A 57,671-nucleotide genomic window follows, 5' to 3' on the forward strand; every position below is an offset into this window, starting at 1 on the left:
AAAAGATCGCCGGGAGGCTGTCCATATTTAGTATTAATTTTAAGAAAAGGAAGAACCGCTCAGAATTTCAAATGAAATTCCGAACGGTTCTCTTAATTTAAAGGACTTATGTCACAGCCCCATTTTTTTATGATCAATTTTAATTTAAAACAAAAAAAGAACCCCTGCTACACAAGGGTTCCAAGCTACTACTTGTCGCGACGCTTTTCAGCAATCCGAGTAGCCTTACCAGTACGTTCACGTAAGTAGTATAACTTAGCACGACGTACACGACCATGACGAAGAACGTCAATCTTAGCAACACGTGGTGAGTGAACTGGGAAAGTCCGTTCAACACCAACACCGTTACTGATCTTACGAACAGTGTAGGTAGCACTGATACCAGCACCGTGACGCTTGATAACGATACCTTCAAACATCTGAACACGTTCACGTGAACCTTCAACAATGAGGGCGTGAACCCGAACAGTATCACCGGCACGGAAATCTGGAATGTCATCCCGTAATTGACTTGCAGTAATCTTTTCGATTAACTTGTTTTGACGCATAAAAAATTCTTTCCTTTCGCCGACATTCATGTCCGATGTGGGCAGCGGAATACCGTTTCTTATGGCTAAACAGCCATCTATTACTATACTAGCTTTTTATTTTCCTTTCAAGGGTTATTTTGACTGATGTTCCTGATTAATAATCGAATGGCGAATCCCATAGGCAAAGTAAATAATTAAGCCGATAAGGAACCAAAGAACCATCATAATCTTAGCATCAGCATTTAATCCCCAGAAAATTACTGCAGAAAATAAAGCAGAAATCGCTGGCAATACCGGATAACCGGGCATTTTAAACTGGGCTGCAGGCAGATCCTTCCCTTCTCGAGGACGGAGGGCGTAAATTCCCAGAGAAACAAAGATAAATGCCACCAGAGTACCCGCTGATACTAGTGTTGCCAAAAATGTAAACGGGAAAACTGATCCTAAAATCATTGCCAGGAACGTAATCATCCATAATGCATGATTAGGAACGTGTTTATGGTCAATATGACCTAGGCCGCGAGGAAGAAGGCCATCCCGTCCAAAGGCATAGATAAGTCGTGATGAGGCTAATAAAATCGCAATTAACGCCGAAAAAATTCCAACGATAGCAACGATTGATAATAGGTTAGCGGTAAGATAATGACCAGACTGACGGAGTGCCCAGGCAGCAGGTTCCGCGTTATTTGCATAGCGACTGTACTTAAACATCCCCACAAGGACAAGGGACACCGCAATGAAGAAACCAGTGCCTAAGATCAGCGTCCCAATTAATCCCCGTGGCATTGTCTTCTGGGGATTAATCGTTTCTGCCGTATTAGCCGCAATCGCGTCAAAGCCAACGTAAGCAATAAAAATTTGGGCTGTCCCAGCAAGGATCCCCTGCCAGCCACCAAATGTTGTTCCAGCAACATGAGGGGGAATAAATGGCGAATAGTTTTGCGGATGAATAGCCGTCATCCCGACAACAATAAACATTAAAATAACCAGGAGCTTCACGCTGACAATAATATTTTCAATCCGGCTCACCTGGTGAACCCCACGAGAAATTAAAATTCCCACGGCTAAAATAGCAATCGCAGCTAAGAGATCAACATATGAACCCCGTTGCGGATTGAAGCCCCCGGTTAATGCTACTGGCAACTTAATGTCAAAACTAGCGAGAAATCCCTGCATATAGGCTGACCAGCCTGACGCAACGAAAGCAACTGAAATAAAATACTCAGCCAAAAGCGCCCAGCCAGCAATCCACCCGAAGAACTCGCCAAAAAGAACATTAATCCATGAAAAGGCTGAACCAGCAAACGGCAATACTGATGAAGTCTCGGCATACGCTAACGCTGATAAGCCGGCACCAATTGCTGCAACGATAAATGCCAACGGAACTGCTGGCCCCGTATGTTCAGCAGCCACAATTCCTGGCAAGGTAAAGATTGCTGTTCCGACAACCATCCCGGTCCCTAGACCAATTAAATCAATTGTCCGCAAACTCGGCGTTAATTTGGCATCCTTACTACGGTAAAGGGCCGGATCCTGTTTCCATAATAATCGCTGAATAAACTTTTTCATTTGAACCCCTTTCTAGTCCGGTACATCCGGGTCTTGATCGAGTTTCAAATCTTCAAGCATTAGTTGTTGTTCACGGGTCAGTTTGGCCGTCTTTAACAAATCTGGGCGCCGTTCAAGCGTCCGTCGTAATGCCTCACGTTGACGCCATTCTTTTATTTTCTGGTGATTACCACTGGTTAAAACTTCAGGAACTTTCATTCCCCGAAAATCAGCAGGTCGAGTATATTGTGGATATTCTAGCAAGCCATTACTAAAGGAATCGCCCATTGGTGAAGACATATTCCCCAAAACACCAGGAACAAAGCGGACAGTAGCATCGATCATCACCATTGCAGCCAGTTCACCGCCAGTAAGGACATAATCACCTAATGACGCTTCATCTGTCACTAAGCTCCGAATTCGCTCATCATACCCCTCATAGTGACCACAGATAAATGTAAGGTGTTCTTCCTGTGATAATTCTTGGGCATAGTCCTGATCAAACTTTCGTCCTGCAGGATCCATCAAGATTACCCTTCCTTTGGGATAACGATCCTTTGTCTCTTCATCAATTGCTGCCATTGCATCAAAAATTGGTTGCGCTTGGAGAAGCATTCCCGCACCGCCACCAAATGGCGTGTCATCAACCCGGTTGTGCTTATTATCAGTATAATCACGAAAATCCGTTACCTTGATATCGAGGAAACCATTATCCTGTGCCTTACCAACAATTGATTCGCCAAGCGTTGCCTGAAACATATCAGGAAATAGGCTTAAAATATCAATTCGCATTATTCAAGTCCCTCCAATAGTTCCACCTCAACTACGCCATTATCCAGATCAACCTTTTTTACCACATCATCAATCTTAGGTAACAATAAGTCGGCTTGATGTGGTCGTTGAACAACCCAAACATCATTGGCACCAGGAGAAAGGATCTCCTTAATCTTCCCTAATTCACGACCATCAATTGTCTTAACGGTTAAGCCAATAATTTGGTGGTAATAATAACTACCTTCTTCGAGTGGCTGTTGATCCTCTTCACTAACTCTTAGCTCACGATTGCGGAAGTTTTCAACATCATTAATATTGTCATACCCAACAAACTTAACAAGAATTGAACCCTTATGTGGACGTGATGATTCAATTGTTAACCCTAATGGCTCAGCCTGTTGATTATCCAAATATAGTTTGGCACCCTTAGCAAACCGTTCATCAATAAAGTCGGTCGTTGGAATCACCCGAACTTCACCACGGATCCCGTGAGTATTTACTATTTTTCCAACATTATAAAATTTCATTTAAATTCTCCTAAAATTGACAAAAACTCCCACAGGTTAGTGTGGGAGTTTTTATTTTAGTGACGGTGGTCATTTATTAGTAACCGGACCTTTTTTGAATTGGATCGTCGTGGACGTGCTCCTTCAACGACCGTACGCAGTGCTGAAGCAATATGTCCCTGCCGCCCAATTAAGCGACCAACATCTTGGGGATGAACATCAACAACGTAGCGCTGAAACCGATCATCCTCAGACTCGGTAATTGTTAGAGCATCCGGATGTTCTAACAATGGAGTTACTAAACTACGAACCAGCCCTTCAATATTTGTCTCAGTCATGACTAAACATCACTACTTCTTAGCATACTTTGATTCGTGGAACTTCTTCATAACTCCAGCCTTTTGAAGCATGTTACGAACAGTGTCAGAAGGTTGAGCACCCTTTTGTAACCAATCCATAATGGCATCTTCGTCAAACTTGATTTCCTTAGGAGTGGTCAATGGGTTGTAAGTACCTAAAGAAGTAATGAAACGACCATCACGTGGTGCACGTGAGTCAGCTACAACAATACGGTAGAATGGACGCTTCTTTGAACCCATACGCTTTAAACGAATTTTAACGGACATTCTTTGCACCTCCCTATAAATTTCTTAACAGATAATAATATACCAGTCTTCTAAAAGAATGTAAAGTATTTTTTCTTGACAGCTTAAATATTTTTCTTTTTCTTCACTCCAAGGCCAAAACTAGTCAATAAGCTGACAATCCCAAGAACCATTAATCCCTTGCCTTGGCCTAATCCCGTTTGTGGTAATTGGCGATGGCCTGTTTGAACTAACCGTGTCTTCGCTTTAGGTTCAACTAAGCTATCAGACTTAGGAGAAGGATTATCTATCCCTGATTGTGGTGCTGGCTCTGGTACTGGCGTCGAATCTGAGCTATTAGGAACTGGTGTTAGTTCTGGCGCCGGAGTGGGAGTCGGGATTGGATCAGGTTTAGGTTTAGGTGTTGGCCCTGGCTGTGGCTGAGGTTCTGGTTGCGGATCTGGGGTTGGTGTCGGAGCTGGATTAGGTTTAGGCTGAGGTGTTGGATCCGGCTGAGGTTCTGGAGTTGGAATTGAGTTTTTAGTATAAATAACCGTTTTTACAATGTTGTTATCTTCTGAGGTTACCTTAATTTCACTAATTACCTTTATATCAGGAGTATAGCCCTTGATTTCAGGTGATTCTACCTCAGCAAATATTCTTTCTGCAGGTGTCCAGTTATCCCAAGTAATACCTTCAGCTGTTTTGGCGCCATTTCGCGTAAAGGTGACTTGTTGCGTTTTATCATCTGCCGCTTTGGTTTCATCCTGATAGACATAGTGAATCGTTTCAGTAATTGTTTTACTAACTTTTACTGGAATTGGTTTTGGCGTCGGCTCTGGATCAGGCTTCGGCTTCGGATCAGGCTGTGGGTTTACTGGAGTTGGCTCACTATTCTTAACATACACAACATATTCAACAAAATTATTATGCGGGTACGTGAAGTGGCCTTCATCACCAATCTTAGTAATCTTTCCGCCACTGTAGATTATCTTCTTACCATCTGACTTTTTGCCCCGATAAGTTGAATAACCCTTTACTCCAGGAATTTCGATATCACTGAAGTAACTGTCTGCCTTAAAAGATCCGCTTGCTCCAGTATCACTAGTAAAGGTAACCTGCTGAACTTTATCAGCAATAGGCTTCCCTTTATCGCCCATCATTTGATTACCATCTGCATCAACATAATGGATTGTTTGGTTAACGAAACCATAAAATGTGGAATTAACATCTGCCTGATTTACTGGCTTAGAATCGGTTCCCATATCAATCCAGTAGCCATAATCAGTATCATATTTTCCATTTTGGCTAGTTACAGTTACATGCCAAGGATGGGTATTCATGTAATTACGAACATCCCGATCCCGAATTGAGTAACCATAGAGCCAATTATGAAGATCCTGATTGAAATAAGTAGCTTGATCATGATCTTCCTTCGAATTATTAATTTTCTTTCCAGGCAATAACGCACCTTTTCTGGTAGGCATCCAGGTAATTAAAGTAACGGGAGACAGTTCAATCCCATTCGCAGCCGAAGTGACTTTGAATCCTTTATAGTCACCATCCACTGTCACGTGGTATGTTATTTTATTCTCATCATTTTTTACAGCCGTTACGTTAACTTTTGGTTTCGGATAAACAAACTGATCAGACAGGTAGTAATTACCAGTAGTAGTCAATTTATCCACTAAGTTTGAAGATACTTTGGAATCCAGCGGAACAACTAGATCTTGTAATGCTTTCTGTAAGTCACTAGCACTGACAAAATTAATTGTTACATCATCATTAGAAGCCGGTTTTGTAACAGTAATTGTAAAGTTTTGACCTAAATTATCTAAAGAAATCCCAACACCCTGTGCTTGATTATTGGTAACTTGCAGCACCTCTTTACCATCAATTGTCCGCCATAAATGTGCTGGGGTATTACTCGTATGATCAATTGCTTGAGACTTTGAAGTTACTGGAACAGAGCTTTCACCTTTCTTCTTTGCAATTACACTAATGCTAATTCCACTGGTGAATGTTTGATTACCAATTTGAAGATCATTTTGGGGAGAGTAACTCGTCTCACCATTATCACTATAAAGGGTAATTGTCTCACTTGGCTTTAAAGCCTGCTTATCACCATTACTACTGGTGTTGTACCAAACCATCTTAGCCTTAATATCAACCACACCGCTTTTTCCAGAATGGTTCTTTAAGTACTTGCTTAAGACATCGTTAAAAATTACCCGGTAATAACCATTGCTTCCGGCACTACTTATATCATCCTTATTCTGATTATCAATTACTGTCCACTTAATTGCCCCAGTCGAAGAGGCTTCAGGAAATGACTGCTTATAACTCTCGGTATCACCAGCAGGGACAATATATCCAATTACCTGATTTTGATATTTAAGGGCCCTAGTATTATCCTTACTATCATTTACGGCACCATAACTAAAGACGTAACTACTTCCATCTTCTGTGGTATACGGCATCCCCAATCGAATATCAATATAATCACCAGCTTTAATTTGCTGCGCATCTTCAGCTGATATTGTCATCTTCAGCTCAAGGTTGGTCGTCCCCCGTTGTCCTGTCGCCTTATCCCCAGTAGTTTCAGTAACGTTATGGGTAACAACATTAATTGTTTTGCCAACCTGCTGAGAATCTGTATTCGCAGTAGTTGATTCTACTGGTGTCTGATCCTGATCTTGGATTGTCGAAATTGCAGTCGGTGCTTGATTATTTTTCAAGGTAACTGAATTAGTCGCATTATTAACCAAAGATTTATCAGTTTGACCAATCTCCTGATTAGCTTCTCCGTCAACAGTATCAGCCTGAGCTTTTGTGGCCATCCCCATTAAAATTGACGTTGATAGCAATACAGAAGCAACCCCTACGCTTAACTTCCGTAATCCATAATGCGGAATCAACCGTTCCTGTTTTGTCATTAAGTACTTTTTATTTCCCTTTGAAACCATATTAATCACTCCACCTATCGGCTATATTTCTCTATATAGCTTGTAGTTTTAGAAAAAAGCTAATTGCAGATCCCCAAAACACCGTAATTTTAGCCCTTTAAGTTTTTGATAGCAAGACGACTATTTTTAAATCAATCAATTGATAATTAGAAAAATTGGAATTTAATAATTTATCGACTTAATTAGTTTTTCACAATCAAGGATAATGTCTATTAAAGTACATATTAGTTTGCAATTTTCAACGAATTATTTTCTTTATAATAATTCAAAAATAATAACCAGTTAGTTAATCACTTATCGCCCTTAACTAACTGGTTATTGCTTATTTAATGTTTTTTCCGTAATTTCCGTAACTTCTTAATCCGCTTCTGCTTATCCTTTTTCATCTTCCGTGCCATGTGGCTCATAGCCATTTGTCCCATTCGGCCACCTGGCATTCCCGGCATTTGCCCGCCAAACATGTTTTGCATCCCATTAAAATTACCATTGGTAACTTGCTTCATCATCTTCCGCATCTGATTAAATTGCTTAATCATTCGGTTAACTTCCACAATCGGCCGGCTAGCACCAGCGGCTAACCGCCGACGCCGACTTGGATTCATTAAGTCAGGATTCTCTCGTTCCTCTGGAGTCATGGAATAAATAATAGCCCGAATATGGTCTAATTGTTTTGGATCAAGGTTCAAGTTCTTTAATGCAGGATTATTAGCCATCCCCGGCATCATTTTAATAATATTTTCTAATGGCCCCATCTTGGTTACTTGATCCATTTGTGATAAGAAGTCGTTGAAATCAAAGGTGTTTTCACGCATCTTATCCATTGTTGCTTGAACCTGTTCTTCATCGAAATCCTTCTGGGCCTTTTCAATTAGGGTCATCATGTCCCCCATTCCCAGGATTCGTGAAGCCATTCGGTCAGGGTGGAAGACATCAAGATCCTCCATCTTTTCCCCTTCACCGACGAATTTAATTGGCTTTCCAGTAACGGCACGAATTGACATAGCAGCACCACCACGGGTGTCACCATCAAGCTTGGTCAATACTACACCGGTAATATCAAGTTTGTCGTCAAATCCCTGAGCCGTATTGACAGCATTTTGTCCAGTCATGGAGTCAATTACCAACAGAATTTCATCAGGGTTAACGAGCTGCTTAATATTTGCTAACTCATCCATCAATTGTTCATCAATTTGCAGCCGACCAGCAGTATCGATAATTACATAGTCGTTATGATTTTGCTTAGCAACTTCCATCCCTTGACGAACAATTTCAACTGGATCAACGTCAGTTCCCTTTTCAAAAACAGGAACATCGATCTGATCAGCTACCTGCTTTAACTGGGTAATTGCGGCAGGTCGATAAACATCGGCAGCAATAAACAGTGGTCGCGCCTTATCTTCATTTTTCAAGCGGAGGGCTAACTTACCAGCAGTCGTCGTTTTACCGGCCCCTTGAAGACCAACCATCATAATAACGGTCGGAATATGAGCGGCCTTATTAAGCGGCACCGCTTCTTCACCCATTAATTCAGTTAACTCATCATTAACAATTTTAACAATTTGTTGGGCTGGATTTAATCCCTTAAGGACTTCCGCACCAGCGGCCTTCTCCCGAACCTTCTTAACGAAATCTTTTACAACAGCGAAGTTAACATCGGCTTCCAATAATGCTAGCCGAATTTCTCGCATTGTTTCACGAAGGTCAGCTTCGGTAACTTTAGGCTTCCGTCGTAGCTTTTCCATCGCCTTTTGAAGACGATCTGTCAATCCTTCAAATGCCATCTTTTATTCTTCCTCCAAATTTTCCAAACGGCCCACAAGTTTATTTAACTGTTGATCATCTGGATAATGTCGTTTAACGTATTGCTGAATTTCATCAGCCTGCTTATTCCGTGCTTGAAACTCAGCGTCTAAATGTAACTTAGCTTCATAAGCTTCTAAGATCTTTTCAGTCCGTTTAATATTATCATACACTGCTTGACGACTTACGTTGAAGTTTTCAGCAATCTCACCAAGCGAAAAATCATCAGCATAATAAAGCTCAAGATACTGGTTTTGCTTCTCCGTTAAGAGCGGTTGATAAAACTCAAACAGCGAATTAATCCGCTCGTTTTTTTCAATTTCCATCAGCAACTCCTTAACTAATCAACTTCAACTAAATCCTTAAATAGGCCATAGACAAATTCACTTGCATCGAATTTCTGTAGATCATTAACCTTTTCACCCAAACCGACATACTTCACCGGAAGATGAAGTTCATTCCTGATAGCTAGGACAATTCCCCCGCGAGCAGTTCCGTCAAGCTTAGTCAGGACAATTCCGGTAACATCCGTGCTTTCCTTAAATAATTTAGCCTGGTTCAAAGCATTTTGACCGGTTGTTGCATCCAATACAAGGAGAACTTCATGCGGGGCATCAGGAATTTCACGAGTTAAGATCCGCTTCATCTTGGCCAATTCCTTCATCAAATTAACCTTATTCTGTAACCTTCCTGCGGTATCAACGAATAAAATGTCATAGTTCTCTTTTTTTGCCTTCTGAACAGCATCAAATACAACCGCAGCCGGATCACCATTCTCTGGGCCGGTAACGATATCAACACCATCACGCTTAGCCCAAATGTCAAGTTGTTCAGTAGCACCTGCCCGGAAAGTATCAGCCGCTGCCAAAAGGACTTTCTTCCCCTGGCTCTTAAATAATGCCGCCATCTTTCCAATGGTAGTTGTCTTCCCAGCACCATTAACACCAACAAACATGATCACGGTTGGCCCTTCCTTGGCAAAGTTCAGGTCGGACTTTTCATCTTTTCCTGCTCTGTCATAAAGATCAACCATTTTTTCAATAATAACGTTAGAAACTTCCTGCTTGCTCTTAGCGTTTTGCAGTTTTACCTCTTCACGAAGCTCATCACTAAGTTTCATTGCCATATCGTAACCAACATCGGACTCAATCAGTAAATCTTCCAGATCATCAAAGAAGTCCTCATCAACATGACGAAAATTAGCTAAAAAGCGATTAAGACGAGCACCAAATCCTGTCCGTGATTTTTCTAGTCCCTGATCATATTTTGCTGCTGTGCTTTCCTCATCAACAGTTTCGTCATCACTTGCAGCTGCTGATTCTTCTGCTTCTTCCTGAACATCATCATTAACTTCACTTTCAGGTGCAGGAGTCGACACTTCTGCTACTTGAGAACTACTTTTTGTTGTTGGAGCCTCTTCTTCTGGTTCATCATTTCGACTCGTGACAGTTTCTTCTTCAATAGTACTTGCTGATTCTGCATTTTGTTCAACAGAAGATGAAGATCCCGAAAGTGAATCATCAGAAACTTCTTCATTTTGCGGTTGCGCTTCTGTAGTTGTAGAGGAATCTTGATCAACCTCAGGAGCTTCTTCCTGTGCTTCGGATTCACTACTAGCACTTTGTGAAGTCGTTGCTACCTCACTATCAACGTGAGCATCAGCGACTTTCTGCTCTTCTTTCTCTTCCTGTTGGGGCCGCTCCTCCTGCTTATCTTCGTGCTTTTTATGCCGACGAAAAATATCAAATAATCCCATAAATTACGCCTTCTTCCTAGTCGTTTGAACTTTCTAAGGTATCGATCACATCAACGGAAACCATTCTGGATACTCCTGACTCCTGCATTGTTACCCCATAAAGGACATTGGCATTCATCATTGTTCCCTTACGGTGAGTAATAACAATAAATTGCGGACCATCATTTCCAAAATGGCTCAGGTAGTTAGCAAAGCGCTGCACATTGACTTCATCAAGTGCTGCTTCAGGTTCATCGAGAATTGCAAATGGTACTGGCCGTACTTTGAGGATTGCAAATAACAGAGTAATTGCGGTTAACGCCTTTTCACCACCTGAAAGGAGACTCATTCGCTGATTCTTCTTCCCGGGTGGCTGGGCCATAATATCAATTCCCGTTGTCAAAATATCATGGGGATCCGTTAGGACTAACCGCGCATGACCACCGGCAAAGATCTGCTGGAACGTCTGGTCAAATGCAGCTGAAACCTTATTAAACGTTTCGCTAAACCTTGTTTTAACCTGCTCGTCCATTTCATTCATTGTTTCATTTAATTGATCACGCGAAGCTAATAAGTCTGCTTGCTGTGTTGATAAGAAATCATACCGTTCCTTAACCCGTTTATATTCAGCAATCGCTCCAGTATTGACTTCACCAAGGTCAGCTAATCCCCGCCTTAACAGTTTCAGCTTAATCTTCAGTTGATCATCCGGGAGATCGCTAATCTTTTCCTTTGCCTCACCAATGGTCATTGAATACTGCGAACTCAAATGATTCAGGTAACTATCTAACTGTGATTCATGACGAATCCGTTGAGCATCAAAATGGTTCAATTCATTTGTTGCTGCCGCTAATAAATCGCGTAATCGGTTATGTTCTCCTTCAGCATTAGCAACCTGTTCACTAAGCGAGGTCAGTTTCTCCTTAGCAGTAACTAACCGTTGTTTAACGGCCGCTAATTGCCGAGTCGCATCCTGCAAAGCTGTTGTATTTGATTCATTATCTGCATGATCACTATTAATTTGTAAATTAAGCTGTTGAATTTGTCGTTCAAGGTGATCGGCTTTGATTTGCAGTGAGTTTTTCTCCTGTTGCAGAGCATGACGACTACTCTTAAGTTGTTGCAACCGTTCCTGAGCAACCGCAATCCACTGCTCCATCTGGTGAAGCTGCTGACTTTGCGCTGATTCATCACTTTGAAACTGCTTAATTTGTTCCTGTAGTTCAGTAGTCCGCTGTTTATTAACATCAAACTGCTGCTGAGCATCTTTCAACTGTTGAATATTTTGCTGTACTTTTTGCTCATAATCAGCGTGTTGATCATTCTGTTGCCCCGATTGAAACTTAAGAGCAGCTACTTGACGTTCAACTGCTTGACACTGATTTTGTAACACTTGCTGTTGGCCGGTTGCCGAATGAAGCTTTTCACTTGCCTGGTGCAAATGAGTCTGTAAATCGGTTAACTGCTCGTCAATTTCTTTTTGGGTAGCCTGCAATTGGGCAACTCGTTTTTCCAATTGACCTGCCGTAACTTGTTCCTTATTAAGAGCATTTTGCAGCTGGCTAGCTAATTGCTTTTGACTAAGCAAGCCGATTCGTTGGTGACGATTGGCACCCCCGGTCATTGATCCGCTAGCATTAATCAATTGACCATCAAGCGTTACCACCCTGACATAGTGATGACCGTGTCGAGAAATCTCTGTTGCGTGATCAAGATTGTCAACTACAGCCGTATTTCCTAGAAGGTGTTGTGCAACCACATCATACTTAGGATCATAATTGATTAATTCAGTTGCCCGGCCAATATACCCAGGCAATGACCGTAATTGGTTAAAAATTGTTGAAGCCTGATAATGCCTTAACGTATCAAGGGGCAAGATAGTCACACGTCCCGCACGACGACGGACCAAATAATTAATGATCTGCTTAGCAGTCGCCTGGTGATCAACTACTAATTGTTGTAACTGACTACCGAGAACCGTCTCAATCGCCGTTGTATATTTTTCTGGAACATCCAGCAGCTCGTTTACAGCACCATCAAGGCCTGAAAACTGTTGCCGTTGCTTCAAAACGGTCTGAACACCCTGATAGTATCCAGAATATTCTTCCTGCATTGAATGATAATTTTTTAGCCGTGACTGGAGTGAATGAACATCCCCAAGTGATTGGTACCAAGAACGTTGAGCTTCTTGATACTGTCTCTGTATGCTTTCCTGCTTCTCCTGCTGGCTTTTTAACTGGCTTTGAAGATTGGTAACGTGGGCTTGCTGGTCCGTTGCTTCTTTTTTAGCGGTTGCTTCTTGAGCTTTAATTTCAGTTAATCGTTGTTGAGCAGCCTGAAGCTCAGCATTACTTTGCTGTTGTGCGTTGATGGTTTGCTCGTGATTACTTTTCAGAAAAGCTTGCTGGTTTTGCAGGGTTGTAATTTGTTGCATTAAATCAACTTGATTTCCCCGCAATTCTTCTAGTTTTTCATTAGCATGCTGAATCCGTTGACTACTAGTCATTCGCTTGGCAGCAGCTAATTCTTCCTGATGATTGGCAATTGCCCCTTTTTGTGACTGAACCTGTTCATTAGCCTGAGTTAATTTTTGGTCAACCTCTGTTTGTTGCTGTTTAAGCTTCTGCAGTTGATTAGTTAATCGCTCGCGTTCCTGAAGCTGCTGCTCACGTTTAATTGAAGACACCGATTGCTGATTTTGCAATTTACCAATCATTTCGGTAGTCGTCAGAATTTGAGCCTGAAGTTGGTCTTTTTGCGTCTGCAAATTACCTTGTTGTTGCTTTAACTGGTTCAATCCCGCTGTTGACTTGGTAAGTTGAGCAGTATAATCACTGACCAGCTTTTGATCAGTCGCTAGCTTAGCTTTCAGATTTGTTAATTCCTTACTAGTTTGCTCATAAAGACGTACTGTTTGGGTCCGGTCGAGAAGATCATATTGCCCTTTCTGCTCTAAATAATCCTCAGCAAGGGCACTTTCATCAGCTAATGGTTCCAGCTGACTCGTCAACTCAGCAATAATATCGTTAACCCGGTTAAGATTATCCATAGTTGAGCTCAGCCGTTTTTCAGCAGTATCCTTATTTTTCTTGTATTTTGCAACTCCAGCCACCGCTTCAATAATTGAACGACGATCAGCTGGCTTACCGTTAAAAATTGCCTCAATTTGTCCCTGGGAAATAATAGAAAAGGACTCCCGACCTAACCCAGAATCAATGAATAAATCAGTAATATCCTTTAACCGAACTTCTTGACCATTAACCAGATATTCACTATCACCATTTCGATACAGCTTTCGAGTAATTGTTAATTCAGTAAAATCACTGGCAAGGTAATGATCGCTATTGTCAAAAGTGATTGATACAAGTGCCCGATTAAGCGGTTTGCGGTCACTGGAACCGTTAAAAATCACATCAGCCATTTTATCACCACGAAGCTGATGAGCGGATTGTTCACCCATTACCCAGCGAATTGCTTCAATAATATTACTCTTTCCACTGCCGTTTGGGCCAACAATTCCTGTCATTCCTGGTTCAAATTTAATTGTTGTCTTCTGAGCAAAGGACTTAAAGCCATCCAATGTTAGAGATAATAACTGCATAGTGCCTACTTACCTTCTTGACGGAGTTTATTAAGTGCTTGACTTGCTGCTTGCATTTCAGCATGTTTCTTAGAGGAACCAGTACCCTCACCGATTACCTTCCCATCAGCTGAAACATTAACTTTGAACTCTGGATCGTTTTCCGTCCCCGATTCCTGAAGAAGGTGGTATTCAATATCAACATCACCGTCGCGTTGTAAAAATTCCTGAAGGCTTGTTTTAGCATCAACAGCATGGTCAAACCAACCCAAATCAAGCTTAGGGAAGATTACTCGTTGAACAAACTTTTCAACGGCAGGTCGTCCCTGATCTAAGTAAAGGGCCCCAATAAATGATTCAAAAATATCACAAAGCAATCCTGGACGTTGACGAGCACCGGCCATTTCTTCACCATGGCCCAAGCGAATGTATTGGTCGAAATGACATTCTTTAGCGAATTTAGAAAAACTATCTTCGCAAACCATTGCAGCCCGTAGACGGGTCAACTTTCCCTGTGGTAATTCTGGAAAACGTTTATAGATGTATTCGGAAACAATCAATTCCAACACAGCATCGCCAAGAAATTCAATCCGTTCATAAAATTTAAGTCCTTGATGAGGGTGTTCATTTACGTATGAAGCCTGAGTAAATGCTTCCGCTAGCAAATCAGGATTAGTAAAATGAATATCAAATTCCTTGGCCAGGTAGTCTTGTAAATTCTTAATAGTAAAAACTTCCTTTCTCTTCATTAAAGATGTGAAAAAAGCCGCGATAAAGTACAAGCCTTCATCGCGGACCTCAAAGAATTATTAATCAGCGGTATGTTCGGCAATGTAGTCAACTACTTCACCAATCGTACTTAACTTTTCAGCATCTTCATCATCAATTTCTTCACCAAACGTATCCTCAAGCTCAAGGACAAATTCAACAAAGTCAATTGAATCAGCATCTAGATCTGTTTTTAAATTTAATTCATCGGTAATTTTTGCCCGATCAACATCAAAGTGATCAGCCACGATTTCTGAAACCTTATTAAAGATTTCTTGCTTTTTATCTTCAGCCATTGACTGTTACCTCTCTTTATTAGTTCGCTACTATTTTAGGCGTTTTTTGCCTTCTTGTCTACTCATTGTTTTGGTTAAAAAATTTAACGGTTTCCTCAATAACACCAGTTTTTAGCATTGTCCGAATCTGACTAATGGTATTTTTAACGGCTGTGGCGTCTGATGAACCGTGTGTTTTAACTACGGGAGCTTTTAACCCCAGGAGAACGGCGCCTCCATAAGTTGAAGCACTCATTTCCTGCCCAATCCGATGAAAGACCGGTTTCAACATTAAATAACCTAGCTTAGCACGGATACCACCATTTAGGATACCATCCTTAATTAATGTCATCATCATTTTGGCAGTTCCTTCAGTTGCTTTCAAAGCAGCATTGGCCGTCCAACCATCGCTAACAATGACGTCAGCCTTACCAAATAAGAGGTCGCCGGATTCAACATTGCCGATAAAGTTAAGTTCTTTTTCTGTATTAAGCAGCTGCCAAACATCCTTATGGAGCTGATCACCCTTATCCTCTTCAGCACCATTATTAAGCAGTGCAATTCGCGGATTAGCAACTCCGAGAACCTTTTCTGCGTAAAATTTACCAAGATAAGCAAATTGAACAAGATTCTTCTCTTTACTTTCAGCGTTAGCACCGGTATCAAGGTAAACAAAATTTTGACGTTTAGATCCCGGCTTAGCAATGGGAAGGATACTGGTTAGTCCTGGTCGATCGATTCCATGAATTCGTCCAACAATAAAGATTCCCGCAGCCAGAACAGCTCCTGTATTCCCAGCAGAAAAGAATGCATCCGCATCCCCTTCCTTAACCGCTTTAGCAGCCTGAACAATTGAAGAATCCTTTTTCTTGCGAATCGCCCGAACCGGCTCTTCACCCATCGAGATTTCTTCAGTAGTTTCAACGATTTTTAAACGATCCTGATTAGTAATCACCGCTTTAATTTTATCCGGGTTACCATAGAGATCAAAGGTCAAATCAGGATACAAGTCCCGTGCCTCTTCGACCCCTTCAATAATTGCTTTAGGGGCATTATCACCGCCCATTGCATCTACAGCAATTTTCATTATATTAATCCTCCTAGTCAAAGTGTGTTTCAAGTTGGTTTCGTTTTAAGTAGAGTACTAGTGGCTGATTATCATCCACCTGATCCCAATGGGGAGTTGCTAATAGGTTAGCGGCATCTTCCTTAGCAATTTGTAAAATCTTCAAATCACCAATCGGGTCTCCAACCTTAAAGTCAGGAAGTCCCGATTGCTTGGCCCCAAGAACATCACCTGCTCCACGAAGTTCAAGATCCCGTTGGGCAACCTTAAACCCATCAGTTGTTGCAACCATTGTTTTCATTCGTGCTGTTCCTTCATCGGTTTTGGGATCAGCAATTAACAAACAATAACTTTGTCGTTTTCCACGCCCAACTCTCCCGCGCAGTTGGTGTAATTGAGCAAGGCCAAAGCGATCAGCGTTGTAGATAATCATCACAGTTGCATTAGGATTATCAACACCGACTTCGACAACCGTTGTTGAAACAAGAACCTGGATTTTGCCGTCTTGAAATTCTTTCATTACGGCATCCTTTTCGTTCCCATTTAAGCGACCATGTAAAAGACCAACCTTATAATCTGGCTGAAAGTAATTGGCTAATCGTTCATAAAGGTCAGTCGCGTTCTGAACATCCAATGCTTCTGATTCTTCAATTAACGGACTAACAACATAAGCTTGAGCCCCACCAGCTAATTGTTGACGAAGAAACTTTAAGGCATCATTACTTTGCTTATCTTTTAGCCAACGCGTTTCAATCGGTTTCCGCCCTGCTGGTAGTTCATCAATTACTGACACGTCCATTTCACCATATGAGGTAATTGCTAATGTCCGTGGAATTGGTGTAGCCGTCATGGCAAGAACGTCCGGGTGTTCACCCTTTTCCCGTAATTGTTGACGTTGATTAACACCAAACCGGTGCTGTTCATCCGTAATCACCAAGCCAAGATTAGCATACTCTACGTCCGATTGAATTAATGCATGCGTTCCAATTATTAAATTGATATCGCCTTTTTTTATTGCGCTAACTAATTCACGATGCTGTTTAGCGGTTAGTGAACCAGTAAGCAGGCCAACATGAACATGCGTACCCGCGAAGACTTTAGCTAATTTTTCTGCATGTTGAGTTGCTAAAATTTCAGTTGGCGCCATTAAAGCTGCCTGATAACCTGCACTTATTGTCGCATAAATGGCAATCGCAGCAACAATCGTCTTTCCAGAACCGACATCTCCCTGAAGAAGGCGATTCATTTGAATTGGTTGCCGTAAATCACGACAGATTTCATTGACAACCTTCTTTTGCGCATTAGTAAGCTCAAATGGAAGCCGAAAAATAAATTCTTTTAACTCGTCATTATGGTATAAGATTCGTGTGCCGTCTTCCTGACGATGTGCTCGTCTGATTGCCTGTAGACGCAGTTGAAATAGAAAGAACTCCTCATATGCCGCAGTTCGTCGTGCTGCCTTAGCGACCATTTGACTTTCCGGAAAGTGAAGATCCTTAATCATTTCTCGTCGATCTAATAACCGATATTTTTGGCGAAGCATGGTAGGAAGTAATGTTGGAATAACCCGCTGGTAATCTTCATATGCTTGACGGATTAACGATCTCAAGGTACTTTGGCGAAGATGCTTATTTGTAGGATAGATGGCACCAAATTCATTCTCTGGAGTTCCTGTTGTCGTTACTAGTTTTGTCCCCGTTACCTGTTGACGACTAGCATCCCACTTGCCCATTACGGTTACCTGTCGATCTAACTCCACTTGTTTTTTTAGATATGGTTGGTTAAAAAACGTGGCCATGACCACTTGCTGGCCAACCTGTAACCGAAAACTCAGCCGATTTCGCCGGTAGCCAAACCGGCTAAACAGCGGTTCGGAAACAATCTTTCCTTTAATGGTTACCCGTTGTTTATCCTTGACCGTCCTTAAGTCGTTCGGCGTAAAGTCATCATACCTTGTCGGGTAGTATGTCAGCAAATCTTCAATCGTATCGATATTTAAAGTTGCTAAATCAGCCACCCGTTTAGGACCAACTCCTTTTAACACCGAAACTGGATCCTGAAGACTTTTCATCATACTCCCTCCCCCACCGTAAAAAGAGTTGGATGGACATCAGTTGACTGGTGTTCTGCATCCAACTCCTTAATTTAAATTATTCAACGGAAATCAAATATGGGTATACTGGTTGGCCACCTTCATAAATTTCGGTTTCCAATTCATCATCCATTTCTTCAACAGCTGCCTTAATTTCTTCAGCTGTCTTTTTATCACCGTCTTGTCCATATAGAATTGTTACGATTTCACTGTCTTCATCAAGCATTTTTTTAACCATCTTGATAGCAGCTTCCTTGAGGTCTGGATCGGTATTAACAATCTTTCCATCAACAATTCCCATGAAGTCATCCTTCTTAATCGTTTGACCGTCAATTTCGGTATCTCGAATAGCGTTGGTAACCTCACCGCTCTTAACTGTAGAAAGATTGGTTTCCATATTAGATTGATTATCTTCTAATGATGCTTCTGGATTATATTCAAGAAGTGCAGTCATCGCTTGAGGAATTGTCTTACTATGAACCACGACGGCTGGAATATCCGCAATGTCAGCAGCCTGTTCTGCTGCCATAAAGATATTTCCGTTATTTGGCAAAACGATCGCTTGCTTAGCACCACTGTTATTGATTGCATCCGCAATATCCTGAATACTTGGGTTCATCGTTTGACCACCCTTGATAACGTGGGTTACTCCAAGGCTCTTTAACAGTTTAGCAATTCCATCACCAGACGTTACCGCAATTACAGCGGTTTCTGGCTTAGGCTTAGCTGCTTCACGGGCTTTGTCAATTGGTGTTTCTGAGCGTTCTGCTTCTTCTTCATCGTGTTCCATAATCTCTTCTTGTTGCCAAACCATGTTATGGATTTCAATGGTTTGAAGATCACCAAATTGCTGACCCCATGATAAGACTTCGCCGGGGTGTTCGGTATGAACATGGACCCGAACAACAGAATCATCGTTTAGGACAAGAAGACTGTCACCCATTTTAGCAAGGTAATTGTAAAAGGTATCATAATCAAACTTTTGCTTAACCTGTTTTCCCTTACCAATTCGCACAAGCATTTGCGTACAATAAGTATATTGAATGTCTTCCGGATTTAGCTTTCCCTGGACACTTTGGTGATCCATCGCCTTAACCATTTCATCAACTTCGGCATTATCAGGCTTGTAACTATCATCCTTATCAACCTTACCACTTAAGGCTTCATCAAAAGCTTGAAGAACAAAAACAAGTCCTTGACCACCAGAGTCAACAACCCCGACCTGCTTAAGAACAGGCAATAATTCAGGGGTTTTCTTAAGCGCAACCGTTGATGCCTCATAAATTGCGTGCATAATCTCGACAATATCGTCGGTCTGCTTAGCTTTATCCAATCCAGCTTGTGCTGATTCACGGACAACAGTCAAAATCGTCCCTTCAGTTGGCTTCATAACAGCTTTGTACGCAACTTTCGCACCATTAGCATAAGCCTCAGCGAAATCATGGGCGTCAAGAACTGCTTTCCCTTCTGCTCCCTTGGCAAAGCCACGGAAGATTTGTGAAAGAATCACTCCTGAATTCCCCCGGGCACCCATTAAAAGTCCTTTAGCTAAGGCACCAGCTAAATCGCCAACCTTAGTACTATTTGCATTGCGTTCGTACTTAGCACCACTAGCCATTGAAGATGTCATGTTTGTCCCCGTATCACCGTCAGGAACAGGGAAAACATTCAGTGAATTAATAAATTCGGCATTCTTGCTCAGCTTACTAGCAGCAGCTTGAACCATTTTGCCAAATTCAAGATTCGTAATTTCAGTTACAGCCAATTATCTTTCCTCCTAGTAACGCAAATTAATCATCAAGTGAGCGAACACCTTGAACACAAACATTAACTGAGTTTGCCGTAATGCCAAGCATCGATTCAAGGTTATATTTTACCTTTGATTGAACACTCTTTGAAACTTCTGAGATCTTAGTACCATAACCGACGATGATATTCACATCAATGGCAACACCGTTATCTTGTTGACGAACAACAACACCACGACTAAAGTTTTCGCGACGCAAGATTTGGTTAACACCATCACGAAGTGGATTACGTGATGCCATTCCAACTACACCATAGTTATCAGTAGCAGCACCACCAACAACTGCTGAAATTACGTCATTGTTGATATCGATCATTCCAGATTGTGTTTTAATTTTAACCGCCATCATATGGCCTCCTTATATTGGTCAACCAATGCTCCATTAATATAAGACGAGCATCGGTTAGCAATCATCCTGTTAAAAACTCATATTAATAATACCATAGCAGACGGAATGAAAAAAGTCGTCTACTAATAATGGTTAATGGCATATACTATTTTTAAAATAAAAAATAAGTCGCTCATCACTGAACGACCATATTTTCTGATTTAATTAAACCCGAGTCACTTTACCGGACTTCAGTGTACGTGCTGAAATGTAAACCTTCTTAGGCTTGCCGTTAACCAAAATGGTTACCTTTTGCAAGTTAGGCTTCCAGCTACGACGACTTGAGTTAAGGGCGTGAGAACGCTTGTTACCAAAGCGTGTCCGTTTACCGTTGATAAAATCTTTAGCCATTGGTGGTACCCTCCTCTTCTCATCTATGTTTTTTCGTTTTACGCATCTGCGCTATAACTCACTTAAACAATTTACCATAGGCTGAGTAACAATGCAACAGTTTTCTTTCAAGTAATTTTCCTTGACAGGCTACTTAATTGTTAAGTCACGTGACTTAATCACCGCCACAATCCCTGATTGGAAGCTGAAATGGTTTACCTCACCATTGAACTCATTACTTGACCAGCAAAAGGGAATTGACGAGTTCCAGTTAGTTAGCGGGTATTTTTCGTCAACCAGCGTTAATCCGGTTACTGGCGTTAAATTAACAAACGCAAGGTACTTAAAACCTGCCTCAGCCTTGATCGCATATTTTCCCGGTAAATAATAATCAACAATGTTTTGCTTATCTATAAGTTGAATTTTTTCTAAGTAACCCTTAAATTCCCTTTCTAACGGTAAAAACAGGTTACTCAAATATTGGTCTAGCCGCCCTCCAGTCGCGCCAAATATCGTAATTTGATCCGGATTATAAAGCTCGATTGCATTTTTCACACCAAGCTGCGTATCAGTATAGTCTTTTACAGGAGGAAAAAGGTGAATGTCATTAATTGCCCTTTTCACCCGCTTAAATTGTTGATCATCCGTTGAATCAAAATCCCCAACAGCAACTGCTGGTGTTATTCCTTCATTGAGCAAGCGAGTTGCACCAATGTCAACGCCTACCCATTTTTCGTTTTGCCGTGCATGGACTTCTGATAGTGGAATTAATGAGTCAGGTCCACCCACCATAATATTTACCCGCATTCATTTCTCCTTATAAAGAAAAGGGACTGTGACATAAGTACTTTTACCAAGTTCAAATACGAACAGCGCGGTACGCAAATGGGTTCCAGTGTCCAGTATAACCGAACTCTGGAATCCTATTTGCGCTCGCGGGGGCGTGAAAACGAAGTCATAAATGACTTCTGTCACGCTCCCTTTTCTACTAATTATTTAGTTGCATCCCTTAACGCCTGAATCCGCTTAGCAGGATCAGCGACGTTGTATACATATGAGCCGGCAACAGCAACGGTTGCTCCAGCCTTATAGCAGTCCACAACGGTTTGATTGTTAACACCACCATCAACTTCGATGTCAAAGTCATAACCCTTATTCTTCTTAATTTGATTAAGTTGGGCAATCTTTTCTACGGTTTCAGGAAGAAACTTTTGACCACCAAAGCCGGGGTTAACGGTCATCACTAATACTTGGTCAACCATGTGAAGAACTGGTTCAATCATGGCAACTGGTGTGCCAGGATTAATAACTACTTCTGCCTTTACCCCACCATTTTTTATAATTTGGAGTGCCCGATGAATATGCTGAGTAGCCTCAACTTGAACACCAATGATATCAGCACCAGCATCAATAAATGCAGGTAAAATGTGTTCAGGATTTTGAACCATTAAGTGACAATCAAGAACCATCTTCGTAATTGGGCGAATTGCCTTTACAAATCCTGGACCATAAGAAATACTTGGTACGAATGAACCATCCATCACATCAATGTGAAGATATTCGGCACCCGCCTTATCTACTTTTTCAATATTCTGTTGCAAGTTAACATAATCAGCACTGAGAATCGAAGGTGCTACTTTAATCATTTTATCAATCCCTCATTTCTTATTCTTACCATAATCAGGTTTTTGGTTAGCAATTAGGTTATGAAATTGAACATAATCATCATACCGACTTTTCATGATTATACCATTTTTTACTGCATCTTTAACCGCGCATTGAGGTTCTTTTAGGTGAAGACATCCCCGAAATTTACAATTAGGCGCTAACTCTTTCATTTCCGGAAAGAAATTTGGCAATTCTTCAACGGTCATATCAAAAGTTTCATACGATGAAAAGCCAGGAGTGTCCGCAATCCAGGCACCTGCAACATTTAGTAAACTAACCTTTCGTGTTGTGTGCCGTCCACGCTTTAATGCCGTTGAAATTTCACCAGTTGCTAAGTCTAAGCCCGGTGCAAGATGGTTTAAGAGTGTTGATTTCCCTGCACCTGTTTGCCCCATCATTGTAACGATTTGACCTTTTAAAAGTTCTTTTAATTGATACAACTGATCTTCAGCAAATGATTCCCGGCTAAAAAATACCTGATAGCCAATTTTTCTGTAACCGGCAACGATTTCTCCCAGCCTTGTATATTCATCATCATCAAGGAGATCCGTTTTCGAAAAGTAAATTACCGGAATAATTTTTTGCGCTTCAAGAGCAATCAATTGTCGATCTAACAAATTAGTCGAAAATGTTGGCTTCTTAGCTGCCGTTACTACAACAGCAATATCAACATTAGCTACTGGCGGACGAACTAATTCGTTTTTTCGTGGTAAAACACGAAGAAGGTAGCCATTCTCAAATTCAACTCGATCACCAACAATTGGTTTAATTTTCCGAGCACGAAAATTCCCCCGTGCCCTTGTTCGGTGAATTTCACCATCAGTCAAAATATCATAAAAGCCACTTAAAGATTGTTGTATTATTCCCTGTTTCACCTTTATCCTCCTTAAGCGGTAATATTAGTCGCACTCATAATCGTTCGTCCATTGCGAACAACCCGGTAAGCACCCATTTCACCTTGTCGAAGGGTAAATGGAACATTAATTGTTGTTTCCTGGTTAATCGTAATATCTTGATACTGCATGGTTAAATTATGCTGAGCATCCTTAATATAGACTTGAACACGATTTTCACGTTGACCACCATTACCATCAAATGGAATATTGATCTGGATATTAGTAGTCTTAGTTTCATTCCCTGAGTTTGCAACAGTCACCGTTAACGTATCATCACGACTTAAAGTCGAACCAGCCTTAGGTGTCTGTGCAATTACGTGGTTTGTCGCCACCGTCTTAGATGTTTTTTCTTGGGTCGTTAACTGTAGGTGGTGTTCATTGGCAAATTTTTGGACAACACTAACATCTTGATTCTTAAAGTCAGGAATCTTAATCTGCGTCTTGCCCGCACTGACTTTAAAACGAATGGTATGAGATGCCGTAGCAACAGTCTTCCCTTTTGCATAATTTTGTTTCATGATTTGTCCAGGATCAACTGTCTCTGAATGAACCTTGACCTGTTCAACCCGAAATCCCTTAGCGCGAAGGTTGCTTGCAACTTCACTATAATCTGAGCCAACATAATCAGCCATTGTCATTTGTTTAACACCCTGGCTAATCTTGAGATTAACATAACTATTAACCCGTGTCTTGTCACTTCCGTTTGGTGAGCTGCTAACTACATGATTCTTGGGAATACTTGAATTATATACCCGTGTAATGTTGCCAACTCGCAGATTATGCTTATGTAACGTTTGTTCTGCCTTTACCGCACTTTGTCCATCAACATCAGGCGTCACTACACTCCGGCCGAAAAACCACCAACCACCAAAGCTAGCTACAATTAAAACCACTATTACAATTCCTGACCAAATATACTTTTTATAGTGGTGCCAAACATTTTCGTGCTTTTTCTGTGGCTGCTTCTTGACATCTTGTTGTGGCTGCTTTTCATGATGACTTGGCAATTCAATTACCTTAGTTTCACCGTCATCATCTGCATTAAATTCCAATCGCGGTTCATTTTTTCTTGCCGGATCCAAAGATGTTTTCAAATCTGCTGCCATCGCTGCTGCTGATTTATAACGATCACTCGGATCCTTAGCGGTCGCTTTGATAACAACATTTTCTAATGCTTGCGGGATATCATTATTAAATTCACGAACTGACGGGATATTTTCCTTAAAATGCTTTAAGGCAATTGAGACGGCTGTTTCCCCCTCAAACGGAACCTTTCCGGTTAACAATTCATAAAGAATAATCCCTAAAGAATAGATGTCAGATTGCTTGGTTGCAATACTTCCCCGTGCCTGTTCAGGAGAAAGATAATGAACAGAACCCATCAACGTATTCGTTTGGGTTAATGAGTCCTGATACGCAGCAACCGCTATTCCAAAATCAGTGATTTTAATGTTTTTATTTTTATCAATTAAAATATTTTGTGGTTTTAAATCACGGTGAATAATCCCATGATCATGGGCAGTTTGAACGGCAGACAAAACTTGTTCCATAATGTCGACCACTTGTGGCAATGGTATTGGGAAATTTTTCTTAATATAAGCTTTTAAGTCCGTCCCTTCAACATACTGCATTACCATAAACTGCATTCCATGATCCTCACCAATATCATAAACGCCAACAATGTGAGGATCATTTAATTGTGTCGCTGCCATTGCTTCTCGTTCAAAGCGACGTTGAGTGTTTGGGTCATCACGTAAATCTAAGCGAAGAAGCTTAACCGAAACTTTACGATCGAGCACTTCATCATATGCTAAATAAACATTCGCCATTCCGCCTTCACCAAGCGTGCGAATAATCCTGTATCGTTTACCGATCTTATATCCAGGATTCATTTACTACCCCTCCTGGTCTTCTGCTAACCCAATCAGGACAGTGATATTATCAGGCCCACCAGCCTCGTTTGCCATTTTCACTAATTGCGAGCACTTCTTTGTTAATGAAAGATCTGATTCGAGTACCCCCATCATCTGTTCTCGAGTAATCATCTTTGATAAACCGTCAGAACATAGCAAAATTTGGTCACCAGCACCCAAGTCAAAGCGATTAACTTCAATTCTAGCATCAGCTGATACACCAATAGCACGAGTAATAATATTATTTTGTGGATAATTACGAGCTTCTTCTTCTGTAATGTCACCATGCTTGACCAGCTCATTAACTAATGAATGGTCGATTGTTACCTGTGTCAACAAGTTATCATGGAGGACATATCCCCGACTATCACCGATATTAGCAACTACCATTGCCTGATCAAAAATAATCGCAGCAACTAATGTAGTACCCATCCCCTGATATTTTGGGTTTTCTTTTGATTTTTGTAAGATTTCGTCATTGATTAATTGGACCTCACGTGCGAACCACCGGATTGCTTCCAATGATGAGTTTGGTGAGGCCGCTTGGAATTGACGACCAAGATGATCAACAGTAATTTGGGCAGCAACATCGCCACTTCTACTACCGCCGATTCCATCGGCAACGACCACCAAAAGAGTCCCATCAGGGGCAGTGAATTTGGCTACCCGATCCTGATTTTCCTTTCTTTGATGACCAATATCTGTTTGATAAGCAACTTTCATAAATAATGCTTTTCCCTTCTACAGATTTCGCTTAAGGCAACTAATAAAGAAGCCATCGGAACCGTAATCACTCGGCAGAATTGTTAAAGTTGCCGAATCTCGATCGTCCTTAAGAGCACGCTTTGTTACTGTTCGCTCCAGTGTGAAAGCTGGATGTGCTTGAAGAAATTCTTGAACTGTATGTTCATTTTCTTCAGTTAAAATTGTGCACGTGCTAAAAATAATTATACCGCCTTTTTTCACTTTTGGGGCAACAGCATTTAAAATTGCTAATTGAATTTGATGTAATTGTTGACTGTCATGAGCAGTTTTTGTATAACGAATTTCTGGTTTACGTCGTAATAAGCCAATTCCACTGCACGGAGCATCAACTAAAATTCGGTCAAATTCCTCATCAGCAAATTTGTCGTTAATCTTTCGGGCATCAAGCGCTAACGGTTTAACAACGCTTTCGACCCCCATTCGTTGAGCATTTCTCTCAATTAGACGAACCTTGTGTTGGTGAATATCTAAGGCAACAACTTGACCATCTTGGGCAGGTGAAAGCTGTTCAGCAATTTGAACAGTTTTACCACCTGGTGCTGCACATGCATCAAGTACCTTAAATTGTGGATGAAGATCCATACTTTCAACCGCTAGCATGGCACTTTCATCCTGAATCGTAATAACTCCATCCCTCAGTAATGGAGAGTTAACAATATTACCTGATGTCACAACTAGAGCATTGGTGGCAACTTGACTTTCAGTCGTCTCAATACCTTCATCTAATAACTGCTGTTTTACTGCTTCCAGATTGCTCTTTTTAGTATTAACCCGAATGGAAACATGAGCAGGCTCATTAATTGCTTGCAGAATTTTTTTCGTTGTCTGTTCGCCATTTTCTTCAATAAATTTTTCAACTAACCATTGTGGAACGCTTGCCTCAATTGATAATCGTTTTGCAGTTGGCTTAATCATCGAGAGATCAGGAGTTCCTTGCCGTAATGCAGAATGAAGGACTCCCGTAACAAACTTTCTAATTCCCGGATTTCCACGACGCTTAGCAATTTTGATTGTTTCATCAGTTACTGCCCAATCAGGAACACGATCTAAATAATTATATTGGTAAAGCGCTGTTAATAAAAGCGTTTCAACCCATGGATCCAACCGTTTACCTTGTGTTAAAGATTTTAGCCAATATTCCAAAGTAAGCTGATGCTGAAGAGTTCCATAGACAATTGTCGTTACCAATCGCTGGTCTGCAGGGCTTAGATCATGTCGACGAAGCGTCTCGTCTACTTGAAGATTAGAATATGCCTTTGTTTTACGAACTCGCTCTAAAGAAGCAAAAGATAATTCCCGCGCATTTTGTGGGGTGAATTTAGTCATCAGTTACCACTTGCATCCCTTCCTTAATGTTTTGGTGACCATTTAAGTAAGCCGTAATATCCATCTTTTGCTTACCAGCAGGTTTCAACTCATTAATTTGATATGTAGTCCCATTACCAGCAGCAATAACTAAATGGTGTTTGTCGACCCGAACAACCTTACCCGGTTCCAATTCGGTTTTTTCGGTTAATGGTGTCACATCATAAATCTTAGTTCGTAACCCATCAATCTTCATATTGCCAATTGGTGCAGGACGCAATCCGCGAACCTTATCGTCAATTTGCTGTGCTAACATTGTATAATCAATTTTTTCTTGTTCACTTGAAATATTTGGTGAAAAGGTTACCTTTTCTGGATCTTGTTTTTGTGGTTTGACGTTCCCACTAATCAAGTCAGGTAGTGTATCTAATAGGAGATCTCGACCAAGGATACTTAATTTCTTAAACATTGTTCCATTATCATCATTAGATTCAATTGGAATAGCCCGCTGAGAAATCATATCACCAGCATCCATTTTCTTAACCATATACATAATTGTAATCCCTGTCTCCTGGTCACCATTGATAATGGAATATTGAACTGGAGCACCACCACGATACTTAGGCAATAGTGAACCATGGACATTAATTGCAGCGATCTGTGCAGCGTCTAATAACTTTGTTGGTAAGAACTGACCATAGGCAGCAGTAATCAGCAAATCAGGATGCAGTTCGATAATTTCTGCCATCTCTTGACTGCCACTAAGCTTAGTTGGTTGTAAAACCTTAATGTGGTTTTCTACTGCAAGTTTTTTCACTGGAGACGGCGTTAAAACACGTTTACGGCCAACACGATGGTCAGGTTGGGTTAAAACAGCTTTAACATCATACTCAGGTGCGTCAATAAGACTTTGAAGAATTGGAACCGCAAATTCTGGGGTTCCCATAAATACGATTGATGTTGACATAAGTAAATCATCCTTTCATTACATAAAGTATTGTGGATCAGGATCAATTGAAATTTGAACATCATTTTTCCCCTTACTCTGTGTTTCTTGAAGAATTTTTTGCAAGAGTGGATGCAAATGTTGATCCTGCTTATATTTAATTACAATTTGGTAGTAATATCGCCGTTTCATTCGCGCAATTGCCCGTGGTGTCGGTCCAAGAATAATTGTTGAGGGCATCAGACTCTTAGTTAACTGCTCTTTAATTTGCGCCATTGCACGTGCGGCAATTGCTTCATCTTCATGACTCGCCATTAACCGAACAGTAAAGTAATACGGAGGATAGCTAGCTTGGTGGCGCAGTGCCATCTCACGCTTAAAAAATCCTTCATAATCATTTCTTTGGGCAAATCGGATAGCATAGTGGTCAGGATTATAGGTTTGAATTATTACTTCCCCCTTCTTATCGGCTCGGCCAGCACGTCCACTAACCTGACTTAGCAAGTCAAAGGTTCGCTCACTTGACCGAAAATCGGGAAGTCCTAATCCTGTATCTGCGTTAAGCACTCCCACTAAGGTAACATTAGGAAAATCAAGTCCCTTAGCAATCATCTGGGTCCCCAAGAGGATATCAGCTTTGTGCTGACCAAATTGTCGTAACAGTTTTTCGTGCATTCCTTTTCGTCTGGTAGTATCAACGTCCATCCGAATAACGCGCGCTTGAGGAATTAAACCAGCCAGTTCCCGCTCAACCTTTTCCGTTCCTGTTCCATAGTAGCGAATCTCACGACTACCACAATGAGGACAAAAGCGGGGGATTGGCTCCTCATGACCACAATAATGACACTTCATCGTGTGACTATCCATATGCAAAGTCAGAGAAATATCACAGTTTGGGCACTTAAGGACTTCCCCACAATCACGACACATCATAAACGATGAAAAGCCTCTTCGATTAAGCATTAAAATACTCTGTTCATTTTTTGCCAAACGATCAGTTAACTTAGTTAAAAGCTCCCGAGAAAAGTTACTCTCGCCGCGTTCCTTAATTTCAGGACGCATATCCACCACTTTAATGGGTGGTAAGGGTCGTTTATTTACCCGATGTTTTAATTGAAGGAGTTGATAAACACCCTTCATTGCCCGTGCCCGACTTTCTAAACTTGGGGTAGCAGAGCCAAGAACAACGGGGGCATTATTATACTTTCCCCGCCACTTTGCAACTTCACGAGCATGATAGCGAGGAGCCTCATCTTGTTTATAGCTTGATTCATGTTCCTCATCTAAAATAATCACACCAATATTAGTTAAGGGAGCAAATATCGCTGATCGAGCGCCAACCACAACCTGAGCTTCTCCACGATTAATCCGTCGCCACTCATCAAAACGTTCCCCAGCGGAAAGGCCACTATGGAGGACCGCAACCTTTGAACCAAAACGATGACGAACCCGGTTCACAATTTGAGGAGTCAATGAAATTTCTGGAACAAGCATTAGAGCTGTTTTATGATTTTGGAGTGCTTTAGCAATCGACTGAAGATAAACCTCGGTTTTCCCACTACCCGTCACTCCTTCAAGAAGAAAAACACGACTACGGGAATCGTCAATTGCCTGTTCAATCTCATTGGCAGCTGCTTGCTGTTCATCGTTCAAAGTTAACGGCTTGGCAAGGTGGTGATCATCTGGCAAGGGTTCTTGTCCAAGCGGTGTTCGATAAACTTCAATCGGGACCTTTGTCAACCATCCCTTTTGAACACCGGTATTAAAAGTTGCTGCTTTTAATCCGCTAATCTTTTCAGCATCCACCTGTTTAACTGTTTTACCAATAATACTTTGTAAATAAGAAAGCAAGCGGTTCTGTGCATGAGCATTAGCATGAAGGGATGTTCGTGCTTCCTCAAGTTCCTCAAAACTTAGTTGGGGGCGAATTCCTACCGTTGTTTTGGCTTTTGCTTTATCTGCCACTACATATTCAAAGCGGACCTTCCCCTGCCTTTGCAGTTTGAGTAGCAAACTAACTATCTGAGGATTAGATTGAACCGTTGCAAAATCCAGTTCATCTTTACCATGAAAAACATCAAAAGCAATCTGTTCATCCACCTCATCAATAATTTTAACGACTCGTGTTGACTTAGCTTTTAACATGTTGGGTAACATTGTATAAATACTGGAAATCCAAAAAGCATATGTCCGATCAGCAAGCCATTTGCTGAGACTTAATAATTCATCCCCAATTACCGGTTGCAAATCCATTAGGGCATCAATTGCCTTTAATTGACCGTTATACCTCGTTGGTTGATCAAGACCAACAATAAACCCTTGTACCTGCCGCTTACCATTGCCAAACGGGACGACTACCCGCATCCCTAATTGGACCTGATTTTCGAGCCGAGTTGGCACTTGGTATGTATAGGGTCGATTCGTTTGCATTGTAGGAACATCAACAATTACCTGTGCTAACTGTGCCACACTCTCACTCACCTTACTTTATCTTGGTAGCAAGTAACTGAATTAGTTTGATTGCCACTTCTATTTTTGTCATTTTTGACCATTGAACCGGCTCAGTACCTAATTGAAGAATTGTTACTTGATTTAAATCACTGCCAAATGCTCCATTATCCCCAGCAACACTGTTAGCAATGATTATATCAGCATTCTTCCTCCTTAACTTACTATTAGCATTTTGTACTAGATCTGTGGTTTCCGCAGCAAAACCGACTACGAGCTGATCTGTCCGCTTCTTTTCCGCAACAGTCTTTAAAATATCCGTCGTTTTTACTAACTGAAGCCCCAACCGTTCTTGATCATCCTGCTTCTTTATCTTTTGGTTAGCAACTTGTGCCGGGCGAAAATCAGCAACTGCAGCTGCCATAATTAAAATGTCAGCTGCAGGAAAGAGCTCCGTCACTTTTGCCTGCATTTCCTCCGTACTTTCAACCCGATAAATATTAATTCGTGGGTTTACTGGTTGAGGAACTGAAATTTGACCAAGAACCAATTCAACAGTAGCACCTGCATCTGCGGCTGCTTTAGCAATGGCAATCCCCATTTTTCCCGAAGAGCGATTACCTATAAAACGAACAGGATCAATTGGTTCGCGAGTTCCACCGGCAGTAATTAATACTTTTTTCCCAAGAAGGCTTCCACGAATTGAACCGTTAATTATCGACCGTAACTGACTAATGATTTCAGAAGGTTCCGGTAAGCGTCCTTTCCCTCGGTAGCCTTCAGCAAGCATTCCAACTGCTGGTTCAAGAACCGTCACCCCATCTTGCCTTAGTTGAGCCACGTTCCGCTGAACAGCGGGATTATTCCACATGTTGGTATTCATTGCTGGAACAACAATTTTAGGAACTGCCGTAGCTAAAATGGATGTTGATACTGCATCATCAGCAATTCCGTGCGCCATTTTACCAATAATATTAGCAGTTGCTGGTAACACGATTGCATAATCTGACCAGTCTGCAAGCTCAATGTGAGGGACCGGGGAATTATTATCATTCCATAGGGATGTCAGTACGGGATGGTGTGTTAGTGCATGTAACGTTGAAGGAGTTACTAGTTTAGTTGCGGACTCAGTCATCGCCACGCGAACCTGATGTCCATCCCTTTCTAAAGAACGAATTACCTCAATTCCCTTATAAAGAGCAATTCCTCCTGTCATATATACCGCTATTTTTGCCATCTAGCACCCTCCAATCGTTTAACTCCAAATTTGATTATATCATTCTCACTTAGCTTTTCCGTGACTTCCACAATAATTATTTAATAGAAAAAAGCATTCGTAACCCCGGTGAATTAATCATTCAGAAATTACGAATGCCTCTGTATAATAGCGCCCACTTAATAGTTAGTCTTGTAAGTCTTCAAAGTGATCTGGATCAATTGTTACCTTGTCGGCTTCAATTTCTTCTAGAGCCTTTCCAACCGGCTTACTTGAGTAGTAGTGATCAAGAAGTGGTGCAGATCCACGTTCCAATTCATGTGTCCGCTTACTTGCAAGCATTACTAAAGAATACCGCGAATCAATCCGTTTTAACAATTCATCAACTGATGGAAAAAGAATCATTGTGCTGAATCTCCTAACATTTCAAGATAACGTGGCATTACTCGATTAACCCGGAGCCGTTCCGTACGAATAATGTCCTTAATTTTAGCAACAGCATTTGGTACCTTATCATTAACAACCGCATAGTCATAATTTTGCATCATTCGAATCTCATCAAAAGCCTTTCGAATTCGCTTGTTAATAACATCCATACTATCAGTACCACGGTGAATTAATCGTTGCTTCAGCTCATCCAAATCAGGCGGCGTCAAGAAAATAAAGACACCATCTGGACATTTTGAACGAACCTGCATTGCACCGTTAACTTCGATTTCAAGGAAAACATCCTTCCCCGAATCTAAGGTCTCATTAACATATTTTAATGGGGTTCCATAATAGTTGTCAACATACTTTGCATATTCAAGCATTCCACCCGTTTGAATTTCGTGTTCAAATTCTTCTTTTGAAACAAAGTAGTAATCAACCCCGTTTTTTTCGCCAGGCCGTGGTTGTCGTGTTGTCATCGAAATAGAATATTGAAAGTCATTATCATTAGAATCAAAAATTGCTTTACGTACAGTACCCTTACCTACACCTGAAGGACCAGAAAGTACAATTAACATTCCCCTTTTTGCCATGCTAATTCTCCTATTCAAATATAACGTATTATTACTATAATGCACTAAATAAACGATAAAATCAACTAGTGAAATTGTCATTTTTTCTAAATTGGCACTTGCATTTTTGAACATCCGTTCGTATACTATAACTACAAACAAACGTTCGGAGATGTGTGAAATGCAAATGGAACAATCTTTATTTAAATCAGCATCAACTATCATTAATGGTAAATTACAACGGTTACTGAATAATGACTTTTCGTTTCACGAAGAGCCAATTAAATTATTAACTCCCCAACCAGCAAAGCAACGACTTTCTTTTCTCAATAAAACTATCAGTAACGGTTTGCGGGTGTTGATTCAATTAATGCCCGTTAACAACGATGGCTACCCTGTTAACGTTCGTGGCACTGTTAAGAAATTAGATAGCAAACGGTACCTTATCCAAAACCAAAACGTAAGTTACGTAGTTAATTTTAATCAAATTCGTTATATCGCAAATTTTTAATTTCTTCCAAATTAATAGTAAGCGAGTAAAAGAACGAGGTCAGGAAAAACATAAATTCCCTGATCTCGTTCTTTTTGTTCTCTAACTAAAATTATTTACTATCTGTGTTACCTAATTTTGTGCCATCTTTAACAATTCTTCCGCATGTTCTTTGGTCAATTTGGTTACCTTTTCACCCGACAACATTCGTGCTAATTCATTAACCCGTTCTTTATCACTAAGAATTGTCACCATTGTGGTTGTCCGCTCATCTTTAACGTGTTTCTGAATTAAAAAGTGGTGTTGAGCTACCGCGGCAACCTGTGGCAGGTGAGTAATACAAAGGACCTGCGACTTATTTGCAATTACCTTAATTTTATCCGCAATTGCTTGAGCAACACGACCGCTAACTCCAGTATCCACCTCATCAAAGATAATACTTGTCACACCTTCATTTTGCGCGAAGATTGTTTTAAGGGCAAGCATCACTCGCGAAAGTTCACCACCAGAAGCAATCCGTGCTAACGGCCCCATTGTTTCTCCAGGATTAGTCTGAATATAAAATTCAACCTCATCAATTCCGGTTGGAGTAAAGTGAACTCGTGACTGTTTTGCAAAATGAACTTCAAAAAACGCCTTATCCATATAAAGTTCCTTTAACTGCTGGTGAACTAGTTTAGTTAACCGGTGTGCTGCCTGTTGGCGAACCTGACTTAGCTGTTGACCGGTCTTAATTAATTTTTCTTCAGCGGTTGACAGGCGTTCCTCTAAATCGCTGTTTGAATCCGCAGCTTCTTCCATTGAATCCAGTTCTTGCTTAATTTGATCATAGTAATCAAGAACGTCCTTAACACTATCACCATACTTATGCTCTAAATCGCCAATCATGGTTAATCGCTGGTCAATCTCACTAAGACGGTTGTCATCAAACTCCAATAAGTCTAATTGCTGACTAGCTTCTGTGGCAACATCTTGGAGAGCATAGTAAGCATCATTCAATGATTTACTCAGTGAATCATATGCGCCATCAAATTCTGCAATTTCGTTAATTGAATTCATAACGGTTGCAATTTGATCAAGAACTGCTCCTTGATCACCACCATTGAACACCGTTACTGCCTGTTGAAGCGCATTATTAATCTGCTGAAAATGCTCTAAACGATCCCGCTCACTCGTTAATTGCTCTTCCTCATCAGCTTTTAAGTTAGCCTCCGCAATCTCGTCAACTTGGTAGCGAAGCATATCTAAGCGTTGAGCCCATTGCTGTTCATTATTTTGTTTTTTACTAACTGCTGCTTTTAATTTGACATAATCTTGATATTCATTTTGGTAGCGAGTTAATAATTTTTGAACCTCATTATGAGCAAATTGGTCCAGCATTCCGAGATGCATCTCCGGTTGTAATAATAACTGGTGCTCATTTTGCCCCTGAATATCTACCAATCGCGAACCAATTTGGCGTAAAGTTGCGGTATTAATTAATTGACCATTAACCCGGATAACATTTCGCCCGCGACGATAAATTTCGCGTGAAATAATTAAAATGCCATCTTCATGATCAATTCCTAACGAATCTAACAAATGGTCAAACTCTGGATCTTGAGGAAGAGCAAACTGTCCTTGAAGAGATAACTTGTCGGCTCCACGGCGAATATATTCTTGGGAACCACGACCACCTGCCAGCAATCCTACGGCATCAATAATAATGGACTTTCCGGCACCGGTTTCCCCCGTTAGAACAGTCATTTGATCAGAGAAATCCAGCGACAGATGCTTTATGATTGCTAAATTATCAATTGTTAATTCTTGTAACATTTAGTCACCTTGATTTATCAGATTCTGAAACATCTCTTCAACATTAACCGCCGCATCAGCTGACCGACAAACAACAAGGACCCCAGCATCATCACCAATTACCGAAAAGACATCATCAATTTCCAACTGACGAATCAAACTTGCCATTACTGGTCCATTTCCCGGACGCATAACAATGGACAGGAATTGTGTTTGTCGTTCTAAAGAAAGCATGTTGTTAGATAATTCGGTACTTAATCTGGTTTGATTATCAATATTTCCTTGTGCAGGCAGTGCATAGCGGTACCCACCATCATTGGAGGGGACCTTAACCAATTGCAATTCTTTAATATCACGTGAAATTGTCGCCTGAGTTGCGCGAGCACCACGAGCCATTAATGCAGCAACTAAATCATCCTGCCGTTCAATTTGACTTTTAGTAATAATTTCCCGAATTAATTGTTGACGCTCAACCTTTCTCATCATTTTTCACTCCTTATGGTTAAGTTCTTCATCAGCATGAGCCAATACCTGATCAATATTAACCTGTTCTGCAACTTTGCCAGGTTGTCCTGTTAATTTTAAATGGACAAGAAATTCAATATTTCCTTGACCACCCTTAATTGGTGAGAAATCCAAATTAAGAATATCAAAACCATCTTTCCGAGCAAAGGAAAGAACATCTTTAAGGACCTCCCGATGAACAGCGTGATCCTTAATGATTCCATGTTTACCTACTTTTTCTTTTCCCGCTTCAAATTGTGGCTTAATCAATGCCACTACTTCCCCACCAGGAATAAGAATTTTTGCTAACGGCGGTAGTATTAAACGCAAAGAAATAAACGAAACATCAATTGAAGCAAACTCAGGCTGCCCGTGGTCAAAATCAGCTAACTTGCTGTACCGAAAATTAGTTTGTTCCATAACAACCACTCGTGGATCCTCACGAAGCTGCCACACTAGTTGATTTGTTCCAACATCGAGTGCATAGCTTAGCTTTGCCCCATTTTGTAACATTACATCAGTAAAACCACCAGTTGAAGAACCAATATCTAAAACAGTCTTATCTTTAACACTAATCCCAAAGACTTTTAATGCCTTGGCTAATTTTAGCCCACCACGACTAACATATGGCATCTTATGACCCTTCATGTGCAATGTTGTAGTCACCGGGATCTTTTCTCCTGGTTTATCTAAACGTTCATTATTCTTCCCTAGAATTTCGCCAGCCATCACAGCTCGCTTTGCTTGTTCACGAGAGTCAAAAAGCCCTTGTTTTACTAGTAAAATATCAACACGTTGTTTTTCCATCGTTACCCTCACAATTTAAAATATGCTAGGAACTGATCATAAGCACTGAAATCATAGCCGGTTTTCTCAGTCAGTTTTCTTTGACTCTCCTTAGCCTGCTTCAATGCTAAATGGAGTTGTTCCTCTGCTCCTCGAACACCCAGTAATCCTGGATAAGTATTCTTATGTTCTCCAGCATCTTTATGAACAGCTTTTCCCATCTGTTTTGCTGTGCCGACAACGTCCATTAAATCATCATAGATTTGGAAAGCCAGCCCAAACTGGGCACCAAAATTAGTAAGAAGCTTCTGAGTAGATGAATCCTGTTTTGTGATAATTCCACCAGCTAAAACAGCATAACTTAAAAGATCTCCTGTCTTTTGGCGATGAAGGTAACGCAATTGCTCAAGAGTCAAATTTTGGTGTTCTCCTTCAATATCCCGAGCCTGTCCGGCAACCATTCCCGCAGGACCGGCCGCCTTAGCAAGGGCCAGCGTCAATTTTGCTTGTGTCTCCGTTGACAATTGATTATCCGTTAACCATTGAAATGCCATGGTCAGCAGGCCATCACCTGCAAGCGCTGCCATTCCTGCCCCAAATTTTTTATGGTTAGTTGGTTTTCCACGACGCAGATCATCATTATCCATCGCTGGCAAATCGTCATGAATTAATGAATATGTATGAAGTAATTCAACTGCAGTTGCGGCTTTCATTACATCTTGGTTAAGCTTTCCACCAAATATCTGGACAGTCGTCAATGTTAATGCTGGACGCAACCTTTTCCCGCCAGCATTAACAGAATATTCCATTGATAATGCCAGAGTTAGCTGATCAATATCAGAAGGCATCTGCTGCGCCAAGAATTGATCAATTTGTTCTTTTAATTCTTTCAGTTCAAGCATCAGATTACTCCTCTAGCGGTTTTTCATCACTACCATAACCACGATTACCACCACCATTATTACTTGGATCATCTGTTGCTTTTTCGTACTGTTTTTCATTACCTTCGTCATCAATTAGACTTCCTAATGTTTTTTCAGCACTGGTTAACTTCTTTTGGAGTGCCCGCGCTAATTCAATCCCATCTTTATATTGAGTAAGCGCCTCTTCCAACGGAACATTTCCCTGCTCCAAGTGACTAACAATTTGTTGAAGTTGGCTTAATTGTTCCTCAAACGTTGCTTTTTTCTCTGTCATTTTAGTTCTCCTTTGTGCCAATGATCTTTGCCGTTGCTTTTCCATCATTAAAATGAAGGCTTACCTGCTGCCCACTTTTTAATTCTTTAACCGTATTAACAACTGAATTACGATAGGTAACGTATGAATATCCACGTCCCATAATCTTCAATGGACTTAAAGAATCTAATTGCTGAATCAGGCTCATTACTTTCTGATGACGCTGTTGCTGACTATTTTTAGCACTACTTAATAACCGGTTCTGAAGTTGAGTAACCGTTTCTTGTGCCTGTTCAATTGTATGCTGAGGTGAGTTAATTTGTAATCTTCCTTGCAGCTGTTGAACACTGTTTAACCGATCCCTAACAAGATTACTAACATCATTTTTTAAGGTTTGAGTTAATTGATCGAGCTTCTGAGCATAATTTTCGTATAGCCTACTTGGTTGCTGAAAAATATAACTTTGCAATTGCTTTTGTAATTGTTTTCGGTCAAAATCAATCAGCTTTTTCATTGTACTATTTAAACGAACTTGATCATCCTGGATGGTCATTAAAACATCTGCAAGGCGATTTGGAGTTGCTAATTCTGCCGCCGCAGTTGGCGTTGCTGCCCGCTGATCGGCTACTAAATCAGCAATAGTGGTATCGGTTTCGTGACCGACTGAGGAAATCACTGGAATATGACTGTCAGCAATTGCCCGTGCAACAATTTCTTCATTAAAGGGCCATAAATCTTCTAATGATCCACCACCACGACCAATAATCATTGTGTCAAAATTCCCCATCTGGTTTGCCCGGTTAATTTGACGAGCAATATCAGTAGCAGCCTTATCTCCCTGAACAACGGTCGGGAACAGAACAACCTGAGCGATTGGATAACGGCGGCGAACTGTCGTGTTAATATCACGAATTACCGCACCATCTAAACTGGTTACAACAGCAATTCTTTTCGGAAATTGAGGAATTGGTCGTGGGATTTGGTCAAAGAGTCCCTCAGCGCCTAATTTCTTTTTTAACTGTTCAAATTGGAGATAAAGGGCACCAAGACCGTCCGGCTCCATTCGATCAACATAAATCTGGTATCGACCGCTTTTTTCATAGAGACCGATATGACCAACAACCAAAATCTTCATCCCAGTTTCAGGACGAAAATTTACCTGACGAAATTGACGTTCAAACATTACAGCATCAATAACCGCATTCTCATCTTTGATACTAAAATATTGATGACGCTGCCGGAGTCGAAAGTTTGAAAGCTCACCGGTTAAATAAACGGTTTTTAAGTAAGGATCACGATCAAACTTTTGTTTTAGGTAACTTGTTAATTCACTAACTGTTAAGTACTGACTTCTATCCATTATGACTCCACTCCGTAAGATCAACGGTTTGTTCCATTAACGTTGCAATCGTCATCGGACCAACACCACCTGGAACAGGAGTAATCATTTTGGCAACAGGAGCAACACTCTCGAAATCAACATCCCCCGTTAATGTCTTATCTTTTAAGCGATGGATGCCAACGTCAATTACAGCTGCACCCTTTTTGACCATTTCACCGGTGATCAAGTGCTTAACTCCCGCCGCAACAACAAGGACATCGGCTTGTCTAGTTATTTCACTAAGGTTTCTAGTATAACGATTAGCAACCGTAACTGTTGCATTAGCATTTTCAAGTAACGCTGCCATCGGTTTACCAACAAGAATACTCCTGCCAACAACGACTGCATGGGCTCCTTCCAAATCCACTTGGTAATGCTTTAAAAGACTCATGATGCCCCGTGGCGTACAACTAACCGGGTAGTTCTCCTTAATATTATTATATAAACGACCAACATTAAATGGATGGAATCCATCAACATCTTTACGCGGATCAATCGTATTTAGGAGTTCATTCCCATCTAGGTGATCAGGTAACGGCTCCTGAATAAGAATCCCATTAATTAACTCGTCTTCATTAAATTGACGAATATCATGCAAAAGTTCTTCTTGACGAACATCTTCTGGATAGACCGAAAGGACAGAATGAATTCCTAATTTTTTTGCCTTCCGATCTTTCATTCGGGTATAAATTTTACTGGCCGGATCTTCACCGACTAAAATCACTGCCAATCCGGGAATAATCCCATCATTAGCTAAACGGGCTACTCGTTCTGCGGTATTTTCGTTAATTTCTTTTGCCACGGCACGACCATCAATTAGTATCGCCATTCTGCCATTCTCCTTTTCCAGTTTAACTAAAAATATTTTACCATATCAATACCAAAAGAAGTTTAAAGCAAAAGAGAGTTTGCATTTTTACTGCATCCTCTCCCTTAAACCAATATTTAGTTACTTTCTAATTGGCGCTCAAACTTGCCTAATGCACCATTGATAAACTTACGGGATTTATCATTACTATATGTTTTAGCTAATTCCAATGCCTCGTTAATTGCTACAACAGTTGGTACTTCATCTACAAATTGAATTTCATATAAAGCCAACCGCAAAATTACCAAGTCTGTTTGGGCGAGACGATTAATTTCCCAACCACTAGCTAAAAGTTGCGTAATTTGCTCATCAAGTTTTTCTTGATGTTCACTAACTCCTTCAACTAACGTTTGCAAGTATGCTGGAATCTTATCAGCATGGCTTGGTAATGATTCATAAATATCAGTTAACGTTGCATCTGGATTTGATTGCTTAGCAAATAAAATTTGAAAGGCTTCTTCACGAACTGCGTGTCGATTTGGCATCATTACTTTTCACCAGCCTTATCATCTTCGTGTTCTCCAAAAATATCATCCGGATCCACTGTTTGTTCTTCCTTCTTTTGAACAATTCCTTTAACGTGAATATTAACCTCACTAACATTTAGATCTGTCATTAACGTTACTTGTTGTTTCACCCGATCTTGAATCTTTGCAGCAAGCTTAGGAACTGAAACACCATAATCAATATAAACATCAATATCGATAGTCAAATTATCATTTTGGCTAGTTAACTTAACCCCACGACGCTGATCAGACCGTCCTAATAATTCACCAAAACTATTGGCAAGCGAACCGTACATTTTTGAAACACCATCAATTTCACTTGCAGCAACGCCAGCAATAATCTCAACAACACGAGGTGCTACTTCAATCGTACCGAGAGATTGATCTTCACTGCTCAAGATGATCTTTGAATCTTCTGCCATTATAAGTCCTCCATTTTATAGTATTTCAGTATATTAACTACTAATTATTTTAGTGGTTTTACAATAATCTTCATCGAAGTATCTCAGTATTATTTTGCACTATCTATTAGAAAAAAGCAACAATCCAATCAAGTGGTTTTGAGTGAGAAACGTTCTATTAAGTGTGACCGACGATTATACCAATCATGAATTACTAAATCAACTTCACTAGTTTGGAAGTCACCGAATTCAACATTATGAAAATTGTTAATTTCACTTAAAAATTCTTGCGGGTGAATAAGATTCTTTTTAAATCTCGCAACTGTTGCATGACCGGAAAAGGTTACGTAACGTTCATCCAATACTAGTCCGTTCTTAAGAAAGTTTGTCCTTAAAGCATTACGAAGTTGTTGCAATTCTGAAGAATAAAATCCCTTAACAAGAATTGCTCCCGGGCTACAAATCAGTCCTGCCATATGCCAATTAATTGCATTAACATTCTCAATCGTTTTCTGAATGACTTGTTGATAGTTAATTAATTCTTCTTTGGTCATACGAAAGTCAGAAACGGCACGCCGAATATCCATCACAGTAATATGGATAGTATTAGCTGGGTAATAATACTGAAATGGTTCAAGTCTTTTAAGCTCGTTTAGCACAAAATTAATGTTTCTGGTAACGTGAGCCGGTAACTTAACAAGGAGGGTTAGCCCTTGCCGAGAATCGACTTCTAAATTTTGCAAATTAGGATCAATCTGTACTTGGCGAGTCCTAATCGCCTGAATCCCCTGCTGTTCAATCTGAGTATAAAGTTGATTCAGTTTATCCATTGCTAGTCCCCAACAATAATCAATTCTGTTGGTGCAGTCGTGATTACTTCTGCATCACCATGAGTCACAATAATATCATCTTCAATTCGAACACCACCAATTTGGGGAATGTAGATCCCTGGTTCAACCGTAATCACTTCATTATTTTTTAGTTTAACCCTTGTTGTTCCTGGCGCATATGTTGCCGGCAACTCATGGACAGCTAAACCAATGCCATGTCCCATTCCGTGATTAAATTCATCACCGTAACCAGCTTCTTCGATTAATGCACGACCGTATGCATCCAGTTCATTACCATGAGTACCAACCTTAGCATGATCAATCACCAACTGGCGAGCCTCATTTACAATCTTATAAACATCACGGAGTTCAGGATCAATTGAGCCAACAGCAAAGGTCCTTGTCATATCCGCGGTGTAGCCATCAAGATAGTAACCAAAATCTAATGTCACAACATCCCCGTCAGCAATCGGTTTACTTGAAGCAGTCGCATGTGGTTTTGCGGAATTAACTCCACTAGCAACAATTGTTGGAAAAGATGGTCCTGAAGCACCTTGCATTTTCATCCAATAATCAAGTTTAATTGCTAATTCACGTTCTGTTATCCCTGGATGAACAATCGAGAGAACGTAGTCATAGCCCGCTGATTGTAATTCAGCGGCAGCACGAAGCTTACTAATCTCGGTACTATCCTTAACTAACCGCATTTTTTCTATCAAATGGTGAAAGGGAACGATATCAGACGTCATCAGTTCATCAAGAACATCAAAAAGATAATACGGAATAGTGTCTTCGTAGCCAAGAACCCTTAAGTCGAGGCCCTCACAAATTTTATTAACGGCACCATAATAATCCCGACTAATCGTTGCAACAACCTCATCAGACTCAAATTCTTCTAAAGCTAACTGGTACCGTTCATCAGTAATAATAATGGCATTCTGCGGCGTTACTAGTAAGCATCCATCCCCTTGAAGAAGGTTAAACCCTGTTAGATAATAAATATTTCTTTGGTCAGTTACCAAAAAGGCATCAATGTATAATTGTTCGAACTTCTTTTGTAATTTACTGATTCTTGACATTAGCTGATTCCCCCATTTTTGATTTAATTCTATTATAGGTAATTTTGATAATTAATGACGAGGGGTAAATTTAAAAATAAAAAGGACCGAACCATTAAAGGCACGGTCCCTTATATTATTATTCGGCAACTGGGTAAACAGAAACCTTCCGCTTGTCACGGCCAAGACGTTCAAACTTAACTCGACCAGCAACCTTAGCGTAAAGGGTATCGTCACCACCACGGCCAACGTTTTCACCAGGGTTAATGTGAGTACCACGTTGACGGTAAATGATTGAACCAGCTGTAACGATTGAACCATCAACAGCCTTGGTACCAAGACGACGACCAGCTGAGTTCCGACCGTTGGCAGTGGAACCGCCCCCCTTGTGGTGAGAGAAGAATTGCAAATTCATAATCATAATTGTTCACCTCCAGCAAATATTTTTAATTTTTAAACATTTTTATTTCAATGTTTTGAGGATAGCTTTCTGCAATATCATTCATTCCATTAAAGAATGTCTGCATAATAACTTGCGCATCATGAACCAAACTAATATCAGTAACATCGAAAAAGCCACCATTATCATCATCACTATCAATATTCGGCTTAGTTTTAGCAACTTGCTCCAAACCATTAATAGTAGATATTGATAAAGCAGATACAGCTGCACAAACAATGTCTTGACCATAAGGACCAGCATCGGCATGCCCTGTCATCTGAAAAGCGGTAATTAGGTGATCCGAATTCAAATTAAAAGTTACCCGAATCATTATCTACCTCCGCATTAAGCATTGATCTTGTTAACAGTAACCTTAGTGTATGGTTGACGGTGACCTTGCTTAGTGTGGGTGTGCTTCTTAGGCTTGTACTTGAAGGTAACAACCTTCTTTTCCTTACCTTGCTTATCAACAGTAGCTTCAACTGATGCACCATCAACTAATGGAGTACCAATCTTAGTGCTGTCGCCACCAACAAAGACTACTTGATCAAAAGTAACCTTGTCGCCTTCCTTAGCATCAAGCTTTTCAACGTAGATGGATGAACCTTCTTCTACCTTGTATTGCTTACCGCCAGTTACGATAATTGCGTACATAAATTTGTGCACCTCCTTAATTCTAAGACTCGCCGAACCAAGCAGCAAATGCTTTAAACTTGGCAGCGTGCGGTTGTAGTTGTTGGGTCACAAATACAACAGTTGCATAATATCAAAAATCAACTAATTAGTCAACTACAACTTTGATAGAGTTCAAAAAGGGAGAGGCCGGGAAATAACCCGACCTCTTCACTGTTTTAAAGGTAATACTGCAACAGCGCAGTAACTGGCTGGCAGTTCAAATGCTGATTTATCAGCATTTGACCAACCTAGCCATCCTTACGCGGGGGGTGGGAAGACGAACTAGACAAGCTAGTTCTGTCTCACTCCCTCCCTAAACTAAGATTCATTGAATATCCTGTAATGCTGGCTCAGCTTCATGACTAAAGAAGTCAAGCAAAAGGATATTGTTAGAATCTAACTGATCGAGCATCTTCCCCACGCTTTGAGTCATGTATCGTGATGTATAAATCATACCGTCTTTTAGCCAATGACTTATTATCCCAAGAAGTGCTGAATCAATGAAGGAGATCTGCAAATTCAAGGGAACTTTTGGTTGCTCATCTGCTTCAGCCATCACTGTGTAAAACCTTGATAGCTGTTCAGATAACCGATCATAAAGTTGTTCATAGAAGAAGTCATTTCGTTCGTTGTTCAGTAATACATCAAAAATATCAGCTTCACTTTCAATGTACTGAAACGCCTTCTGGAGTGAGAACACCTGCACCGTTTGCCCTTTAGAAAAACTAAGGTCCTCACTCTCTACCATCACTTGATCAAAGAATTCATCAAGGATCTCGTTAATCGCGGATCTGATGAAGTCCTTCTTATCTTTATAGTGAAGATAGAAAGTTCCCCGGGTGATGTTGGCGGTTTCAGTAATTTTTTGAACGCTGATGTCTTCTAATTTTTCTCTTTGCATTAGATAAACTAGTGCTTTACGAAGACTATTACGTGTCTTCACTACACGTGGATCTGTCTTATTACCTGCCATAAATCATCATCCCTTCGATTTCAGCTTAAGTTCCCCTCGCTTTCGTACTTCTACTAATTTAAAGTATAGGTTTCGAAAGCGGTTCAGTCAAACAATCAAAGTAATCATTCTATAAAAAATGCAATATATTTTCAAGCTGCATTGACAATTACGGACGTAAAATTATATACTATAATTTGTCTGAAACGGTAGCTCAACTGGATAGAGCATCGGTCTTCTAAACCGAGGGTTGAGGGTTCAAGTCCCTCTCGTTTCATTTCAAATGCTGATATATCAGTATTTATGAGCCAGTTGAACTTTAGGAATACTTCTAAGTAAATAGAAAAATAGCATTTCCTTCAAAATAGGAAGTGCTATTTTTTTATACTAAATATCATCTATGTGAGTAAATTGGCTGGCTTAAAATAATAACACCGGATTGCCTGAAATATTTTTCAATATATGATTAATTTATCAATCTATTAGCTATCTTCCCAATTAATTACGGATTAAACAAATAATATTCTCAAAAATAAGTAATCTTCAATAATTTAATAATAATCTCTCGATAACTAAAGAAATACAGCGTCAATGAGAGTTAGACCTTTCATATTAAATCTTCTAAAATTGATAATATTTTAAACATTTAATAAAGATTATGTCAGTTTATTAGTTATTAATTGCAAAATAATGAAAAAGTCTAATAATAAAAAATAGAGAATGCTTTTTGAGGTGATTTATCATGTTACCATTCTTTGTTATTATAATAATTTTAATTGGTTCAGTTGTTGGTCAAATTATGTTTGGTAACAAAACCAATAATGATGATCAAGCAGCTGGTAAACATGTTGCTTCTCGTAACAGTTATAATAGTCGGAAAGCATGATCGTTTTCGATTCAACAAAAAAGAGGACTGGCAAATGTCAGTCCTCTTTTTTTGCTTTAATTTTTTATCCAATGGGTTCGTTGCTGCTCAATCAATTCTTTATACTTAGTAGTAATTTCTTCGCCACTAAATCTTAAATCAACCAGCCCCCCCCACTTTATTAGGAGATGCCAAGCATGACGAAAACTTTCCTGACGGTGATTGTAGTAAGCATCGTTAAGAAAGTGCTTAATTGCTAAGTATTGCTTATTAAGATCGGCAAGTTTCGTTGTTGGTTTAGTTCGTTGAATTAAATCCCATTGTTTTTGATCCATAACAACCAAATGTGTCCACTGCTGCTTTGCACTGAATAGTAACAATAATTCAAGTGATTGCAAGTAGTGCTCAAGTGACTCCTGGGGATCTTCCTTAGATTGATCAAGAACTTTAAACCAGCCATTACTATTCGCAAGCTTTGCTAGTTCTACATCTAATGCAACAAAGATTGTTTGCTTGCGCGTTTCTGGACCAATCGTCAGCTCCCTTGCTTCGTCCACATCGAGTTCTAAATCAATTACTTGATGTAGTAATGTTGTCCAATTAATCATTTTTCTCATCATCCTCAAGAACTGACTCATCAGTTGTCGGCTCATCCTGTTCAACTTGCTCATCATCGGCAAAAATTAACGGATCTGACTTGACCGCTAATTCATCACGATTATTCAAGTACCAATCACGAATTAATTGGTAATGAAGTAGCAAGTCAAAAAGTGAAACTTGGGCGTCAGGATCTTGAACAGAGAAAAACCATTGTTGACTGTAATCATCAGGGTCAAACGAAAGATCAAGATTAACCTGACGTTCAAGCCGTAATTCAGCACCATTATTCTTTGGTAAATTAAATAGCATGTAATCAGTTTCTGCCGTAGCAACGAACAATCGATCAATTACGGTTAATGATAGTTCAAGCTGAGCTAAGTCATAATGCTGCTGGTTACTTGTATCAAGGATTCCCCGATCAATTACAAAATTCAAATCGTCGTGAAGCGCCTGGGCAAAAAGTAATAACGGTTTGATTGCCGAACGTAAGTCAAGATCCGAATACTTTTTTAACCCATTAATGATAAAGTAGTTCACTAGTGCTTTATTATTAAACCGTAACATTTGATGCTTGAGGTTTAGAGAAAAAATTGGTTCATTATCATTGACATCCGTAAAAACGGCATTTTCTTCCGCATCCTTAATAAAATGAAAGAGGACCTTTTCACCTAACGCAGAAATCGTTGCATAAAAACGGTGGCTTGTTGGATCTTCAGTAATTTTGAGTTCTGTATTGGAGTGCATTTCCAACAATCGTCCCATTAATAGCAAATAATAATCTGCAGCCTGATAGTGTTGAGGAAACTTAACAAACGCGTCTTCTAAATCTAAATTTACTAAATCGTTTGTTGCAGCAAAAAGATCATGAGCGTCTTCAGTTTGAGCTAGTTTAGTTAATAATTTGACGTAATGTTGACCAATTTCCAGGCCATGCTCAAAAGAATGGGCCAAGGCATTTAACTGTTCAGATGGTTGATTCAACATTTGATTATTGTTCATCATCTGTCACCTGCTTTTCTTGGTCATCAGATAAGCTCTTAATGTAATTAGCGTATAAATTGCGGTTAGCTAATTCAAAGTCTTCAAAAGAACCGAACGTATCTAAAATACTTTTTTGTTCATAGCTCAAAATTGTATTTTCTTTTGAAAGTGACAGAACTACCTGCTCGTTATCCTTGATTGTTTGCGTAGCTGTTCGTGATTCTTCTTCTTCGTCTTCTAACTTTTGAAGAGCATCAACAAGGCTTTGTCGACTTTCCTTATTCTTAGTACTTTCCCAAATTCCTGAACGCGAGCTAACATCCTTTAGTTGTTCTTGTAACTTAGTCCGCTGTTCTTCACGTTCACGCTGGTGATCAATTAAATCTTGCAGTCGATCATTTTCAGCAGAGATTTTATCAATCTTGTCGCTATTGTACCGCTTATTATCACGGGACAATTCAAATGTCTTCTTCAACTTATCGTATTCATCATTATTAAACAGGAAGCGAACATTGAGAACGTCCAATTCACCAAATTCACGGCGATCCCACCAATTACCAAAATAGATCCGGTAATGACCGGTCTCATATTCCTCATAATAAAAGAATGGATACTGCTTCCCCAAATAATCAATCAATTTAATACTTAAGAAGTTACTTAAGTAATTAGTAATATCATCAACTAAGCTCATTACGCTTTGATTGTTAGGTTGTTGCTCCCGATGTTCGATCTCCTTAGCATAACGTTGATTATCCAATAACTGATAGATTTTTTTATCATGGTGATCTTTTACTGCTTCATCCACTTGGCGCAGGAAGGAAACCTTTTCAGCAATCCGCTGATTAATAATTCCACTTACGTCATGAGCAGCCTGTTCGTGTCCTGAAATTGCCATTATGCACCGCTCCTCACTTTAATAACTAGTTTTTATCTTAATCGACTTGTTGCAAGATTTAAAGAACTTCATAAATTATTGAAGAGTTTCTTTACATTTAACCAGCGATCGTTGATTTTAAAATAAAATTGGTTATAATTACAATATAGATATATTACATTTGTGTAATATATCTATATTGTTGAAGCGTTTCGGAAAGAGGCGAAGTTAGATGGCACTTAGTAAGCAAGAACGTAAGGAAATGGCACGTAAAGCCATGGAAAAGCGTAGCAACAAGAAGCCAGATGGTTCTGGTTTTGCAAAGATTGATGCTGACGCCAAGAAGCTGAGCGATTAACTTTTTTTGAAGCAATTCACTCTTTATTCAAGGGGCTTACTCTAAAGCCTCTTGAATTCTTTTAACTATAAAAAAGATCCTAAAACGACTCATGGTATTTGAGAAACATCAGATACCATGAGTCGTTTTTTATTAAATATTACTGGCGTACTTTATTAATGTATTTCTCTAAACGATCCATTCCCTCTTTAATCTGATCCATACTAGTTGCATAGCTAAACCGTAAGTAGCCATCGCCGCCTTTACCAAAGTACGAACCCGCTGTAATTGCAACCCGCGCGTTCTTAACAAGATCATAAATCAGCTTAGTGTCATCTTGTTCTAAGAAGTCAGGAATTTTGGCGAAAATATAGAACGCTCCCATTGGTCGACTGCAGTCAAACCCCATCGCTGTCAACCGTTTCTTCATATAATCACGCCGTTGAATGTATTTTTCGTCCATTTCTTTAGTTGCTGTTGTTCCACCCTTTAAGGCCGCTTCAGCAGCGTCTTGAGTAAAGGTCGCAACGTCCGTCATTACAAACGAATGAACCTTAAAAATTTCATTAGTAATTGCTTCTGGTGCACAAAGATAGCCAATCCGCCAACCAGTCATTGCGTACGATTTAGAAAGGCCATTTGTTAAAATTGTCTGTTCGGGGAGTGCCCGTGCCATCGAAGCATATCCACCATCATAGATTAGTTCACTATAAATTTCATCACTAATCGCAAAGATCGGTTTCCCCTTAATCAATTTAGCAAGGGCATTAAGTTCCTCTTGGGTATAAGCTATTCCAGTGGGGTTTGATGGATTAACAAAAACAACTCCTTTAACCCGTTCACCATATTTGTCTAAATAGGACTTCAGTAATTCGGGAGTTAATTTAAAATCTGTTTTTGAAGTATCAACCTCAACAGCCGTCCCGCCAGCAATTACTGCATCAGGACTATAGATTGAAAAGGTTGGTGTGGGAACTAAAATAACATCACCGGGATTAGTGATTGCAGTAATTGCCGAATAGACTCCCTCAGTTACCCCATTAGTAATTAAAATCTCGGTTTGGGGATTATAATGCAAATCGTAATTTTGAGCTAAGAAATCCGAAACAGCCTTTAGCAGACCTGCAGTCCCCCGTTGCGGTGCGTAGTGAGTCCGGTTATTCTTAATACTTTTAATTGCTGCATCTTTAATATATTCTGGCGTATTAAAATCTGGCTCGCCAATTGTAAATTTAATCACATTGTCAAATTGTGAGGCATAATTACTAAATTCAAAAATCTTTAGTTTAGGAACATCATTTAGTGATTTCCGCATGTATTGCTTCATCTCAACCATTTTTAACAACCTCGTTTTTGGTTTTATCGTTAATTACTAGATTACGTCTTTTGTTCAGTAATGGTCAAGCTTCTTGGCTAAATTTTAAAAATAAAATAGAAGAAGCTATGGTACAGCCAATCTTAGGCTTACTCATAACTTCTTCCATAATTCATATCTTAAAATTAAGCTTGAAGTGCCTTGATCATCCGGTCAAGCAATTCAATATCTGTATCACGAGAATAGATATCCATAATCTCGTAAATTTGTGGAGCAGAAGTTGACCCAGTAAATGCTAAATTAAGTGGGAAGTATAAGCCACGTCCCTTAATGCCAGTAGCTTTACCAACTTCCTTAATAGCTTGACTGTAGTCATCCGCACCGTTTTCAAGTTTTTCTTTTAAGCCGATTAAGACAGCTAAAACATCATCATTAGCGAAGTCTTCATTGTCCTTAATTAGATCGTAATTGAAGTTTTCATCAAGAACGTTGTAATAGGACCAAACATATTCAATCACTTCAAGTAACTTATTAACATCACGTTGGTGAACATGGATTGTCTTCATAATCAAGTTCTTTAACTGATCTTCTGGAATTGATTGAAGGCGCTTAGCTTCTTCAGTTTCGCCTTCTTTTACCAATTCCATGGTCCGATCGGTCAATTCGTCAACGGACATGCTCTTAATGTATTGAGCATTCATCCAATCAAGCTTCTTTTGATCGAAGTAAGCTGGAGCTTTTGACATCCGGTTTGGATCGTAAACCTTAATTAATTCATCCTTCGAGTAAATTTCCCGTTCGCCAACTGGTGACCAACCTAAGAATGCAATAAAGTTAAAGATTGCTTCGTGAAGGTAACCATGCTTTTTGTATTCACTAATGAATTGCAAAGTATCCTTATCACGCTTACTTAACTTCTTCCGGGTCTTTGGGTTAAAGATCAATGGAATGTGGCAGAAAGTTGGGTGATCCCAACCTAGTGCTTCATAAATTGCAATTTGCTTTGGTGTATTTGAAATATGATCAGCACCACGTAATACGTGAGTAATGTCCATCGTATGGTCATCAACAACAACCGCAAAATTGTAAGTAGGCATCCCATCACTCTTTTCAATGATGAAGTCACCACCAAGATTATCAGAGTTAAAGGAAACATGACCCCGAGCAATATCATCCCATTCATAGTCATGGTTCTTTGGGAAGTGGAAACGAATAGTTGGCTTTAACCCCTTAGCTTCGGCAGCCTTTTGCTCTTCTTCGCTCTTGCCATACCAACGACCATCGTAATGTGGTGCTTCGTTATTAGCCCGTTGACGTTCCCGCATTTCGGCTAGTTCTTCTTCAGTTGAGTAATCCTTGTAGGCTAACCCTTTGTCAAGCAATTCTTGAATATACTTGTGGTAAATTCCTTGCTTATTCCGTTCACTTTGACGGTATGGAGCATACTTTGGATTAGGCTTGTTAGGACCCTCATCCCAATCAATTCCTAACCAATGCAAGTTCTCCCGTTGACTTTCTTCCCCGTCCTTAACATTTCGCTTGGTATCAGTATCTTCAATCCGTAATACCATTGTTCCATTAAAGTGACGAGCAAATAAATAATTAAAAAGGGCTGACTGCGCATTACCAATATGTAAGAAACCTGTTGGACTAGGTGCGTAGCGAACTCTGACCTTCTTGTCATCCATGTTTGCGATTCTCCTTTATATCTGTTTCACGAACAAATTCGTGACTGCAACATGTTTAATTGTATCGGAATGTTGCTATTTGTCAATTTCATTCAAGCACAGATAATGAGGGACCGCAAGCACTAGTACTCAGTCCCCCATTATTTGCTATTTTATTATGGCGTTAAAATTATTAATATTGTTCCATGTATGTGAAGCCAATTTTGGTTCCTATTATATAAGTTTCTACGGCTACTATAATAGGAGAAGAAAGTTTTTTAAAAACCATAGAAGTTCATAAATGTTGCAAAATTTGTTGCAAAATTGTTGCATTTAAAGACACCCGACACCTCATAAGAAGTGCCGGGTTATTTTGTCCCACTCAAACTTAACTTGTAATCAGTATAGCATAAACTGCTGTTCGCTTTACGGAAACAAAAAAAGACTATATACTTAAATTAACGTACAAGTATATAATCTTTCTGCTCCATCACCTTTTAGTTGATGGATTTTTTATTTTAAACTAATGATAACTTTTGCAAGGTTTTTACTAATTTAGGGTTTTCTAATAATTCATTCATGGTTGATTTAGGATTAATATCGACAGTTTTATTTACAATCTTGTTTATTTTTTTACTAGGAACCTTAACGAATTGTCCTTTTAGATTTTGATTCATTATATCAGCTCCTTTCAAATTAATAAGTGTATACTACTATATTTATTACTAACTATCAAGAATTTTTACCTGAAAGTATCTTTCTTGAAAAGCCAAAATCAATATAAGAATGTCTTAATATATATTGGTAGAGTTGGTTAAATGATATTTTTTTATTTGCAACATCAATAGATATATTATACAACGCAACTTCATTAAGAATATCAAATGAATAGCCATTTAATTTCAAATATAATAATGCAGTTAATAAAGCTGTTCTCTTGTTTCCATTATTAAACATCTGCTTTGTTGATATTGTATACCAAAAATAAGCTGCCTTGTACAGAATCGTAGGGTATGGAGTTACACCAAAGAAACTATTATCAACTTGACCAAGTAATGAAGATAATCCGTCATTATCCTTAACGCCATAAAACCACTCTTCTTTTAATAACTTCTCTGATTCTTCGTTTATATAAGAGAGTATATCAATATTTAGTTTAGGATGTTCTTTTGGAATGATATACCAGTATCCCTCAAGAACATTATCAAAATAAAAAGAAAGCTTATACAATTGTTGATTATATTTTCTAAAAGATAGTTTTCATCTTCTTTTATCAACTTGGTTTAAATTTATTGACTTAGCAAAAAGTTTCTTATATTCGTAAATCTGTTTTCTACAAATATTTGTAACAACCAAATATCCATAAAGTTTTTTATCATTCATAATACATACCTCAAACAATAATTATACGACAAAAATTCCTAGTGGTCATTGCAGATTGTGCAACTACCACTAGGACTAGTTTTTTAATACATTTTATCAAGCTTATTAATTATTTCGTCAAAAAGTAAAGTACATTGCGACTTTTTGCCATAACTATCAATAAAGTCATCTCTAACTGCTAAAAGTGTTTCTTTACTATAAGGATATTGTTTAAATGTTCCTTGAATAGTATCTTCAAATGAGTTTGCTTTTCTATCATACATTAAGACCAACTGAGCCATTAAGTGACTTTCAATAGCGTTAAGATATATGTTTAGCATCTTTTTATAATTTACTGATTTTTCAATTTCAACATTGTGTCCTTTTGCTAATGCTATTTGTTCACAAAAGTCGTTAAATGTACTACCGTCTGCTTCCATATCGTTATAGTCAGTATTACCTGTACCTATTCCACTAACGAAAAGAATAGTACCTAACATTTCATCAAAATTCATCTTAGGTACAGGCGGATGTGATTTAGTAATGCGCTTATTCACTTCTTCAATTTTATCGTTGATTTTTTTATTAGCTTCTTTAAGATTATTTATTTCAATTTTCAAATCATTTAATGAATTAGATTTATTATTAGAAGGTGATACAACAGTTTCTTTAGCTCCAATTTCAAATCCAAGAAATTTAAAAGTTCGATTTTCAAAAAATGTTGCTATGTTTGCAAATACTATCAAAGCCCAAACTACAAACATGGCAAATAAAATAAGCAATGATTTCCAATCTAGGACTCTAACATATTCAAGCCCCAATACCATTCCAAGATAAGCAGTAGCCAAAATGATTCCCACCGGTCTACCAAACTTTTTCATATAAATCACTCCATCATATAAATCAATAATTATTATAATAAAAAAAGAGTTAGACTTTTCCGTGACCAACTCTAGTGATTTATATGATAACTAAATTATACGACAAAAAAGCCAACCAGTCCATAAGAACCGATTGGCTTAATTTTTCTATAATTGAATTGTTTGACCAACAAAAATCATGTTCGGGTTAGCGATGTGATTCTTACTTGCTAATGCTTGCCAAGTTGTCCCGTGAGCTGAAGCAATTCCAGATAAGGTATCGCCGCTTTGAACGGTATAGGCGTTAGATTGACCAGTACCACCAAGAATAATCTTTTGACCAACATAAATCACGTTAGGATTAGCAATGTGGTTGAGACTTACTAAACCAGAGACGGTTGTACCAAACTTGCTAGCAATTCCACTTAACGTATCGCCCGCTTGAACGTAATAAGTATTCTGTGGTGATGCATTACCCGTCACTTTCAATACTTGACCCACTTGAAGTAGATTAGGATTACCCAAACTGTTAATTGCTGCTAAATTTTGCCAAGTTGTATTGTACTTTTCGGCGATTCCACTTAGGGTATCGCCTGTTTGCACAATATATGTCCCAGTAGCTGGTTTACCAACATGTTCTGCCGGTTGCGGTGCTGGTACTGGGGTACTTGGTACGCTACCGCTTGCTTCTCCATTGGTAAAGGCACCATCAAAATCAAGGCTGGTGTCAATCCCCATAATACCGTGATCGGTATATTGCCAAGCATTCGCATTATCAATTCCGAGTGAAGTAACTCCATAGCCAGCAACCCACTTCTTCCGGTTACCAAAGCCATGACTATTTAAGATTCCACCAGTAAAGAAGCTCCGCATTGAGTAGACACCGGTGCTCTTATAACCAAGTGCTTCTACTTCTTGAAGAAAGGCTAAGGTAGCCCCTTGATAGTCACTGGCTGAATTAACTTCTGCATCATCAATCATCAGCGTATCGTCATACATGCCAAACTGACGAGCAACCTTAACAAAGAATCGAGCTTCATTTTGTGCATCTGGAATTGAAGTATAGCGAGCAAAGTGATAACAAGCTACCCGTAAGCCCACTGCTAAAGCATTGCGAATTTGTGCTGCTGCTCGTGGGTTAATGTAATTAGAGCCATCTTCACTGCCTTCAGTTAGCTTTACAACGACTCCTTGTGCTCCTTGGTTCTTAGCTGCCTGAAAAAATGCTACCGTATCTGGTTGGTAACTTGATACATCAATAAACGGATTACGAACTGCCATTTTATGCGACCTCCTTTGGATCGATTGCCTTTTTCTTACCATCTGGGACAGAATTAGGTTCTTTTTGTCCCAACTTGTCCGGCTCTTTTGCTGGATCTGTGGTAGGCGTTAATGGTGATTTTTCATAAGCTGATTGAACGGCTGATTCAATTGCCTTAACATCAACATTAGTAAAGCCCTGCTTGTTCAATGTATCTTGAACAATTGCCGTTGCTTGTGCAAACTTAGCGTCACCGGTTAGATTCTTACTTATTAAAGAATTGACTGCCGTGTTAGCAACCTGTTCAATGAATCCCCACAATTCTTTTGATTGTGCTGTTTTGGCATGTTGAACCTTGCTGTGTAGTAAGTTCTTCCCTGCATTCATGAGATAAAAAATAGCGGTCGAAACAACCGCTGTAATTACATATTCCGGAATTGCATTAATAATCTCATTCATTATTTATCTTTCCCTCTTTCAAAGACTTCATGCTCCAGTGCTTTGATTCTTTGATTCCGCACCTTTGCTTCACCGATGTGTTCCTCAAACCGCTCTTCTAGCAAATCAACCCGATCGGCTGTCCGATTTGCTGTTGATTTAATTGAATCCATTGTGTGACTTAGATTATCAATTTTAACGATTAAATCTTGAACTACGTTTGACAGCTTTTCAGTTCCGTTTTTAATTGCTAGGTTAAGCAACCAAATTAAGAATCCACCAACGATTGAAAAAATAGTTACGATTGCCAACAGCTCGTCCCACGAATACCCCGCAATACTATGCATTTACTCACCCCCCAAATCCTTAAAATTAATTTATGATATAATGATCTGCAGATAAAGATTACACAATATGCGAGTGCCATGTGACACTCGCCTTTTTCTTTTTATAGCCGCCCATAACAAAAGCCCCGTTGTATTAACAGCGAGGCTTATTTATGTATTGTGTATTTCTTCGGCGACTATATGTTAGCTATATATCAGCTATATCTAGCTATCTAATTTACTATCTAAGCAACCGTAGCTGGTGCCACGTAATCCTTACCAGTAATTTGCTTGTACTGTTCGGGCGTGATTACCACATTAACATACCCTGTTACTACATTACCTAGGCTAAACATCGTTTTAACAAATTCCATCCAATCCATAATTAGTTACCTCCATTTTCTTTCTTATCTTTCATGGTTAACTGTGCCAACTGCAAGCCCAACTGATTAATGGACTGCTTTAATTACTTATTTTCAGCTGTTAACGATGCAACCTGTAGACCAAGTTTATTCATTGCTTGATTGACTCCACTTGGTTGCTGAGTAGCATTATCGGTTTTGACCTGATCTTTAATATATTGCTGATGCTCTTCAGCGGTTGCATCTACCCATGAACCGTTTACCAGCTTAGCTGGTTCTTTCTTACCTGACGGATCTTCAAAGGTCTCGTTAGCTTTTAATGTATAATCATCCGCAACAACGTTGCTTCCCTTGAAAAAGATAGTTGTTGTATCTGCATAATAAATTGCCTTCATTATTTATCCCTCCTTTAATTGCTAAAGTACATTGTGTGAAGTGTGTAATCCCAGCTACCATGATCAAAAGGAGTTGTAGCGGTAGAATTTACGTTTATCGTATTAGCCGCCGCTCCTTGCATAACGTAATAAGTGTTTACTAGTGATTCGTGCAGCTGGCTAGACTCTGGTTGAATAAAGTCTGGTAACGTGAACCACTCTCCACCATGAAAATTATCGCTAGTCAAAGTTGAGTGAATAATAATTTCAACCAACTTTTGCCCTGTGGGAAGCTTCCAATAACGATACCCGCTATCATGCGATAGAGTAAAGCCGTTGTGCATCACGATCCCATCTTTACTCCAATTGTGAAACTCACCTTTACTTCCACCCTCCGCAATTGCTTGTTTAGCCATTGTTTCAAGGTATGAAAAATTGTTATTAAGATCTTCAATCCCGTTCATATCACGATTAGGAATTGTGATTAAGCCTGCCATTTAAATTCCTCCATTCATTTCATTTGCTAGTATCTTGCCAATTTTAAGTGAAGTTGCTGCTGTAGGGTGGACCCCTGTAAAACTATCGCCCAATGCCCAAAAGGAGTTGTCTTTTGTGATTACTGGTTGTTTACGCCAGTCGTGATAGTCAATCCTGTTTTCTTGACAGATTGCAATAATAGCATCGTTTAACTGGTCTTGTGTAAGTCCGCATTGATTAGGCGTATCAAGCGTTGTGCCCCTTCCTTTTCTTAAGTCAAGTGTCGGACACATCACAAAGATCCTTATATCCGAATTTGCTTGCCGAACATTTGAAATCCCCGATCTTAACTGAGACCGCACTTCATCAACAGAGCTTCCAAACATCCAGTCATTAACTCCATAGTTTATTAAGAGCAATGAGCACTCAGACCAATCCAGTTTAGTAGTCATTAATGAAAAGTCCTGAAACGTTGTCCCGGTACTTGCTTGATTGTTGACGTACCAGCCGTTTATCTTGCCGATAACTTCCGGTATTCGACGATAGTCTGCGACTCTCTTTGTTCCGTCCCAGCCCGCAAAAATGGAATCGCCTAATGCCATCATTTTAATCACTACTATCACCTGCTTTATAGTAAAGACTTTTGTATCTTTCCGCCAAAACACATGTCCCATCGGTTTGTCGCTTCATCATTTGTTGATCGGATATGCGATTAAAGGTACTTGTTATCTCAACCGTACTTTGATTGTTTGCAGTTTCAATTACCCTTGCCGGAACAGTTACCTTATCACCGCCACCAAGT

General features: G+C 39.7%; 63 protein-coding genes, 1 tRNA gene and 1 other annotated feature (1 of these 65 running past the window's edge). Of the genes, 4 read left to right on the forward strand and 60 right to left on the reverse strand.

What is annotated here, in order from left to right:
• Positions 1-188: 188 nt before the first annotated feature.
• The 29 genes from rplS to gmk form a co-directional block, all read right to left on the reverse strand.
• Positions 189-548 (reverse strand): 50S ribosomal protein L19, encoded by a 360-nt coding sequence (gene rplS, locus HUK45_RS00895; RefSeq protein WP_056974551.1) that lies wholly within the window; start codon positions 546-548, stop codon positions 189-191.
• 114 nt (positions 549-662) lie between these two features.
• Entirely contained in the window at positions 663-2,099 is a 1,437-nt protein-coding gene (locus HUK45_RS00900; protein WP_191910673.1) for an APC family permease, read from the reverse strand.
• Positions 2,100-2,111: 12 nt separating this feature from the next.
• Positions 2,112-2,870, reverse strand: a complete 759-nt coding sequence (trmD, locus tag HUK45_RS00905; RefSeq protein ID WP_191910674.1) for a tRNA (guanosine(37)-N1)-methyltransferase TrmD — start codon at positions 2,868-2,870, stop codon at positions 2,112-2,114.
• A complete protein-coding gene (gene rimM / locus HUK45_RS00910) occupies positions 2,870-3,379 on the reverse strand; it encodes a ribosome maturation factor RimM (RefSeq protein WP_191910675.1) in 510 nt (169 codons plus the stop codon). Before rimM ends, trmD begins: the two co-directional genes overlap by 1 nt.
• 56 nt (positions 3,380-3,435) lie before the next feature.
• Positions 3,436-3,696 (reverse strand): KH domain-containing protein, encoded by a 261-nt coding sequence (locus HUK45_RS00915; protein WP_191910676.1) that lies wholly within the window; start codon positions 3,694-3,696, stop codon positions 3,436-3,438.
• Between the two features lie 12 nt (positions 3,697-3,708).
• A complete protein-coding gene (gene rpsP, locus HUK45_RS00920; RefSeq protein WP_003717360.1) occupies positions 3,709-3,984 on the reverse strand; it encodes a 30S ribosomal protein S16 in 276 nt (91 codons plus the stop codon).
• Between the two features lie 83 nt (positions 3,985-4,067).
• Positions 4,068-6,908 (reverse strand): mucin-binding protein, encoded by a 2,841-nt coding sequence (locus HUK45_RS00925; RefSeq protein WP_191910677.1) that lies wholly within the window; start codon positions 6,906-6,908, stop codon positions 4,068-4,070.
• A gap of 326 nt (positions 6,909-7,234) precedes the next feature.
• Entirely contained in the window at positions 7,235-8,689 is a 1,455-nt protein-coding gene (ffh, locus tag HUK45_RS00930) for a signal recognition particle protein (protein WP_191910678.1), read from the reverse strand.
• Positions 8,690-8,692: 3 nt separating this feature from the next.
• Positions 8,693-9,034 (reverse strand): putative DNA-binding protein, encoded by a 342-nt coding sequence (locus tag HUK45_RS00935; protein WP_191910679.1) that lies wholly within the window; start codon positions 9,032-9,034, stop codon positions 8,693-8,695.
• 14 nt (positions 9,035-9,048) lie between these two features.
• Positions 9,049-10,464 (reverse strand): signal recognition particle-docking protein FtsY, encoded by a 1,416-nt coding sequence (gene ftsY, locus HUK45_RS00940; protein ID WP_191910680.1) that lies wholly within the window; start codon positions 10,462-10,464, stop codon positions 9,049-9,051.
• A 16-nt stretch (positions 10,465-10,480) separates the two neighbouring features.
• Positions 10,481-14,044, reverse strand: a complete 3,564-nt coding sequence (gene smc / locus HUK45_RS00945; protein ID WP_191910681.1) for a chromosome segregation protein SMC — start codon at positions 14,042-14,044, stop codon at positions 10,481-10,483.
• A gap of 5 nt (positions 14,045-14,049) precedes the next feature.
• A complete protein-coding gene (gene rnc, locus HUK45_RS00950; protein WP_191910682.1) occupies positions 14,050-14,772 on the reverse strand; it encodes a ribonuclease III in 723 nt (240 codons plus the stop codon).
• A 60-nt stretch (positions 14,773-14,832) separates the two neighbouring features.
• Positions 14,833-15,087, reverse strand: a complete 255-nt coding sequence (gene acpP, locus HUK45_RS00955) for an acyl carrier protein (RefSeq protein ID WP_003717350.1) — start codon at positions 15,085-15,087, stop codon at positions 14,833-14,835.
• A gap of 58 nt (positions 15,088-15,145) precedes the next feature.
• Positions 15,146-16,153, reverse strand: a complete 1,008-nt coding sequence (plsX, locus tag HUK45_RS00960; RefSeq protein ID WP_191910683.1) for a phosphate acyltransferase PlsX — start codon at positions 16,151-16,153, stop codon at positions 15,146-15,148.
• A gap of 13 nt (positions 16,154-16,166) precedes the next feature.
• Positions 16,167-18,203 (reverse strand): ATP-dependent DNA helicase RecG, encoded by a 2,037-nt coding sequence (gene recG, locus HUK45_RS00965; protein WP_191910847.1) that lies wholly within the window; start codon positions 18,201-18,203, stop codon positions 16,167-16,169.
• A gap of 79 nt (positions 18,204-18,282) precedes the next feature.
• Positions 18,283-19,989: a DAK2 domain-containing protein gene (locus HUK45_RS00970; protein ID WP_191910684.1), complete on the reverse strand. Its 1,707-nt coding sequence runs from the start codon at positions 19,987-19,989 to the stop codon at positions 18,283-18,285.
• A gap of 25 nt (positions 19,990-20,014) precedes the next feature.
• Complete coding sequence (locus tag HUK45_RS00975; RefSeq protein ID WP_102169432.1) at positions 20,015-20,377, reverse strand: Asp23/Gls24 family envelope stress response protein; 363 nt, start codon at positions 20,375-20,377, stop codon at positions 20,015-20,017.
• Positions 20,378-20,584: 207 nt separating this feature from the next.
• Positions 20,585-20,770 (reverse strand): 50S ribosomal protein L28, encoded by a 186-nt coding sequence (gene rpmB, locus HUK45_RS00980; RefSeq protein ID WP_191910685.1) that lies wholly within the window; start codon positions 20,768-20,770, stop codon positions 20,585-20,587.
• Between the two features lie 129 nt (positions 20,771-20,899).
• Entirely contained in the window at positions 20,900-21,556 is a 657-nt protein-coding gene (locus HUK45_RS00985; protein WP_191910686.1) for a thiamine diphosphokinase, read from the reverse strand.
• A 185-nt stretch (positions 21,557-21,741) separates the two neighbouring features.
• Complete coding sequence (gene rpe / locus HUK45_RS00990) at positions 21,742-22,395, reverse strand: ribulose-phosphate 3-epimerase (RefSeq protein WP_191910687.1); 654 nt, start codon at positions 22,393-22,395, stop codon at positions 21,742-21,744.
• Positions 22,396-22,407: 12 nt separating this feature from the next.
• Positions 22,408-23,292 carry a ribosome small subunit-dependent GTPase A gene (rsgA, locus tag HUK45_RS00995; RefSeq protein WP_191910688.1) on the reverse strand — a complete coding sequence of 295 codons (885 nt, stop codon included), beginning with the start codon at positions 23,290-23,292 and terminating at the stop codon, positions 22,408-22,410.
• A gap of 11 nt (positions 23,293-23,303) precedes the next feature.
• Positions 23,304-25,205 carry a Stk1 family PASTA domain-containing Ser/Thr kinase gene (gene pknB / locus HUK45_RS01000; protein WP_191910689.1) on the reverse strand — a complete coding sequence of 634 codons (1,902 nt, stop codon included), beginning with the start codon at positions 25,203-25,205 and terminating at the stop codon, positions 23,304-23,306.
• Between the two features lie 3 nt (positions 25,206-25,208).
• Complete coding sequence (locus HUK45_RS01005; RefSeq protein ID WP_191910690.1) at positions 25,209-25,949, reverse strand: Stp1/IreP family PP2C-type Ser/Thr phosphatase; 741 nt, start codon at positions 25,947-25,949, stop codon at positions 25,209-25,211.
• 18 nt (positions 25,950-25,967) lie between these two features.
• A complete protein-coding gene (gene rsmB, locus HUK45_RS01010) occupies positions 25,968-27,320 on the reverse strand; it encodes a 16S rRNA (cytosine(967)-C(5))-methyltransferase RsmB (RefSeq protein WP_413230814.1) in 1,353 nt (450 codons plus the stop codon).
• A complete protein-coding gene (gene fmt / locus HUK45_RS01015) occupies positions 27,310-28,263 on the reverse strand; it encodes a methionyl-tRNA formyltransferase (protein ID WP_191910692.1) in 954 nt (317 codons plus the stop codon). The genes rsmB and fmt overlap by 11 nt, the downstream gene beginning before the upstream one ends.
• A gap of 18 nt (positions 28,264-28,281) precedes the next feature.
• Positions 28,282-30,711, reverse strand: coding sequence for a primosomal protein N' (gene priA, locus HUK45_RS01020; protein WP_191910693.1), 2,430 nt, complete (start codon positions 30,709-30,711; stop codon positions 28,282-28,284).
• Between the two features lie 13 nt (positions 30,712-30,724).
• Positions 30,725-31,927, reverse strand: a complete 1,203-nt coding sequence (gene coaBC / locus HUK45_RS01025; protein WP_191910694.1) for a bifunctional phosphopantothenoylcysteine decarboxylase/phosphopantothenate--cysteine ligase CoaBC — start codon at positions 31,925-31,927, stop codon at positions 30,725-30,727.
• 165 nt (positions 31,928-32,092) lie between these two features.
• On the reverse strand, positions 32,093-32,311 hold the full coding sequence (rpoZ, locus tag HUK45_RS01030) for a DNA-directed RNA polymerase subunit omega (RefSeq protein ID WP_191910695.1): 219 nt from the start codon (positions 32,309-32,311) through the stop codon (positions 32,093-32,095).
• The gene (gmk, locus tag HUK45_RS01035) at positions 32,308-32,928 is read right to left on the reverse strand and encodes a guanylate kinase (RefSeq protein ID WP_040531401.1); all 621 of its coding nucleotides are present in this window, start codon (positions 32,926-32,928) and stop codon (positions 32,308-32,310) included. Before gmk ends, rpoZ begins: the two co-directional genes overlap by 4 nt.
• 160 nt (positions 32,929-33,088) lie before the next feature.
• Between gmk and HUK45_RS01040 the strand changes: the two genes are divergently transcribed.
• A complete protein-coding gene (locus HUK45_RS01040; RefSeq protein ID WP_191910696.1) occupies positions 33,089-33,418 on the forward strand; it encodes a hypothetical protein in 330 nt (109 codons plus the stop codon).
• Between the two features lie 111 nt (positions 33,419-33,529).
• Here the strand turns inward: HUK45_RS01040 and recN are convergent, their stop codons facing one another.
• From recN to HUK45_RS01115, 15 genes are all read right to left on the reverse strand, one after another.
• Positions 33,530-35,212 carry a DNA repair protein RecN gene (gene recN, locus HUK45_RS01045; protein ID WP_191910697.1) on the reverse strand — a complete coding sequence of 561 codons (1,683 nt, stop codon included), beginning with the start codon at positions 35,210-35,212 and terminating at the stop codon, positions 33,530-33,532.
• Complete coding sequence (locus tag HUK45_RS01050; protein ID WP_191910848.1) at positions 35,213-35,674, reverse strand: arginine repressor; 462 nt, start codon at positions 35,672-35,674, stop codon at positions 35,213-35,215. It lies immediately after the preceding gene.
• Between the two features lie 6 nt (positions 35,675-35,680).
• Complete coding sequence (locus HUK45_RS01055; protein WP_191910698.1) at positions 35,681-36,502, reverse strand: TlyA family RNA methyltransferase; 822 nt, start codon at positions 36,500-36,502, stop codon at positions 35,681-35,683.
• An 8-nt stretch (positions 36,503-36,510) separates the two neighbouring features.
• Positions 36,511-37,386, reverse strand: coding sequence for a polyprenyl synthetase family protein (locus HUK45_RS01060; RefSeq protein WP_413230815.1), 876 nt, complete (start codon positions 37,384-37,386; stop codon positions 36,511-36,513).
• Position 37,387: 1 nt separating this feature from the next.
• A complete protein-coding gene (locus tag HUK45_RS01065; RefSeq protein WP_191910700.1) occupies positions 37,388-37,678 on the reverse strand; it encodes an exodeoxyribonuclease VII small subunit in 291 nt (96 codons plus the stop codon).
• 1 nt (position 37,679) lies between these two features.
• Positions 37,680-39,017, reverse strand: a complete 1,338-nt coding sequence (xseA, locus tag HUK45_RS01070) for an exodeoxyribonuclease VII large subunit (protein WP_191910701.1) — start codon at positions 39,015-39,017, stop codon at positions 37,680-37,682.
• Positions 39,010-39,867 carry a bifunctional methylenetetrahydrofolate dehydrogenase/methenyltetrahydrofolate cyclohydrolase FolD gene (folD, locus tag HUK45_RS01075; RefSeq protein ID WP_191910702.1) on the reverse strand — a complete coding sequence of 286 codons (858 nt, stop codon included), beginning with the start codon at positions 39,865-39,867 and terminating at the stop codon, positions 39,010-39,012. The genes xseA and folD overlap by 8 nt, the downstream gene beginning before the upstream one ends.
• A gap of 116 nt (positions 39,868-39,983) precedes the next feature.
• Complete coding sequence (gene nusB, locus HUK45_RS01080; RefSeq protein WP_191910703.1) at positions 39,984-40,394, reverse strand: transcription antitermination factor NusB; 411 nt, start codon at positions 40,392-40,394, stop codon at positions 39,984-39,986.
• Positions 40,394-40,834, reverse strand: a complete 441-nt coding sequence (locus HUK45_RS01085; protein ID WP_102168905.1) for an Asp23/Gls24 family envelope stress response protein — start codon at positions 40,832-40,834, stop codon at positions 40,394-40,396. The genes nusB and HUK45_RS01085 overlap by 1 nt, the downstream gene beginning before the upstream one ends.
• A gap of 128 nt (positions 40,835-40,962) precedes the next feature.
• The gene (locus HUK45_RS01090; protein ID WP_191910704.1) at positions 40,963-41,643 is read right to left on the reverse strand and encodes a 2'-5' RNA ligase family protein; all 681 of its coding nucleotides are present in this window, start codon (positions 41,641-41,643) and stop codon (positions 40,963-40,965) included.
• A 2-nt stretch (positions 41,644-41,645) separates the two neighbouring features.
• The gene (locus tag HUK45_RS01095; RefSeq protein ID WP_191910705.1) at positions 41,646-42,722 is read right to left on the reverse strand and encodes a M24 family metallopeptidase; all 1,077 of its coding nucleotides are present in this window, start codon (positions 42,720-42,722) and stop codon (positions 41,646-41,648) included.
• A 118-nt stretch (positions 42,723-42,840) separates the two neighbouring features.
• Positions 42,841-43,122: a 50S ribosomal protein L27 gene (gene rpmA / locus HUK45_RS01100; protein WP_191910706.1), complete on the reverse strand. Its 282-nt coding sequence runs from the start codon at positions 43,120-43,122 to the stop codon at positions 42,841-42,843.
• 25 nt (positions 43,123-43,147) lie between these two features.
• Positions 43,148-43,474, reverse strand: a complete 327-nt coding sequence (locus HUK45_RS01105; RefSeq protein WP_191910707.1) for a ribosomal-processing cysteine protease Prp — start codon at positions 43,472-43,474, stop codon at positions 43,148-43,150.
• A 14-nt stretch (positions 43,475-43,488) separates the two neighbouring features.
• The gene (rplU, locus tag HUK45_RS01110; RefSeq protein ID WP_003717320.1) at positions 43,489-43,797 is read right to left on the reverse strand and encodes a 50S ribosomal protein L21; all 309 of its coding nucleotides are present in this window, start codon (positions 43,795-43,797) and stop codon (positions 43,489-43,491) included.
• Positions 43,798-43,812: 15 nt separating this feature from the next.
• Positions 43,813-43,882, reverse strand: a sequence feature (ribosomal protein L21 leader region).
• A gap of 261 nt (positions 43,883-44,143) precedes the next feature.
• Positions 44,144-44,791, reverse strand: coding sequence for a TetR/AcrR family transcriptional regulator (locus HUK45_RS01115; protein WP_191910708.1), 648 nt, complete (start codon positions 44,789-44,791; stop codon positions 44,144-44,146).
• Between the two features lie 182 nt (positions 44,792-44,973).
• Between HUK45_RS01115 and HUK45_RS01120 the strand changes: the two genes are divergently transcribed.
• Both HUK45_RS01120 and HUK45_RS01125 read left to right on the forward strand, forming a co-directional pair.
• Positions 44,974-45,047: transfer RNA gene (locus HUK45_RS01120), tRNA-Arg, on the forward strand.
• A gap of 465 nt (positions 45,048-45,512) precedes the next feature.
• Positions 45,513-45,656: a hypothetical protein gene (locus HUK45_RS01125; protein ID WP_191910709.1), complete on the forward strand. Its 144-nt coding sequence runs from the start codon at positions 45,513-45,515 to the stop codon at positions 45,654-45,656.
• 56 nt (positions 45,657-45,712) lie between these two features.
• Here the strand turns inward: HUK45_RS01125 and HUK45_RS01130 are convergent, their stop codons facing one another.
• From HUK45_RS01130 to HUK45_RS01140, 3 genes are read right to left on the reverse strand one after another with little or no spacing between them, the layout of a single operon-like run.
• Entirely contained in the window at positions 45,713-46,243 is a 531-nt protein-coding gene (locus HUK45_RS01130; RefSeq protein ID WP_191910710.1) for a dUTP diphosphatase, read from the reverse strand.
• Positions 46,236-47,234 (reverse strand): hypothetical protein, encoded by a 999-nt coding sequence (locus HUK45_RS01135; protein WP_413230816.1) that lies wholly within the window; start codon positions 47,232-47,234, stop codon positions 46,236-46,238. The genes HUK45_RS01130 and HUK45_RS01135 overlap by 8 nt, the downstream gene beginning before the upstream one ends.
• Positions 47,224-48,111 carry an exonuclease SbcC gene (locus HUK45_RS01140; protein ID WP_191910712.1) on the reverse strand — a complete coding sequence of 296 codons (888 nt, stop codon included), beginning with the start codon at positions 48,109-48,111 and terminating at the stop codon, positions 47,224-47,226. The genes HUK45_RS01135 and HUK45_RS01140 overlap by 11 nt, the downstream gene beginning before the upstream one ends.
• A 211-nt stretch (positions 48,112-48,322) precedes the next feature.
• Between HUK45_RS01140 and HUK45_RS09675 the strand changes: the two genes are divergently transcribed.
• Positions 48,323-48,448, forward strand: coding sequence for a hypothetical protein (locus HUK45_RS09675; RefSeq protein ID WP_003717313.1), 126 nt, complete (start codon positions 48,323-48,325; stop codon positions 48,446-48,448).
• A gap of 139 nt (positions 48,449-48,587) precedes the next feature.
• Here the strand turns inward: HUK45_RS09675 and HUK45_RS01145 are convergent, their stop codons facing one another.
• From HUK45_RS01145 to HUK45_RS01205, 13 genes are all read right to left on the reverse strand, one after another.
• Complete coding sequence (locus HUK45_RS01145; RefSeq protein WP_191910713.1) at positions 48,588-49,763, reverse strand: pyridoxal phosphate-dependent aminotransferase; 1,176 nt, start codon at positions 49,761-49,763, stop codon at positions 48,588-48,590.
• 164 nt (positions 49,764-49,927) lie between these two features.
• Positions 49,928-51,430 carry a glutamate--tRNA ligase gene (gene gltX / locus HUK45_RS01150; protein WP_191910714.1) on the reverse strand — a complete coding sequence of 501 codons (1,503 nt, stop codon included), beginning with the start codon at positions 51,428-51,430 and terminating at the stop codon, positions 49,928-49,930.
• Positions 51,431-51,927: 497 nt separating this feature from the next.
• Complete coding sequence (locus HUK45_RS01155) at positions 51,928-52,086, reverse strand: hypothetical protein (protein WP_191910715.1); 159 nt, start codon at positions 52,084-52,086, stop codon at positions 51,928-51,930.
• A 55-nt stretch (positions 52,087-52,141) separates the two neighbouring features.
• The gene (locus HUK45_RS01160; RefSeq protein ID WP_235971910.1) at positions 52,142-52,639 is read right to left on the reverse strand and encodes a type II toxin-antitoxin system death-on-curing family toxin; all 498 of its coding nucleotides are present in this window, start codon (positions 52,637-52,639) and stop codon (positions 52,142-52,144) included.
• Between the two features lie 236 nt (positions 52,640-52,875).
• Positions 52,876-53,652, reverse strand: coding sequence for a hypothetical protein (locus tag HUK45_RS01165; protein ID WP_191910716.1), 777 nt, complete (start codon positions 53,650-53,652; stop codon positions 52,876-52,878).
• A gap of 147 nt (positions 53,653-53,799) precedes the next feature.
• Entirely contained in the window at positions 53,800-54,912 is a 1,113-nt protein-coding gene (locus HUK45_RS01170; protein WP_191910717.1) for a LysM peptidoglycan-binding domain-containing protein, read from the reverse strand.
• A gap of 1 nt (position 54,913) precedes the next feature.
• The gene (locus HUK45_RS01175; RefSeq protein WP_191910718.1) at positions 54,914-55,351 is read right to left on the reverse strand and encodes a phage holin, LLH family; all 438 of its coding nucleotides are present in this window, start codon (positions 55,349-55,351) and stop codon (positions 54,914-54,916) included.
• Positions 55,351-55,677 carry a hypothetical protein gene (locus HUK45_RS01180; RefSeq protein WP_191910719.1) on the reverse strand — a complete coding sequence of 109 codons (327 nt, stop codon included), beginning with the start codon at positions 55,675-55,677 and terminating at the stop codon, positions 55,351-55,353. Before HUK45_RS01180 ends, HUK45_RS01175 begins: the two co-directional genes overlap by 1 nt.
• Positions 55,678-55,901: 224 nt before the next feature.
• A complete protein-coding gene (locus HUK45_RS01185) occupies positions 55,902-56,039 on the reverse strand; it encodes an XkdX family protein (protein WP_148444691.1) in 138 nt (45 codons plus the stop codon).
• An 83-nt stretch (positions 56,040-56,122) separates the two neighbouring features.
• Positions 56,123-56,413: a hypothetical protein gene (locus HUK45_RS01190; protein WP_191910720.1), complete on the reverse strand. Its 291-nt coding sequence runs from the start codon at positions 56,411-56,413 to the stop codon at positions 56,123-56,125.
• A gap of 14 nt (positions 56,414-56,427) precedes the next feature.
• Complete coding sequence (locus tag HUK45_RS01195) at positions 56,428-56,889, reverse strand: hypothetical protein (protein WP_191910721.1); 462 nt, start codon at positions 56,887-56,889, stop codon at positions 56,428-56,430.
• The gene (locus HUK45_RS01200; protein ID WP_235971921.1) at positions 56,890-57,474 is read right to left on the reverse strand and encodes an SGNH/GDSL hydrolase family protein; all 585 of its coding nucleotides are present in this window, start codon (positions 57,472-57,474) and stop codon (positions 56,890-56,892) included.
• 1 nt (position 57,475) lies between these two features.
• Positions 57,476-57,671, reverse strand: partial view of a fibronectin type III domain-containing protein gene (locus HUK45_RS01205; RefSeq protein WP_191910723.1) — the final stretch only. It continues 269 nt past the right edge of the window; 196 of the gene's 465 nt are visible here — the last part of the coding sequence; its start codon lies off the right edge, out of view; it ends in the stop codon at positions 57,476-57,478.

Source organism: Limosilactobacillus urinaemulieris, assembly GCF_014838745.1.
Classification (GTDB): domain Bacteria; phylum Bacillota; class Bacilli; order Lactobacillales; family Lactobacillaceae; genus Limosilactobacillus; species Limosilactobacillus urinaemulieris.

Excerpts from the sequence above, each read along its gene's own strand:
- HUK45_RS01200 (WP_235971921.1), bottom strand. The coding sequence starts at position 57,474 with ATGATGGCATTAGGCGATTCCATTTTTGCGGGCTGGGACGGAACAAAG.
- rplU (WP_003717320.1), bottom strand. The coding sequence starts at position 43,797 with ATGTACGCAATTATCGTAACTGGCGGTAAGCAATACAAGGTAGAAGAA.
- HUK45_RS01170 (WP_191910717.1), bottom strand. The coding sequence starts at position 54,912 with ATGGCAGTTCGTAATCCGTTTATTGATGTATCAAGTTACCAACCAGAT.
- rimM (WP_191910675.1), bottom strand. The coding sequence starts at position 3,379 with ATGAAATTTTATAATGTTGGAAAAATAGTAAATACTCACGGGATCCGT.
- acpP (WP_003717350.1), bottom strand. The coding sequence starts at position 15,087 with ATGGCTGAAGATAAAAAGCAAGAAATCTTTAATAAGGTTTCAGAAATC.
- HUK45_RS01105 (WP_191910707.1), bottom strand. The coding sequence starts at position 43,474 with ATGATTCGGGTAACTTTTAATTTGAATTCGGATCACCTAATTACCGCT.
- HUK45_RS01140 (WP_191910712.1), bottom strand. The coding sequence starts at position 48,111 with ATGGCAATTTCAGGACACGAACAGGCTGCTCATGACGTAAGTGGAATT.
- pknB (WP_191910689.1), bottom strand. The coding sequence starts at position 25,205 with ATGAATCCTGGATATAAGATCGGTAAACGATACAGGATTATTCGCACG.
- ffh (WP_191910678.1), bottom strand. The coding sequence starts at position 8,689 with ATGGCATTTGAAGGATTGACAGATCGTCTTCAAAAGGCGATGGAAAAG.
- HUK45_RS01135 (WP_413230816.1), bottom strand. The coding sequence starts at position 47,234 with ATGAACAATAATCAAATGTTGAATCAACCATCTGAACAGTTAAATGCC.
- folD (WP_191910702.1), bottom strand. The coding sequence starts at position 39,867 with ATGGCGATACTAATTGATGGTCGTGCCGTGGCAAAAGAAATTAACGAA.
- rplS (WP_056974551.1), bottom strand. The coding sequence starts at position 548 with ATGCGTCAAAACAAGTTAATCGAAAAGATTACTGCAAGTCAATTACGG.
- rpmA (WP_191910706.1), bottom strand. The coding sequence starts at position 43,122 with ATGATTATGAATTTGCAATTCTTCTCTCACCACAAGGGGGGCGGTTCC.
- HUK45_RS01115 (WP_191910708.1), bottom strand. The coding sequence starts at position 44,791 with ATGGCAGGTAATAAGACAGATCCACGTGTAGTGAAGACACGTAATAGT.
- HUK45_RS01050 (WP_191910848.1), bottom strand. The coding sequence starts at position 35,674 with ATGAGAAAGGTTGAGCGTCAACAATTAATTCGGGAAATTATTACTAAA.
- xseA (WP_191910701.1), bottom strand. The coding sequence starts at position 39,017 with ATGGATAGAAGTCAGTACTTAACAGTTAGTGAATTAACAAGTTACCTA.
- HUK45_RS01005 (WP_191910690.1), bottom strand. The coding sequence starts at position 25,949 with ATGAAAGTTGCTTATCAAACAGATATTGGTCATCAAAGAAAGGAAAAT.
- plsX (WP_191910683.1), bottom strand. The coding sequence starts at position 16,153 with ATGAAAATTGCTGTAGATGCAATGGGCGGTGATAATGCCCCTAAAGCA.
- gmk (WP_040531401.1), bottom strand. The coding sequence starts at position 32,928 with ATGGCAAAAAGGGGAATGTTAATTGTACTTTCTGGTCCTTCAGGTGTA.
- HUK45_RS01090 (WP_191910704.1), bottom strand. The coding sequence starts at position 41,643 with ATGGATAAACTGAATCAACTTTATACTCAGATTGAACAGCAGGGGATT.
- HUK45_RS01125 (WP_191910709.1), top strand. The coding sequence starts at position 45,513 with ATGTTACCATTCTTTGTTATTATAATAATTTTAATTGGTTCAGTTGTT.
- HUK45_RS01155 (WP_191910715.1), bottom strand. The coding sequence starts at position 52,086 with ATGAATCAAAATCTAAAAGGACAATTCGTTAAGGTTCCTAGTAAAAAA.
- HUK45_RS01185 (WP_148444691.1), bottom strand. The coding sequence starts at position 56,039 with ATGGATTGGATGGAATTTGTTAAAACGATGTTTAGCCTAGGTAATGTA.
- rpmB (WP_191910685.1), bottom strand. The coding sequence starts at position 20,770 with ATGGCTAAAGATTTTATCAACGGTAAACGGACACGCTTTGGTAACAAG.
- HUK45_RS00925 (WP_191910677.1), bottom strand. The coding sequence starts at position 6,908 with ATGGTTTCAAAGGGAAATAAAAAGTACTTAATGACAAAACAGGAACGG.
- HUK45_RS01065 (WP_191910700.1), bottom strand. The coding sequence starts at position 37,678 with ATGACAGAGAAAAAAGCAACGTTTGAGGAACAATTAAGCCAACTTCAA.
- coaBC (WP_191910694.1), bottom strand. The coding sequence starts at position 31,927 with ATGGCAAAAATAGCGGTATATATGACAGGAGGAATTGCTCTTTATAAG.
- rpe (WP_191910687.1), bottom strand. The coding sequence starts at position 22,395 with ATGATTAAAGTAGCACCTTCGATTCTCAGTGCTGATTATGTTAACTTG.
- recG (WP_191910847.1), bottom strand. The coding sequence starts at position 18,203 with ATGAAAAGTCTTCAGGATCCAGTTTCGGTGTTAAAAGGAGTTGGTCCT.
- HUK45_RS01095 (WP_191910705.1), bottom strand. The coding sequence starts at position 42,722 with ATGTCAAGAATCAGTAAATTACAAAAGAAGTTCGAACAATTATACATT.
- HUK45_RS00985 (WP_191910686.1), bottom strand. The coding sequence starts at position 21,556 with ATGCGGGTAAATATTATGGTGGGTGGACCTGACTCATTAATTCCACTA.
- nusB (WP_191910703.1), bottom strand. The coding sequence starts at position 40,394 with ATGATGCCAAATCGACACGCAGTTCGTGAAGAAGCCTTTCAAATTTTA.
- HUK45_RS01085 (WP_102168905.1), bottom strand. The coding sequence starts at position 40,834 with ATGGCAGAAGATTCAAAGATCATCTTGAGCAGTGAAGATCAATCTCTC.
- HUK45_RS00915 (WP_191910676.1), bottom strand. The coding sequence starts at position 3,696 with ATGACTGAGACAAATATTGAAGGGCTGGTTCGTAGTTTAGTAACTCCA.
- HUK45_RS00935 (WP_191910679.1), bottom strand. The coding sequence starts at position 9,034 with ATGGAAATTGAAAAAAACGAGCGGATTAATTCGCTGTTTGAGTTTTAT.
- rpsP (WP_003717360.1), bottom strand. The coding sequence starts at position 3,984 with ATGTCCGTTAAAATTCGTTTAAAGCGTATGGGTTCAAAGAAGCGTCCA.
- HUK45_RS01180 (WP_191910719.1), bottom strand. The coding sequence starts at position 55,677 with ATGCATAGTATTGCGGGGTATTCGTGGGACGAGCTGTTGGCAATCGTA.
- HUK45_RS01195 (WP_191910721.1), bottom strand. The coding sequence starts at position 56,889 with ATGGCAGGCTTAATCACAATTCCTAATCGTGATATGAACGGGATTGAA.
- HUK45_RS00900 (WP_191910673.1), bottom strand. The coding sequence starts at position 2,099 with ATGAAAAAGTTTATTCAGCGATTATTATGGAAACAGGATCCGGCCCTT.
- recN (WP_191910697.1), bottom strand. The coding sequence starts at position 35,212 with ATGTTACAAGAATTAACAATTGATAATTTAGCAATCATAAAGCATCTG.
- gltX (WP_191910714.1), bottom strand. The coding sequence starts at position 51,430 with ATGGATGACAAGAAGGTCAGAGTTCGCTACGCACCTAGTCCAACAGGT.
- HUK45_RS09675 (WP_003717313.1), top strand. The coding sequence starts at position 48,323 with ATGGCACTTAGTAAGCAAGAACGTAAGGAAATGGCACGTAAAGCCATG.
- HUK45_RS01165 (WP_191910716.1), bottom strand. The coding sequence starts at position 53,652 with ATGAAAAAGTTTGGTAGACCGGTGGGAATCATTTTGGCTACTGCTTAT.
- rpoZ (WP_191910695.1), bottom strand. The coding sequence starts at position 32,311 with ATGATTCTTTTTCCATCAGTTGATGAATTGTTAAAACGGATTGATTCG.
- HUK45_RS01130 (WP_191910710.1), bottom strand. The coding sequence starts at position 46,243 with ATGATTAATTGGACAACATTACTACATCAAGTAATTGATTTAGAACTC.
- HUK45_RS01190 (WP_191910720.1), bottom strand. The coding sequence starts at position 56,413 with ATGAAGGCAATTTATTATGCAGATACAACAACTATCTTTTTCAAGGGA.
- ftsY (WP_191910680.1), bottom strand. The coding sequence starts at position 10,464 with ATGGGATTATTTGATATTTTTCGTCGGCATAAAAAGCACGAAGATAAG.
- smc (WP_191910681.1), bottom strand. The coding sequence starts at position 14,044 with ATGCAGTTATTATCTCTAACATTGGATGGCTTTAAGTCCTTTGCTCAG.
- HUK45_RS01055 (WP_191910698.1), bottom strand. The coding sequence starts at position 36,502 with ATGGAAAAACAACGTGTTGATATTTTACTAGTAAAACAAGGGCTTTTT.
- HUK45_RS01175 (WP_191910718.1), bottom strand. The coding sequence starts at position 55,351 with ATGAATGAGATTATTAATGCAATTCCGGAATATGTAATTACAGCGGTT.
- HUK45_RS00975 (WP_102169432.1), bottom strand. The coding sequence starts at position 20,377 with ATGGCGGTTAAAATTAAAACACAATCTGGAATGATCGATATCAACAAT.
- HUK45_RS01145 (WP_191910713.1), bottom strand. The coding sequence starts at position 49,763 with ATGGTTGAGATGAAGCAATACATGCGGAAATCACTAAATGATGTTCCT.
- HUK45_RS01040 (WP_191910696.1), top strand. The coding sequence starts at position 33,089 with ATGCAAATGGAACAATCTTTATTTAAATCAGCATCAACTATCATTAAT.
- rnc (WP_191910682.1), bottom strand. The coding sequence starts at position 14,772 with ATGAAGAGAAAGGAAGTTTTTACTATTAAGAATTTACAAGACTACCTG.
- trmD (WP_191910674.1), bottom strand. The coding sequence starts at position 2,870 with ATGCGAATTGATATTTTAAGCCTATTTCCTGATATGTTTCAGGCAACG.
- fmt (WP_191910692.1), bottom strand. The coding sequence starts at position 28,263 with ATGTCAACATCAATCGTATTTATGGGAACCCCAGAATTTGCGGTTCCA.